Genomic DNA, 56422 nt, shown 5'->3' with positions numbered 1-56422 from the left:
AGACAAGATCCCGCTCAAACCGGAAGTGGCTGCAGCCTGCGAGTTCCTCGGCCTCGATCCGCTCAATGTCGCCAATGAAGGGAAACTGGTAGCAGTCGTGGCGCCGGAGGGCGCTGACGCCGTGCTCGCGACGATGCGCGCCCATCCGCTTGGCAGTGAGGCGGCGCTGGTCGGCCACGTCGTGGCCGACGACAACTGCTTTGTCCAGATGACGACCTCGTTTGGCGGCGGCCGGATTGTCGACTGGCTGTCGGGCGAACAACTGCCCCGGATCTGCTAAGAGAGGGTGATGCATGCCCCGCGAATGCGCGGACCCTTGGGTCGTTCGACTTCCTGAACCTTCGGCAGCGCACTATGTCCGCATTTCCGAACGTCGCGGACATCCGGCGATGGGTTCCTTTTTTCCAATGAAATCGGCGGTTTTTTCGGTTGGCACAGGCGTTGCAAGCCTTTTGCGACGAGATTCGCCAAATGGGAGGAACGCATGGATCGCTGCAACAAGCTGGCCGACGTCGGTCGCCGCCAATTTCTGAGGGGAGGAGCGTTTGCCGCCGCAGGGATGGCCACAGCCGTGGCATTGCCAGTGCAGGCACAGACCAAGGCTGCCCCCGGCTTGGCACTCGTGGAATATCCGTCGAACAGGCTGGCCAATGTCGCTGACCTGAAGGCCAACGAGCCCCTCGACGTCATCGTATGGAAAAACGGAGAGTTCCCGCATGAAATACCTGTTCGTCGGCGCCACAATGGTTTTGGCGTTACTGCCTCCGGTCGCCCAGGCCCAGGATATCGAGGCCGGAAAGACGGTCTTCAAAAAGTGTGCCGCCTGCCACAACGCTGATACCGACGCGAACAAATTCGGGCCAACCTTGAAAGGCGTTGTAGGCCGGACAGCGGGAACCGTCCCTCGCTATTGGTATTCGAAAGCCATGAAGGATGCCGGTGCTGCGGCACTCGTCTGGGATGAGCCGAACCTGACGGAATATCTGGCCAATCCCAAAGCGAAAGTGCCGAAGAATAGAATGGGGTTCCCTGGCCTCAAGAATCCCGACGATATCAAAAACGTCATCGTCTATCTCAAGAGTGTGTCAGGTTAGAAAAACCTTAGGCCGTTGCGTTTCGAGAACAACGCAAGGGAGGAGCGCTCGTGTTTCACGCCGCGAAGCCCGTTTTGAAAGCCGACTGCTCTGCCGGGCAGGGTGGCGAAGCTATCCCGTTCGAGACGGCGGTAGCCAAAGCCGTCGCGCTCGCCAAACCTGTTCGATACAGGGAAACAGTCTCGCTTGCCGGAGCATTGGGGCGGGTTTGCGCGGCCGATATACACTCGCCTATTTCGCTGCCTCCGTTCGACAATTCGGCGATGGACGGGTTTGCCGTTCGAACGGCGGATTTCGATGGGGAGGAGCCTTGGACCTTTCGCGTGGCTGGGCGGGTGGTCGCCGGCGATGTGCGCGCTCTCGAGAACCTCGACCCACGAACCGCACTTCGGATATTCACGGGAGCACCCGTGCCGTCGAGCTTCGACGCTGTGGTCATGCAAGAGCATTGCGAGCGAACTGGCGACACCGTCACCATGTACGAACGGCCCTCTCATGGCCGTCACATCCGTCTTGCCGGCGAGGACGTCAGCCCCGACATGGAACTGGTGAAGCGGGGCAAGGGCCTATCCGCCAGGGACCTAACCTTGCTGGCAGCGGTGGGGATCGTCGACATCCAGGTGCTTCGAAAGATCCGTATAGGGCTGCTCTCGACCGGAACCGAATTGAAGGAACCGGGTGAACCCCTCAAACACGGCCAGATTTACAATTCCAATCGGATCATGCTGCGCTCGTTACTTGCGGCTTGTCCATGGGCGGAAATCGTCGACTTCGGCATGGTTCCAGACAGCCTGGCAGACGTTGTTGGTCGTGCGGTCGCGTCCTGTGACGCCCTGGTTACCACAGGCGGGGTCTCGGCAGGCGAGGAAGACCATATGGTGGCAGCCGTTCAATCTCATGGCGCCGACCTTGATGTCCTCAAGGTCGCGATGCGGCCGGGCAAGCCGCTGAAAGTCGGAAGGATCAGGAACACGGTCTTTGCCGGGTTGCCGGGCAATCCCAACGCGGCCCTGATAGCGTTTCGGCAGATTGTCCTGCCTGCCTTGCGAAGGCTGGCTGGCCTCGCGGAGATTCAGCCGCAATGGTTCTCGGCGGTGGCTGGCTTCAACTGCAAAAAGCGGGAAGGCCGAACCGAGTTTATGCCCGTCCGCATATCCGGCCGCACCGAAACGGGTGAACCTGTGCTCGAGATGCTTGAACGTGGGTTCTCGGCCAATTTGATGGCCATTGCGTTGGCCAACGGCATTGCACTCTTGGCGCCTGAGGCTGCCGAGATCACAGACGGTATGCAGCTGCGCTACGAACCGTTTGGGTCCTGAATTAGAAAGGTCAGCCTGCCCGGCGCAAATCCTGCAGTCGCGCCCTAGCTGCTACGAGCAGGCTGGTCTCGTCGCTAAGTCCGTTCTGGAAAAGGCGCACTAGATCAGAGGCAACATTCTCGGCTTCTGGTGATCCCGGCTGGATATGGCCCTCTTGGCAAAGCTGGTCGAAAACCGATTTCAAGCTTTCCAGGTCGGTCGGGTAGAGAGATGGATCAAGGTTGAGACGGTCAATCATCTGGACCTCCTGCGGGCTAAGAACTTGAACGACACAAGGGCAGCGGCGGGTCTCCCCCGCTGACAGGCGAACATGACTCCGCAGGAAGTGCCTGTCATCAAAGAAGTTGTCGGTACGCGCTTGACATGCCGAACGGTATCGGCGGCCAAAGCCCGTATTGGGGCCGCGAGATAACCTGTGCGGCATTAGGCCAAAAACCACCAGTTTCGCTTTATCTGGCTATCGGCAGTTCTACGGGTTTCCTAGCGGTAGTTTTGCTGGAGACCTACTATGTTTACGATCCGGCTGTTTTCCAGGGCATCGGATAGTACTACTGCGTCATAAAGTGCGAACGTGACGCGGACTGTCCATTGGCCTTATGCAGCACGGACATCGTTGCAGACGGTTGGCCAGGGCCACAGTCAGGCGTCGCCTGAGGGTTGGGATCGAGGTCGGGACGTGCCGCTCTGGTCGGATCGGAGGATCCGCGGGGTCGATGACCGTCGGGAAGACCAGGTGTTTGGCGGCCTTGGGCGCGAGTTGGAGTTGAGGGGGGAATCGTCTCCCTCAGAGAGACCAGGAAGCCATAGGCGGCGATACAGAGGCTGGCGTGGTGGTGGAAGCCCCGCCACCCTCGGCCTTCGTAGTGGCCCAGTCCCAACTCCTGCTTGAGTTCCTGATAGTCTCGCTCGATCCGCCAACGCAGCTTGGCGGCATCGACCAACTGGGTGATCGTAGCGTCGGCCGGCAAGGTGGAGAGCCAATACTTGCTCGGCTCGACCTCGCCTTCAGGCCACTCGATCAGGAGCCACTCTTCGGCGTGAGCCTCGGGCCGATTGTAGTCCCTGGATGCCGGCCGCAAGCGCACGGCGGCGAAGCGGGAATTGAGCTCGGTGTTGGTTCCTTCACGCCAGGCGATCGTGCGCCAAGTCTCGGCGTCGAACTCCTCGGCCAGGGCCTTGGCCGAGATCGGCTTGTGATTGTCGGTTCGGCCGACTCGAGACGGCGGCCGGCCTCTTCCGCTCCAGGGCTTGGGCGGCAGCGGGCTCTCGCCTGGGCGCCAGACGCTGAGTGTGGGCTGAACGCCGACAACATAGGTCAGACCGAGCTCGGACAGGCCCGCGCGGAAACCGCCGTCGGCGCCATATCCGGCGTCGGCCAGAACCACGCCGGGCGCGACGCCTTCGGCCATGGCCGTCCTGATCTGCTCGAGCGCGATCTGCGGCTTGGTCCGGAACGTGATCTCCGCCGGAATCTTGGCCTTCTTGCGTTGTTCGGGATCCTCCGCCCAGCTGTGCGGGAGATACAATTCGTAGGCGATCGGAAGCGAGGCTGCGTCATTTGCGATCGATAGGCTAACCGCAATCTGACAGTTGTCCTGCTTGCCCAACTGGCCGCAATACTGGCGCGCTACGCCCACCGAGTGCTTGCCCTTCTTGGGAAAGCCCGTGTCGTCGACGATCCACGCCCGGATCGGTCCACGCTGCTCGATCCGTGGAAGAACCCAGTCGCGAACCCGTGCTAGCAAGGCCGCGTCCGACCACGGCGCCTGTCCCACGAAATGCAACAGAGACTGATGCTTGGCCGCTACCCGCGACGGCGCCGTGACAGCCGCCAACGGTTCCACGCTCTTGCGCTCGATCGGCATCAGGAGTCCCAGGCAATAATCCTTCAGCGGCTCAGCGCGGTCGGCGTGGCCGATCACCCCGATCAAAGCATCGACATAGGCGTCGAATGCGGCTTCACTCTCGGCTGTCCAGTCGGGCATGGCGGGGCGCTTCCCTGATCACGAAGCAGCACCCTAACAAATCCCCGACCAGCGCGAATCCCCCCGCAGCCGCGACTTTCTGACTCAGTAAGAATAGACGGATGTTGGAATACCGAAGCCCCTCCTGCTCAAAGAGGGCTTCGAGTGCGGCCGCCGTGGATGTCAGAGGCAAACCCTGCCCGTCCCCTCTGAAGATACAATGCCGATCCCTTCCAAGGTTCCGAGGGCAGACCAGACGCTTGCCCTTGCAAGGCCGCTACGATCTGCAAGCAATGGAGAAGAAAGCAAGCCGCCATGCCGCGACAGCTCCCGGAGCAGCCTGACGTTTTCGTCGGTGCCGAGAATGATGATCAGTGGATAGCGCAAGGCGCTTTGAGAAGTGGAGCGTGCCATGACACGGGTTCCTTCTGTTCTGCAACAGACAGCACAGTCAGCATCGAATATCAAAGCGTATGTTTTTTTATCTAAACGAACGTTTCGTTATCTTGGCATAACTATGGCGACGTCGATTCAAGAAAATGATCGTGGCCATCTGGCTCTCAGTGAACAGCGTCTCGCATGCCCCGCGCAATCGCAGTCGCCGACGATCCGCGGCGGAACGCTCTGGGTCAAAACCAATCACTCGGTGGACATTTTGGCGTGTCCTTTGCAACCGCGGCAATTCGGATCGGCACGGGGCGCCATGTGCTCCGACACTCAGGGCTGTCCCGGCCGGCGAAGACCCATCGCTCAGCGGCGATCAAGCCATCGGCTTTCGGAAAGACCGGCGACGCTTCGTCTCAACGACGATTCCGGTCGGGCTGTCGGCCCTACTCTTCGCCTTGAAGAGGGCCGTTTGCTTCGGTTTCGGTTTGGGTGGCGCTTCAGGCTCTGCCCTTGGCTCCGGCGTTTGCTTGCGCTCTTGCTTGTCCTTGCGGCACAGCAAAGCCTTGGCGGTGGCCGCGTCCGCATCCGATACCTCGCCGGCCGGCTCGCCATCGAGATCGACCCGCGCGGCGCCGGCATCCAGTCTCGCCAAGTATCTGGCCATCCTGGTATAGGCGCGCAGGGCTCTCCCCAATTCATCATCAGACAGTTCGTCATCAAGCGCGCGAATGTCATGATGGATGCCGATCTTGAGCGGCCTGGGGGCTTTCGGATTGAACGCCGCAGGCCACTTTGCCGATAGATGGCGGAAAAGCTGTGCGGGCGATTTCCCTCGGCTAGCGGTCGACATGATCAAGCATCGCCCGATTTGTTTTCGTTCCCAATTCTGACCTTTCGTAGCACGCATATATGCAATGATTATGGGCGTCTGAGAAAAATGGGCATTCGTCCCGCAAGGCAAAGCACCGGGCCCTGGCTCCTCCAGATCGAGTACCATTGCCCGGATTCCGAGATACATGAGATGTCGCTCCCCAACCTCTCGCGACTTCTGAGGAACGGAATCGATCAACCGGACGGCGACCTCGCGAACGCGAGAGAACTGTAGGCCGGGCACTTTCCAGCCCGGTATTCCCGGCTCCTCAACGCACAACCATTGGCTGGCGACTTCTCGAACATGGACAGCGGCCTGAAGTCCGCCGTCGGAGGCGAATGACTGTCTCCCGGATAGCGAACTTTATTGCGATCGCCAATCCGCTGTACCGCCATGCCTCCAGCTTGCGGCTGATATCCATCATGTAGATGGGTTTTCATCAAAACAATCGATTTTACGCAGAATGACCGGAATGAAAGAGGTCGCTCCGGAGGCTCTCTCTATGCGCAAGCATAGGGCCTGAAGGGTCCCGAGACGTCGTGTCGGCTGTCAATCGCGACCGCCGATGCGGCGCAGTTGCCATGACGAAATAAAATGAGGGATATGTTTGTGCCGACTGTACGCAACAGCATTTTTGCCATTATTTTTTGCTCTGCTACCATCCTACCGCCGTTAACGGCGTCGGCAGAGACTATCTTCGGAACCCTATCTAAGGCCTATCAGAACAATTCTTCGCTGAATTCGACCCGCGCCGGCACACGCGTCACGGACGAGGGCGTGGCCATCGCCAAGTCGGGCTGGCGTCCGACCATCACCGGCTCCGCGGACATCGAGTATTCCAGCAGCCACCTTAACGGCTCGAACCGGAGCGTGCGCCTAACCCAAGGCAACTTCGGCGTCGAAATCGATCAGACCCTGTTCGACGGTTTTCAGACCAGGAACAATGTCGCGGCTGCCGAAGCGCAGGTCGGCGCTTCGGTCGAGAGCTTACGCAACGCCGAACAAGACACCCTGTTCAACGCGGCTCAGGCCTATATGAACGTAATTCGCGACCGGCAAGTTGCCGTGCTGACGGAGCAGAACCTGCAGTTCCTGACCGAACAGGCGCGTGCTGCGCGTTCGAGCTTCGAGGTTGGGGAAGGCACGCGCACCGACGTCGCGCAGGCCGATGCCCAGCGCGCCAACGCAGTGGCGAAGTTGAGTGCCGTCCGCGCGCGGGCGCTGGCAAGTGCGGCAACCTATCGTCAGATCGTCGGGGACGAGCCGGGGAAGCTCAGGCCGGCGGCGCCGGTGGCAAAATTGCTGCCGTCGAGCCTCGATGCGGCAATCGCGATCACATCAGCCGAGCATCCGGCCATCCTCGCCACCCAGCTTCTGGTTGACGCGGCGGCGTTTTCAGTGAAATCGGCCGAAGGCGCGCTGCTGCCCCAGCTTTCCGCAAGCGCCGGCGTCTCGAGCGCTTATCGCAACACCGTGCCCGGTGTGATCACCTCGGGAACGGAAGGCACAACCAATTCGGCCAGCATCGGGGCGACGCTGACCGTCCCCATTTATTCTGGTGGCCGCACTTCAGCACTGGTGCGCCAGTCCAAGGAATCGCTCAGCCAGGCTAGGATCAAGGTCGACGTCAGCCGCGACCAGGTGCGCCAAGCCGTGACCGCGGCATGGACCGCTTATACCGCCGCCCAGCAGAGCGTCGCGGCCAACCGGCAGGCGATCGCGGCCGCGAAGCTTGCCTTGAACGGCGTCATCGAGGAGCGCAATGTCGGCCAGCGCACTACGCTCGACGTGTTGAACGCCCAGAACGACCTCATCACCGGCAAGATCGATCTTGCCAGCGCCGAGCACGACGTGGTGGTAGCGAGCTATGCCATCCTACAGGCGACCGGCCGTCTGTCGGTCGAGCGCCTTGGCCTGAACGTGACAAAGTACAAGCCTGAAGACCATTACAACGCGGTCAAGGACAAGTGGATCGGCCTGCGCACGCCGGACGGTCGCTAAGCCGATCAACGCGCCCTGCGAAAGATCCCTCTTGGCCGGAGTCGAGAACGGCAAAGGCAGCTATCCAAGCCCACTTCGAGCATCATACGTTGTCCAACTTTCCCAGCACTGACAAACTGCGGTAAAAGTTGTCAATGCCGGGGCGCGGGGAGATCAGATACGTCCAGATTCGCAGCCCTATAGTCTAGTAAGCACCACTTGCGCCAAACGCGGAAGTTCATTGGCCTCCAACAAAATCTGCTCCTGAGGCGAAGAAAGCACGAGATTCCTCAATCTCTTAAAGGCCTGCGATCAGCTCTCACACGGCGGTGAAACTCGTTCGCTTGAACATCATCCTCAAGGAAGCCACGGCGCACAGGCCGTTTCCTAGCATTGAGATCGCTTCCTCCTTTTTCGCGGACGCGTCACAATCGGACGCCACGTCGGCAAGGTTCTTTTGGGATCCGCGCGACTGCGCCCGTATTCTACGAGCGGCCGCGGAGCCGGTTGGGCTCGACCACGATTTTGAACCGCTTGATCTTTCTCCGCTCTCATGCGGAAAGGACATCCTGCTGACACCTGCCGGCGTGCAGCACGTGCTGCTGAGGGAGGACTGTCGGAGTCTGCAGATCGCCGTTTCCGGTGCCTCCGTTCTCCGCCCGTTGCGGCTATATGTCGACGCAATCGTGCCGCCGCGGCACCTGAAGTTCCATGTTGCTGCCCGTAGTTTTTGAATAGCATCAATGGTTGCGGCCGCCTGGCAGCTGCTTGCCTTCCGCCGGAACCCCGCAGAGGGCGACTGCGTATCGTGCTCCAGGCTTTGGATGGTTCGCTTGCCGGAGCATCCCAGGAGATCGCCATTGCCCTGTTCGGGAGACGGCGTGTCGAAGAAGATTGGTCTCATCCGGGCAGCCATCTTCGCGATCAGGTGCGTCGCGCCGTCCAACGTGGCCGCTACCTGATGGGCGGCGGCTACAGACAGTTCCTGGTGTAATTGTGGTGACAGCCTAGCATTTGGCTTATTCCAAAACACGCAGGGATCTGTCCGCATCCGCCCATGACGGGCTTATTGTGCATTGCACAAAACCTGACGCGCGGTTAGTCTTTCCGCTGCGGGAATTGGGTTTGGGTAATACGGACGAAGCACTGAGAACCAAGGCTTCGTTGATAGTGCATTCATACCCCGAGGACCCTGATGACCGATACGCACCCCGACAAAGCCGGCGCTGCAAGCCTTGAGGCGATCGCGCGAAACGGCAGCATGCTCCATCGCATCGCTGTGCGTATCCCGACCTATCTCTCGGATTTTCGAGAGAATCCGGCGCGGCTGCCGATGTTCATGCTCGCCCGCACCATGCCGGCACGGAGAATGCACTGGCGTGGTGCAAAGCCTGTTCGAGTGTCGCAGAAAGCCCAGGACACGATGTTTGCTGGCGTCAATCGCCAGGATGTTGTCGACGCTCTGCGGTCGGATGGGCTTTTTTCCGGTCTCGTCTTGCCAACAATGGTCTCTGAAGATGTAGCCGCATTCGCCAGGTGCACACCTTGCTTCGGCAATTTCGACCGCCGCCTCGAATTCATGCCGACGGAGCATGCGGAGGCTGAGGTCCGGTTTGGCCGTCCGTTGCTCAGCGGCCACTATTTCGAGCGCATTTTGGGCTGCAAGGCGGCACTCGCCATCCAGAACGATCCGCTGCTCATGGATATCGCCGCGCACTATCTCGGCGGCCAGGCTAAGTTGATCACCACGCGTGTCTGGTGGAGTTTCCCGACCGGCCAAGCCTCCGACGCCGACAAGAACCTGGCTTCGCTTGGCAAATACCACTTCGACCTCGACGACTGGCGGATGCTGAAGTTCTTCTTCTACCTGATGCCCGTCGACGAGGGCACCGGCCCCCATGTCTATGTCCGAGGCAGTCATAACCGCCGCGCCCTCAAGCACCAGCTTACGCTTCTCGTCGGCCATCCCGCGCAAGAGGTTCTGGACGTCTACGGGGAGCAGAGCCCGGTCACGCTGACCGGGGAGGCCGGTCTCGGTTTCGTCGAGGATCCGTTCGGCTTCCATATGGGCACCGTGCCGGCCCGCAGGCCACGGCTGATGATGGAAGTCGGCTTCGGCGTTTCTCCTCCATCGCGCCGCCGCTTCCATGGCGAGCCTGTGATCCGCTGATTTCGAAAAGTCACGAAAAGAATAATGCTATGGCGCCATTCCAGTCTGTTCGGCGCCAAAGCGGTTGTCTGCACATCCGTTGGATGTGGCTGGCGCTATGGGTCTCGCCATGGCGCCAGCCAGCGCATGTTCGAATCGAGGTGCGATGGCTCCGATTTCCGCGGACCGGCTGAGCTGCCAAACTTGAATGAATCGATCTCAAACCGGGCGTCGATGCGCGACGACGACCTAAAACCGAGCTCGGAAGGATGCATGCAACCGGCTCCTCTCGCGCGAAAATATCCGCATCAGGTCTTGCCAACGGCCGATCTCGCGCGCGGCGGCGCGGGGCTAACGCAGGCGTACGGGCGCCTGTAACGATAACCGGATCGGGCGCGGTGCGGGCGTCGGCCGCGTGCTTGCTGGCGCGACCGCTTCGCCGACTTCCGGCAGCGCGCGTCGTCTTCAAGTCCCGCGTCGTCAAGCTGGATGGAAAGCGTCTTCAGAGCGCGCGTAGCGCCTCAACGATCTGCCGACGCGAGTGGATTGGAAACCTCAGGGAAAGGACTGCGTCGGCGGTTGAGAGGGGGTTGAGTAGCCCGGATGGCCGCGCATGGCCGGCCGACCGAGGTTGTTGCTTAGTGCCGCGGGTGTGAGCTTGCGTTCGGTCATGAGAGTGTCAGGCGCAACGAGGAGTTTAGATCAGGGCCCGCGCCTTGGTCTATCCATAGGGTGGATGGTAGCTATCCTTACAATCAATTGTACCGATATTACCAAATACTACTACAAGATCCTGAATGAAATCGGGCCGGGTGGGTGTCGTCTCAAGTGGGCTGAAGCTGCCGGGAAGAATGCGGAGACGAGCATGTGCGGGATTGTTGGCATTGCTGGGCAACAGCCGGTGTCGGAGCGGTTGGTCGACGCGTTGAAGCGTCTGGAATATCGCGGCTATGACTCGGCCGGCGTTGCGACGATCACCGAGGGCGCCTTGCACCGCCGGCGCGCCGAGGGCAAGCTCGTCAATCTCGAGACGAGACTGAAGGAAGAGCCGCTGAGCGGCGACATCGGCATCGGCCACACGCGCTGGGCAACCCATGGGGCACCGACTGAACGCAACGCGCATCCGCACTTTAGCGATGGTGTGGCCGTCGTCCATAACGGCATTATCGAGAATTTTGCCGAGTTGAAGGACGAATTGGCGGCGGCGGGAGCCGAGTTCCAGACCGACACCGACACCGAGGTCGTCGCGCATCTCTTGGCAAGACACCGCCGGGAGGGCATGGGGCGAGGTGAGGCGATGCATGCCATGTTGAAACGCGTCAGGGGCGCCTACGCGCTTGCCATTCTCTTCGAGGATGATCCGTCGACCATCATGGCGGCGCGCAATGGACCGCCGCTGGCGATCGGTCACGGGGACGGCGAGATGTTCCTGGGCTCCGATGCGATCGCGCTTGCTCCCTTCACCAATGAAATTACCTATCTCATCGACGGCGACTGGGCCGTAATCGGCAAGACGGGCGCCGATATCTTCGATTTCGACGGCCATCCTGTCGAGCGTCCGCGACAGACCTCCACGGCCGCGGCCGATCTCGCCAACAAGGGCAACCATCGCCACTTCATGGAGAAGGAAATTTACGAGCAGCCCGAGGTCATCGCGCATGCGCTCGGTCACTATATCAACATCATAGAGAATCGCGCCGACATGGTTTCTGGCATCGATTTCTCCAGAATCCCGAGCTTGGCGATCTCTGCCTGCGGCACCGCCTATCTCGCCGGACTGATCGGAAAATACTGGTTCGAGCGCTATGCGCGCCTGCCGGTTGAAATCGACGTTGCGTCCGAATTCCGTTACCGCGAAATCCCGTTGTCGCCGCAGTCGGCGGCTATTTTCATTTCGCAGTCCGGCGAAACCGCCGATACGCTGGCATCGCTGAGATACTGCAGGGAGCTTGGGCTGAAAATTGGCGCCATCGTCAATGCCCGCGAATCGACCATCGCTCGGGAGGCCGATGCGGTCTTCCCGATCCTTGCCGGACCGGAGATCGGCGTCGCCTCCACCAAGGCTTTCACCTGCCAGCTTGCCGTTCTTGCCGCACTCGCCATCGCCGCCGCCAGGGCCCGCGGAACCGTAACCGAAGACGAGGTGCAGGCGCTCGTCAGGAGCCTCGCCGAAGTGCCGCGCGTCATGGGGCAGGTACTCAACAGCATCCAGCCACAGATCGAGTTCCTCTCGCGTCAACTGTCAAAGTGTCGTGACGTCCTGTATCTTGGCCGCGGCACCAGTTTCCCGCTGGCGATGGAAGGTGCGCTGAAGCTCAAGGAGATTTCGTACATCCACGCCGAAGGCTACGCGGCGGGTGAGTTGAAGCACGGTCCGATCGCATTGATAGACGAGAACATGCCAGTTATCGTTATCGCGCCACATGATCGCTTTTTCGAAAAGACCGTCTCCAACATGCAGGAAGTGGCTGCCCGTGGCGGGCGGATTATCCTCATCACCGATGAAAAAGGGGCGGCCGCATCGACACTCGACACTATGCACACGATCGTGCTGCCCGCCGTCGACGAGATTATCGCTCCGATAATTTTCTCGCTGCCGATACAGCTTCTTGCCTACCACACGGCGCTCTTCATGGGCACAGATGTCGACCAGCCGCGCAATCTCGCAAAATCGGTCACCGTCGAATGACTGTGACGTTTTTATAGGTGGCGATGCTCGTCCATCCGAAAGCGCCAACACGTGTCTAGAACTGAAGCTCGGATGAAATCCAACAATCGCCATCCTTTTTTCGGCAGGTCGGGCAATTGCGCAGGGCAGCCGGATTGAGCTTGCTCAAGCCGACGTCAGCACAGAAGCCCGCGGCCCTTTCGGCTGTATCCTCGGCCGCCCCATCCTTTCAGTCTGCGAATAAGCATCGGCGGCTTAAAAAATTTGGTTAAAGCAGCGCTAATCGATGTGTGATTCAAACATAGCGCGTTTTTCGCTGCATCGGCGGCGGACATTGGTCGAAGGTATCAGCGTCCGCTAGGCTGGGTGGACGGTGCTGGAGGCGGAGGCAGGGGGAGTTCGAGTTGCTGTTCAAGAATGCCATCGGCGAGGATGGGTCGCGTGGGATCGCAGGACGAATGCGGTACAGTTGATCGGGCCATCTCAGGGCAGGCAGGTTCTTGCAACTTGATCAGAAGCAGGTGAGTCGCCATATTCCGACCTGGCTGTCCATTTCAGGTGGCCCATTTTATGGATGAGGCCGGTCCGGCCGAATCGACGTCCATTTTTTTGATTTGCTGGGTGCGCGCCAGGTCCGGGAGGAAATCTCCCGATTTATCAGGCGCCCCTTATCTTCTTGGAGGTGTCTATGAAGGATTCGCGCAGTCCCGAGCCAGTCTTGACGGCTATGTCGCAGGGGACCCACATCATCCGCGCTTATCGTGAGCACCTTGGATATTCGATCGAGGACCTCGCAGTGGCGTGCGGGCTTGCCGCTGAGGAAATCCAAAACATCGAGTCGGGTCTGAGGTACAACAAGGGCTATCGGGATCGGATAGCGAGATCGCTGTCCATACCTGGGGGAATTCTTGAGGCAGAGGCGGACATATCGGACGCCGCGTGATGTCGGATAATCTGCAAATGAGTGGAAGATCCGCTCCTTGTGATGTGTAATTTGCGACTGACAGTCGAACGTCAAAAAAGAGCGCCCGGGTTCCTGGAAACGAAGAACGGGGAGACGCGAATGCCTTCTGGCGCAGTACCGCCAAGAGAATTCTCGTCCAACTGTCCGAGTCAGGAATTGCACAAGGGTTCGCCGTATATGAAGTTGGAACGCTTCATCTTCATATTGTCTTAGGCGATATCGCCGCCCGGAGTGCTGCGACACGTGCACGATAGCATCGGCTCGTGACGAAGGATTGCTAACGGCGAACTCATGCTGGTCGGCAACGCGATACCGGCTGGAGCATCAGGTTGGCCGACGAGAGCGGCCCACCAAGTTGGGCAGGATCGGCCGACACGGCCGACATCGCGCCGCTCTGACAAGAGCACAGCGGGCACCCAGACACTGCCGGGTTGACTATGGGTGTCGGAACCGCGAAAAGGGGCCGCTCTTCATGAGTGGCGTGCGCCGGCAGTCTAACCCCAAGCCCCCCGCCCAGGCTGCCGGCGCGCTTCTAACGTAGACATAGGGCACAACGTTTCCTTGTCCGACTACGCCTCGATCAGATCCCGAGCAGCCAGCCAGTGTTCGACCGTCGCTTCCGCCTCTGCCTGGCGCCCGAGGCGCTTCCTCCAGCGAGGAAAGCCGATCACCATGGGTGCCGCCAGTTCTGATGCTCACCCACGTGCCATTTGCGATCTCGTGTCGGTGAGAGCACCGGAAGCACCTCCCTGCTTGAAAAGGGCAGGGCAGCTTGCGTCGCCCCTGTTGTTACTATTCTTCGCTGTGGTCGGTGTCTTCCTTGGCTTCGGAATCGGGACATTCGACTTTGCAAAAAAATAGGCCGCCGGAGCCGTTTTCGAGCACGACAATCATGCCGGCAGTGCCGGCAACGATGCCGCATGCAAAAATCCACAGATGGTTCTAGCCAAATGCTAGCTGCCCAGCATATGTCCGGCATTTCGCAAGGCCCCTAGGAAGAGACTGGCATGGCCGTTGGCATCGATCTTGGCCTGCATCGACAAAGGCATGCTGTTCCAGTTTTCCAATGGCGCAATGAAATGTGAGAAAGTACCATTGACGATGCAATGGTGGGTAACAAGGCCCTGTCTATCCAACGCCAGCACGCCGGTTTGGTCGCCCTGATATCGGATGGCTGCGACCCGCTGGACCTCCGCGTCACCGTCGACCCGCACGTCGAAAAGCAGGATACCGCGGCTCCTGGTGGCTATCTCCGCGGCTTTTTCAGCGAAGCTTAAGGAGAGAGAGCGGACGCTTTCGACCGCCATCTGGAAAACCATCAAATCCAGTTCATGCACTGCCATAAGGTAACTGCACGTAACACAGCGGTCATTGCAATCGACGCACACGGCTTGTTCACAGATGTCGGCTCACGACCGATCATTTAGTTTGGGTTTGCCGGTCGGCCACTGACCGAGGGCGTGCTCCGGTTCGAACCGATCCTGAAGCGGAATGCGCGGGATCTACGGAACCCGAAGAGCCGGCCGGCCAAGTTGCCGCGACAATTGATGTCGATCATTCCAGACATCTGCATTTCGGCGCGGCTGCGAAAAAATGCCACCTGGTAAATCCGTTCTTTGCGGCAAGCCCATCCTCGGGCCGTCTTGGACATGAAACCCTCGCGTGGCGTCCCTCGAAGCTCGGCACCGCCGGGCGCTTGATCGAAGCGTCGAGAACCCTGTTTTCCGAAGATCCGGGACGTCCTTCAGAGCATATTCTGGTACGCTCGCCTTTGAACATCCACTGAAACGTCCGTCCGTGTCCCTGCAGGCTCACCGCCTGAGCGCGCCTTGCACACAGCGGCGCGGCACGTCCGCGCATGAAACTTGTCCCCCGTTCGCTTCACAAAATGGATTTCCTGAAGTACTGGGAGCGCAGAGAAATCTCCGGTCGCAGCCTACCCGGTTAAAACAAGGACCCAACGATGAAAACTCTCGTCATCTGCTCCGGCGGATTGGACTCCGTTACTCTTGCTCACAAGGTGGCAGCGGAGTACGAGCTCGCCGGCCTCCTATCTTTCGATTACGGCCAACGGCACCGGAAGGAATTGGGATTCGCCGCCCTTTGCGCTGAACGACTGAACGTCCCGCATCGCAGCATCGACATCCGCCAAATCGGCCGCGGCCTTTCCGGCTCCGCGCTGACCGATAGTGTGGATGTGCCGGATGGGCACTACGCCGAAGACACGATGAAGGTCACGGTGGTGCCGAACCGGAACGCCATCATGTTGGCCACCGCCTTCGGTCTCGCCGCCGCGCACAAGGTCGAAGCGGTGGCGACTGCCGTCCACGGTGGGGATCATTTCATTTATCCCGACTGCCGTCCGGCCTTCATCGACGCTTTCCAGATAATGCAAGACCGCGCGCTCGACGGCTACGCGAAGGTTCGCCTTTATGCGCCCTATGTGAATCTCACGAAGGCGGACATCGTTAGGGATGGAGCAACATACGGCACGCCATTTGCACAGACCTGGTCCTGCTACAAGGGCGCCGAGCGTCACTGCGGGAGGTGCGGGACCTGCGTCGAGCGGCGCGAGGCGTTTCATCTCTCTGGGCACCTGGACCCCACCGACTACGAGGACCCCGACTTCTGGCTCGATGCGCTGCGAAGGAGGACCGCATAATGTTCCGCATCACCAAGGAATTCCACTTCTCGGCCTCGCATCAGCTCACCTCGTTGCCGCCCGATCACCAATGCGCGCGCCTGCACGGGCATAACTACATCGTCGAAGTGGAGCTTTCAGCGAATGGACTGAACGACAACGGTTTCGTGCGCGACTATCACGATTTGGCGCCATTCAAACGCTATATCGACGAGAGCTTCGACCACCGACATCTCAACGACGTGCTCGGACATGAGCAAGTCACCGCGGAATGCCTGGCCAGACATTTTTATCTATGGTGCAAGGCACGCCTGCCCGAAACCTCGGCCGTGCGAGTGAGCGAAACGCCGAAAACCTGGGCGGAATACCGGCCATGACCGATACGCATCCCGCAATCCGCGTGAGCGAGATTTTCGGGCCGACGATCCAGGGCGAGGGCGTGCTCATCGGTTTGCCGACGGTCTTCATCAGAACCGGCGGGTGTGACTATCGCTGTTCCTGGTGCGACAGTCTCCATGCGGTGGACAATCAATTCCGCCATGAATGGGAGATGATGCCAATCGACGCGGTATGGCAAACCGTCGTTACGCTTTCCGGTGGCCGGCCAGTGATGGTGTCGCTGTCAGGCGGCAATCCGGCCATTCAGCCGTTTCGTGCGCTCATTGAGCGAGGCCATGGTGAAGGTTACCGTTTTGCGCTCGAGACCCAAGGTTCGGTGGTCAGGGACTGGTTTGCCGACCTTGACGTGCTGGTCCTCAGCCCTAAGCCGCCTTCAAGCGAAATGAGGACCGATTGGGCCACTCTGGAGGCGTGCGTCGATGCGGCGCAGGAGAAGCCGCAGATCGTGCTCAAGCTCGTTGTTTTCGACGAGAGCGACTACGCCTACGCGAAAGGCGCCGCGGAGCGATTTCCGCGCCTTCCGGTTTACCTGCAACCCGGCAATCACACGCCGCCCCGTCCTGGCAACGAAGACGCGTCTGTCGATCTGGACGGAATAATGAAACGCATGGAGTGGCTGGTTGAAAAGGTAACCGGCGACAGGTGGTTCGACGCCCGCGTGCTGCCGCAGCTGCACGTTCTGCTGTGGGGCAACAAGCGGGCCGTCTAGCCTGCGTCTTTCGCACTGGAACTGCGTCTGCGGATCTTCGGTTAGCCGGGTCGGCCCCCATTGACGGCGTTGTCGGGGTACTTGCGGACTTATGGTACCGGCACAAAGAGCGTGGCCAGCCGAGTTTGATCCGACTTTGATGGGGCATCCTTGTGGTCCGAATTCAGGGATGCGCGATGGGCCAGATTGTGCATGGGAGCATCACGACGACAGAGGCGATCCATAGAGCAATACATCATGGTCAAGACGGCCTGAGGACGCGGGCCAACGCTACGGCACAAATCACAAGACCGTTGGCAACCTGGCGCGAGAACTCCATGTCCATCACCGCATGCAGGTCCACGACCGACAACCACTGCGCCCACCCAAAGGTTGGCGCGGCGCTACCGCGGTGCGGCGGCAGCACAGCGATCGCGCGCCAGGAGCGCAGCTTGGGGCCTATGTCGCGACGCGGCCGGTCGACTTCCGTCATTTTGTGGAGCGCCAGACTATACGGGGTCGCAGCGGCAATCGCTTGGCCGCTGCCAGGCTGCCTGTAACGCCCAGAGCGACCTCCAATCCCCGACACTCGGCCCTTCTCTCGATAAGGGCACGCGCCAGCGGCGTGTGCAGAAATCCGCACAAGCACGGCGTGAGGACCGGCGCGTGTCTCGCGCCGCCGCAATTTGGCACGGCGCTTGCGAACGACATGGCAGCTGCGTTCGACCGGAGTGCCGCGATGCGAGAAGCCTGGGATGGGACGAAGCGCCCGGCCCCTATCCGGTTGGGGAGAGAAATGGTGTTAGCTCCACATGTCCGCGGCGCGGACGCGGCGCCTCGCAAGGCCTTCTACGCCAAGCCCTATGTGCAGGTGCTTGCCGCCATCGCCCTTTGCGTCGCACTCGGCTATTTCTATCCGGGGATCGGCGAAAGCGCGAAGCCGCTCGGTGATGCCTTCATCAAGCTCGTCAAGATGGTCATCGCGCCGGTCGTCTTCCTGACAATTGCGACCGGCATCGCCGGCATGAACGATCTCCAGAAGGTCGGCCGAGTTGCCGGCAAGGCGATGGTCCATTTCCTCACCTTCTCGACGCTCGCACTTATCGTCGGCCTTGTCGTCGCCAATGTCGTTCAGCCGGGCGCCGGCCTCAACATCGATCCGGCCTTGCTCGACGTCCAGGCCGTGAATACCTATGCCGCGAAGGCCCACGAGCAGTCCGTCACCGACTTCCTGATGAACATCATCCCGTCGACGATCGTCGGCGCCTTCGCGCAAGGCGACATCCTGCAGGTCCTGGTCTTCTCGGTTCTGTTCGGCATCGCCCTGGCCACGGTAGGAGAGACGGGCAAGCCTGTCGTTTGCTTCCTTCAGGCACTGATCGCCCCCATTTTCAAGCTCGTCAGCCTGCTGATGAAGGCCGCCCCGATCGGGGCTTTCGGCGCGATGGCCTTCACCACCGGCAAATATGGCATCGGGTCGATCGTTAACCTCGCGATGCTGGTCTGGACGTTCTATTTCACCGCCTACCTTTTCGTGTTCGGCGTTCTCGGCGCGGTCTGCCGTTACAACGGGTTCTCGATCTTTTCTCTCATTCGCTACATCAAGGAAGAGCTGCTGCTTGTCCTGGCAACGTCCTCCTCGGAGGCCGCGCTGCCCTCGATCATCGAGAAGATGGAGAAGGCCGGCGCCAAGCGTTCTGTCGTGGGACTCGTCGTCCCGACCGGATATCCCTTCAACCTGGACGGCACCAATATCCACATGACGCTGGCGGCCCTCTTCATCGCCCAGGCGACGAACTTCGATCTCTCGATTGGCGATCGGATCCTGCTGCTTCTCGTCGCCATGCTCCCTTCGAAAGGAGCAACTCGCATTACCGCTGCAGGCTTCGTCACGTTGGCTGCAACGCTCTTTGTCATCCCGACCGCCCCGCTCGCCGGCATGGCGCTGATCCTTGGCGTCGACCGCTTCATGTCCGAATGCCAGGCGCTGACGAATGTAGTCGGCAACGCGGTGGCTTCGCTCGTCCTCGCCCGCTTGGGGGCGAGCCGGATGAAGTTCGATCGGCAAAGGCCGTCGCGAGCGGCCCCTCGACGCTTTGACGGTGGAGGATCAAGACGTCCGGCCCGGCGAAGGGCGGTTGCGGCCGGCCAGCTCGCGCGAGCGCCGCTCAGCCATTGGGGGCAGGGCGTGAAGTCGTCCTAGAGGCATTGCCAGCTGGCATCGGCACCGAGAGAGCCCCGCAACTTCCCGTACTCCGGGAAGTGCCGGGCAAGCGATCAAAAGCGATGCCCGGGTTTACGCCAAAGGCACCGTTGCTGCCCTGCTGTTCACTGTTAATCGGAGACCGCCCCATGTCCAAGCCAACCCCCGGCCTTGTCGTCACGATCGCTCTTTTAGCCCTCGCCTGCTTTTTTCCGCGCTGGGGGCGCTACATCATCCTGCTGTCATAGACTACCTGCAGCAGCTCGAAGACCGACGCCAGCTCGCGGCGGAATTGAAGATGCTCATTGCCGCGCGGCGCGACGCACTGTTCAATGACCCCGCTGCGCCAACCGCTGGCAATCCGGAAGGCGACGTCGCTCTGGTCCACCTTCTTTGACTACAACTGCCCGCCTTGCCGGAACGCAGCCCTCAATATCCAGCAAGCCATCAAGGACGATTGGAGTCTGAAGCTTGTGTTCAAAGAGTTTCCGATCCTGGGACCGGCTTCCAAATTCGCCGCGGTGGCGGCGCTCGCCTCCCACAAACAGGGAAAATACGAGGCGTTCCACCGTGCCCTCATGGGTTTCCACGGCCTCGTCAACGAAAGGTCCACCTTGACGATCGCAGCACATGTGGGCCTCGACGTTGAGCAGCTCAAGCGGGACATGAAAGACCCGGCATCGCAGACGCCATTGCGCGCAATGGCGCGCTCGCCGGCGATCTGTACATCACCGGCACGCCGGCGTTGGTGGTCGGCGATGAAGTGATCTCTGGGGTGGTCGGTGTTGCCACGCTGCAACGCTCCATCGCCGATGCGCGAGCAAAGCCGGAGGGTTGAGACGGTGTTTGAAATTCCAATATCGGCATTTTGACAGCACTGGCGGCCGGTGCAATCTCGTTCCTCTCGCCATGCGTGCTGCCTGTCGTGCCGGGCTACGTCTCTTATATGGTCGGCAACCCGATGGTGCGCCAACGGCATGCCGCAGACCACCCTTCGCCGTCATCTCGCGGTTCTGGTCGAATGCGGCCTGATCATTCGCCAGGACACCCCCAACGGCAAAAGACATGCGAGGAGCGTCGGGGAGGCGAGATCGAGCAGGCTTTCGGCTTCGATGGGGATCCTGCTGGCCGCCTGCCCGAGCATGCGGGAACTCGCCTGCGGCGACGAAATTCGCCACCGGCGGGATTTTCTGGCCGCGGCCGAGCTTGTCCGGCCCATGTTGGGGATCACCCCGAGCGCGTGGCGGGGTGCCTGCGAGGTGCAGGGCGAGCAACAGGCCGCGATCACGTTGGCCGCGATCTATCAACGCGCTGATCAGATCAACAGCGCCGGCGGTTATTTGCGCTGCCTGACGGACCGCGCTGGGGACGGGAAATTCTCGGCCTGGCCGATGATCTTGGCGTCGCTGCTTCGGCCAAACTCGATGCCGAAAAGACGCCCGCGGAGACCGATGGGCCGCCGGATGATGGCAATCGGAGGGAAGGGCGGTTCGAGGGTCTCGGAAACGCTTGTCCCGAGCCTGCGCAGGAATCATGATGCTGGATCGATGTGAGCCCGCGTACCGGCCGTTTCCGTTGGCGCAGCCAGTCATGCAGGCCAAGCCGGTGGCTTATTCGTCGCCTACGAGACCGTCGAACGCCTCAAGCAGCGCCTCGACGATCGCTTGGCCGAGCGCCTGTGCCGTCTCACCCATTTGGGCTTCGTTTCCGTTGCGCGCGGCGGTGGCGAGTTCCGAACCCTCATCCGTCAGGATCGCATTGGCCCGATCGATCGCCCATTGCGCAAAATCGTCCCGGCTGTCGATGATCCTGGTTTCCATCAATGCGCGCTCCCGCGTTTACGATTTGTTTGCCCAATTCGGGCTAGGGTTGAGATGCGCGATGGGTACTGCGTTCGCGCCATAACATTTCTCGATCCTTGCAGCGAGGCCTGACCGAGCAAGCCGTTCCGCCTCGCCCGGTCGAGGACCGCCCGGTCGAGGAGGTTCTTGACGGATGAGGGCCCCCATTTCCTTGCGCCGCGCGGTGCCCGTCATGAAACCTTCGTGCTGGTTGGCGATTTCGCGCAGCGTGAGCTGTGGGGGACGAATGATTTCCGGCAACTAGCTGCATGAGGCGATGCTCGGGAAGGCCGGCGGGCGCATGAGACGCCCGCGCCGAGTTCCTCGACGATCCTTTGGCAGCCGGCCACTCCCTCTGGTCGACGGGAAATGCGAGTTTGCGTCTTAGCGGCCATTTGCAGCCCTTGGGAGATCGTTTTGGGCCGGATTTCCAAGCATGGATGGTACGGCGTCTCTTGAGGTTCTGCAGACGTTGCAGTCTACCAGCGCGATCAGGCCATTCGGCGATAACCCACAACTCCAGCTCCCCTAGAGACAAGAAGTTCCTCTCACCCCGTTGGAGGCGGAACATATAGTTGCTATCGTCCTCGACCTCGCGCCAGCCCGGACGCTTATGGCCAAAGACCTTCGTATCTGGTCCGCAATGCGACGGTAGCCGGTGAATGGTCAAAACGTAGCGCAATCGGTTCACGATCGATTGAAAACCGTGACCGTTCCTCTGCGGTGCTCAGACTGCCACCGAGTGCCTGGCCGTTCCACTTTCGAGATATTTGTCGAACTTCGCCGCAACGCTTCTCACGAAGGGACGGCTTTCCGGCAGCACGACGAAACTGTCGCCTTGGAGTTCAAGCAGTCGAGCAGGATCCCGAAGAGCGATTGAGCTTGCCTGAAAAAGGAGCTTTTGGCCGGCTTGCCCGAAGCTCTCCACCAGGTCGATCGCCGAGAAGGCGAAATCGCACATCAGCCGCTCGATGATCCAGCCACGGACGCGATCGTCGTCGGAAAAGGCGATGCCGCGGACGGCGGCCAGCCCGCCATTGGCGACCATACGTCCGTACTCAGCGGTCGAAGGATTGTTCTGCAGGTAGCCCTGGCGAAACCGGCTGATGGACGAAGGACCGACGCCGATCAGCGTCTCGCAGCGATCCTCTGTGTAGCCTTGGAAGTTGCGATGCAGGGCCCCTGTGGAGGCCGCCACCGCCAGCGCATCGCCCGGCTTGGCGAAATGGTCGAGGCCTATTGCTTCATATCCCTTGTCCAAAATCGCCCGCGCGGCGAGTTGCGATTGCGCGAACCGCTCCGTGGGACCGGGGAGCCAGGCCTCGTCGATCATCGTCTGATGTTTCTTGAACCAGGGCACGTGAGCGTAGCCGAACAGCGCCATCCTGTCCGGTTCCAGGGTGAGCGCCTGCGCGACGGTAGAACACAGGCTCTCGCTGGTTTGATGCGGCAGGCCGTAGAGCAGATCCAGATTGACGGACTCGACGCCGCGGGAACGAACTCCGTCGACGACTGCCTTGGTCTGCAAAAAGCTTTGTTCGCGGTTGATCGCCTTTTGCACTTTCGGATCGAAATCCTGCACGCCGAGGCTCGCCCGCGTCATGCCGATTTCGGCAAGTGCATCAAGGCGTGCCTCGTCCATATCGTTCGGATCGATCTCGATGCTGATTTTCGTATTTGGAACAAAATCGAAGCTGTCCCGCATGAACGCGCCTAGAGCCACCATATCCTCGGGCTTCAGCATTGTCGGCGAGCCGCCGCCGAAGTGGATTGCGCGGACGAAGACCTTGCCGCTGATAAGGGCGGCAACCGTCGCGATCTCCGCGCGTAGCGAGCGCAGATAAGCGGTCACCGGCTCATAGTGGCGCGTCTGCTTGGTATGGCACGCACAGAACCAGCAGAGTCTGTCACAATAGGGAATATGCAGGTAAAGCGATATCTCGTCACCGCCTTCGAGGGCCTCCAACCAGCCTTTCTGGACCGCCGCATCGACGCCCGGATGGAAATGCGGCGCGGTCGGGTAACTGGTGTAGCGGGGGACGTTCTCGCCAAGTCTGGCAGTTAATTCCGGTCGCATGTCGTGGTCCACCATGTTTTGAGTCGCCGGAACTCTGGACGCGTCGAACAGCCAAAGCCCTGATTTCGGTCAACCTCCAGCACGGACAAACTGCCGCAACGATTTTTCTACCGTCGATTGCTATCCTGCCGGCACTGGGGATCGGTAGAGCGATGGAATGACAGTACGGCAAGATATTCATAGTTCCGGCATTCCCGTTCTTTGCCTACCTTGCGAGGTACGGCACCGCGGCGTCTGCGGTGCGCTCGATCCAGACGATTTGGCGCGACTCGCCAAGACTTCGTCGCGGCACAAGATCGAGCCGGGGGTCGAACTGATCGGCGACGCCGAGGCCGTCGACAGCTATTCAAACGTGCTTTCAGGCGTGGTGAAGCTGACGAAGAGCCTTTCGGACGGCCGCCAGCAAATCGTCGGCCTCCAGTTCGCACCGGATTTTCTGGGACGGCCCTTCAAGGTGAAAAGCGCGATCAATGCGGAAGCGGCAACCGCTGTCTCGCTGTGCTCGTTTCCGAGGGCGGCCATCGAACGGATGATGAAGGAATCACCGGAACTTGAGCATCGCCTGCTCAAGCAGACGCTGAACGAACTCGACGAGGCACGCGAATGGATGGTGACTCTGGGGCGCAAGACCGCACCGGAGAAGGTGGCCAGCTTTCTCCTCATGATCGCCCGGAATATCGATTCCAGTGTTGGCCCGGCGGCCAGGTCGGCGTGCTTCGATCTGCCGCTGACGCGTGCCGAGATCTCTGATTTCCTTGGACTTACAAACGAGACTGTGAGCCGCCAGCTGACCAGACTGAGAATGGACGGCGTGATCCGGATCGAGAACAATCGCCGTGTCACGGTGGACAGCGTCAGCCGGCTGGAGCAGCGCTGCGGCGGCCGAGGCGCAACCGCCCTTTAGATGAGACCTAAGCGCGCGGGGCCGTCGCCTACTCCGACCCGCAGCAGGATTTGTTCGCGTTCGAAAGCGATGTGTGTCGCCGCAAGCCTTCGAAGAAGCCGCGCAGAATGAAACCGACGGCGTCCGCATTCTCCACCGTCTCGCCATGGCCGATCGCTAGCAGAATTCAGTCACCTCACCAGCAAAGCACTCGTCTTCGACGTGTTCGGCGCGCAACCGCCGGGTAGAAGCGAGGCTGGCGTCGCCGCCAACGACAGCGGCCTCGTAGGCGGGAAAGGCGATCGTTTCTTCATATTGATGAACGCTTGCGCAACAATGGGAGGATTGCGTTGGCCGTGCCGAGGCACTTCAGGCGATCGACGCTGGGCAGCGCATCAGCGATATTTTCCTAAGCATTGCAGAGCTGCAGTTTTCCCTGTGCGCGCGCTTTATCACATCACACGGAATCGCCTCCACGCCGGCCGGCCCGCGGACGCCGGACTTGTCCATGAGCGGGGCGGCCCGTGCTGCGTTTCCTCGTTCAATCGCCTCCTTCTGATCGCACCGAACTCGATGCTGCCCGAAGCAAAATCGTGCGATCTGACATGGATCAGGGCGAGCAGGCGGCGGCTGCGCAATTAATGCACTGCGGATTTGGGTCCGCCGGAATTGGAGATCGGTACTTGCGATGAAATTCGGCACAGAGATCGTCCTTCTAAGCCTGTTTGCTTTTGCGGCCCTGGTGGCTGCCGGCTTCGGCGTAGATGAACCTTTTCGCCAGCATATGTGGGTTTTGTTCTTCGCCGTGGCTGGCTTCACTGCGATCCTGTTGCGCAACACGGAGTTTACGCCAGCAGTTCCGATCCACCCCGCCGCTTACATGGATGGGCCGATACGCTACGGGGCCGTCGCAACGGTGATCTGGGGGGTCGTAGGCATGCTGGTCGGTGTGGTCATCGCGCTGCAGCTCGCCTATCCGGATCTCAACATCGAGCCCTGGTTCAATTTCGGTCGCTTGCGGCCGCTGCATACGTCGGGCGTCGTTTTTGCTTTCGGGGGCAATGCACTGCTTTGCACATCCCTGTATGTCGTGCAGCGCACCTGCCGCGCCCGGCTGTTTGGCGGCGATCTCGCCTGGTTCGTGTTCTGGGGCTATCAGCTTTTCATCGTCATGGCTGCGACAGGCTACCTGCTCGGAATCACCGAGAGCCGCGAGTATGCCGAACCCGAATGGTATGTGGACCTGTGGCTGACCATCGTCTGGGTCGCCTATCTCATCCTGTTCCTCGGCACGATCCTGAAGCGCAAGGAACCGCATATCTACGTCGCCAACTGGTTCTATCTGTCATTCATCGTGACCATCGCGATGCTGCATGTGATCAACAATCTGTCGATGCCCGTCTCGTTCGTTGGCTCAAAAAGCTATTCCGCCTTCTCCGGCGTACAGGACGCCCTGACGCAGTGGTGGTACGGCCACAATGCCGTCGGCTTCTTTCTGACTGCCGGCTTTCTCGGCATGATGTATTATTTCGTGCCCAAGCAGGCGAACCGACCGGTCTATTCCTACCGCCTGTCGATCATCCACTTCTGGGCGCTGATCTTCCTCTATATCTGGGCTGGTCCGCATCACCTGCACTACACCGCTCTGCCCGACTGGGCGCAGACGCTTGGCATGGTGTTTTCGATCATGCTCTGGATGCCCTCCTGGGGCGGCATGATCAACGGCCTGATGACGCTGTCCGGCGCCTGGGACAAGCTGCGCACGGATCCGATCATCCGCATGATGGTGATGGCCATCGCCTTCTATGGCATGTCGACCTTCGAAGGCCCGATGATGGCGATCAAGACGGTCAACTCGCTGTCGCACTATACCGACTGGACGATCGGGCACGTCCACTCCGGCGCGCTTGGCTGGGTTGGCATGATCTCGTTCGGCGCGATCTATTTCATGGTGCCGAAGCTGTGGAACCGCGAGAGGCTCTATTCACTGCGGCTGGTCAACTGGCACTTCTGGCTGGCGACACTCGGAATCGTCCTTTACGCGGCGGTGATGTGGGTCTCCGGCGTCATGCAAGGCCTGATGTGGCGCGAATACGACGAGCAGGGCTTCCTGATCTACTCCTTCGCCGAAACCGTCGCCGCCATGCATCCCTACTACATCATGCGTGCCATCGGCGGCGCGATGTATCTGTCCGGCGCCCTTATCATGGCCTGGAACATCGCCATGACCATCTTTGGCTACCAACGCGAGGAGGATCCGATGCCGGGCGCCATCCCCGCCCTCGAGCGTGCGCGATCAGGAGCCGGAAAATGGGCTTGATGGACAAACACGCCATCATCGAGAAGAACGCCACGCTTCTTCTCGTTGGCTCCCTTCTGGTGGTGACGGTCGGCGGCATCGTCGAGATCGCGCCGCTCTTCTATCTCGACAATACGATCGAGAAGGTTGAAGGCATGCGGCCCTATTCGCCGCTCGAACTCGCCGGACGCAACATCTATGTGCGCGAGGGCTGCTACCTCTGCCACAGCCAGATGATCAGGCCGTTCCGCGACGAGGTCGAGCGCTATGGGCACTACAGCCTGGCGGCCGAGTCGATGTACGATCACCCTTTCCAGTGGGGATCGAAGCGCACCGGACCGGACCTCGCCCGGGTTGGCGACCGCTACTCGAACGAATGGCACGTACAGCATCTTGCCGATCCGCGCTCGGTGGTGCCGGAATCGATCATGCCGAGCTACGAGTTCCTGAAGAATACGCCGATCGAGGTGAAAGACTTCTCGACGCATCTTATCGCAAACAGGCGTGTCGGCGTCCCTTACTCCGATGACATGATCGCAAACGCCAATGTCGATCTGATGGCGCAGGCGGATCCCAACATCGATACGTCCGGCGTTGAAGCGCGCTACCCCAAGGCCAAGCTCGGCGACTTCGACGGCAATCCGCAGCAGGTCACCGAAATGGATGCCTTGGTCGCTTACCTCCAGATGCTTGGCACATTGGTCGATTTCAAGACCTACGACGAAGCCGCCGGCTACCGCTGAGGAGTGTGATCGTGGACTACAATTTGATGCGGGAATTCGCCGACAGCTGGGGCCTGCTTGCCATGGCGCTCTTCTTCGTCGGATGCGTTGCCTTCGCGCTTCGCCCTGGCGGCCGCAGGCAAGCTGACGAAGCCGCTCGAATTCCTCTCAAGGACGATTGATCATGAGCAGCGAGCACATCGACGAAGTCTCGGGCATCTCAACGACCGGCCATGAGTGGGATGGCATCCGGGAGCTCAACAACCCACTTCCGCGCTGGTGGGTCACGACGTTTTACATCACCATTGTCTGGGCGATCGGCTACACCATCGCCTATCCGGCATGGCCAATGCTTACTTCCGCGACCAGAGGTGTGCTCGGCTATTCGAGCCGCAACCACGTCAAGATTGAACTGGCGGCCGCCGAAGCCGCCAAGGCCAAATATGTCGCAGCGGTGGAATCGAAAACCGCCTCGGAGATTGTTGCCGACGACGCATTGCGCGAGTTCGCCGTCGCTGCCGGCGGTGCGGCATTCAGGGTCAATTGCGTGCAGTGCCATGGCTCCGGCGCGCAAGGCTCCAAGGGTTTTCCAAACCTCAACGACGACGATTGGCTGTGGGGCGGCAGCGCTGAGCAGATCCAGCAGACGATCACCCACGGCATCCGCTTCGCGTCAGACCCGGATACGCGCCTGTCGGAAATGCCGGCTTTTGGCGACATCATCACGGCGGACGAGATCGCACAGGTCAGCGCCTACGTTGCCAGCCTGTCCGGCCTGGTCCGGGACGCAAGTCTGATCGAGCCCGGCGCCAAGGTTTTCGCGGAAAATTGCGTCGCCTGTCATGGCGACACAGCAAAGGGCAACAGGGAACTCGGCGCGCCCGACCTGACCGACGCGATCTGGCTCTATGGACCGGGCGAGACGGCTATTGCTGCGCAGGTCCGCGCGCCGAAGCACGGCGTCATGCCGGCCTGGATCGGGCGTCTCGGCGAGACCAAGGTCAAAGAACTCGCAGTCTATGTGCATTCGCTTGGCGGCGGAGAATAGGAACGGAAGCCTATTCTCGGCCCTCCCCGCCAAGCGACGGGGCCCGGCTTGCGCCGGGCCTCGACACCATTCCGGCGTCCGGCGAATGACTTGCATCAACGCGGTGCAATTCGCCATGCGGCAAAGCGTGCTCAACGTGGCCATCAGCCAGAACCGATCGGTCGGGCTTCCGCCGCGAAATCGTCGCTGGTGACTGGAGCTTCTCGTGCTTGAAAACACGCAAATTGAACGGCTCGAAGCCGAATCGGTCAACTCCGCCAAGGCCCGTCCGCCGCTTTATGCCCCGCGCAAGAAGGTATACCCGAAGCGCGCTTCAGGCAGCTTTCGCCGCTTCAAGTGGCTGGTGATGGCAATCACGCTGGGCATTTACTACTTGACGCCCTGGCTGCGATGGGATCGAGGGCCGTTCGCGCCTGATCAGGCCGTGCTGGTCGATCTTGCCAACCGCCGCTTCTACTTCTTCTTCATCGAAATATGGCCGCAGGAATTCTACTACGTGGCTGGCCTGCTGGTCATGGCCGGCATCGGCCTTTTCCTGGTCACCTCCACAGTTGGTCGGGCCTGGTGCGGCTATACCTGCCCGCAGACCGTATGGGTCGACCTGTTTCTGGTCGTCGAGCGCGCGATCGAAGGAGATCGCAACGCGCGCATGAAACTCGACGCCGGACCCTGGACAGCGCGCAAGCTTATGCTGCGCGTATCGAACCACGCCATATGGCTGGTCATAGGGACGGCGACCGGGGGGGCCTGGATCTTCTATTTCGCCGACGCGCCAAAGCTGATCGGCGAAGTCTTCACCGGAACCGCCGCACCCGTCGGCTACATCACCATCGCCGTGCTGACGGCGACTACCTACACATTCGGTGGACTGATGCGCGAGCAGGTCTGCACCTATATGTGCCCGTGGCCGCGCATTCAGGCGGCCATGCTCGACGAGAATTCTCTCACGGTGACCTACAATGATTGGCGCGGCGAACCTCGTTCGCGTCACGCCAAGAAGGTTCAGGCCGCTGGGCAGCTGGTCGGAGACTGCGTCGATTGCAACACCTGTGTCGCGGTCTGCCCGATGGGGATCGACATTCGCGACGGCCAGCAGCTCGAATGCATCACTTGCGCGCTCTGTATCGACGCCTGCGGCAGCGTCATGGCCAAGCTCGGCAAGGAGCGCGGGCTGATCTCCTATGCGACGCTGTCCGACTACAACGCCAACATGGCGGTGGCGACCGGGGGCGGCTCCAGCGCGGCGAAGCCTTCGCTGGTGCGCACTGCCGACGGCGCTTTCGCCGACAGGTTGGCCCATTTCCACATTCGCAAGATCTTCAGGCCGCGCACGTTCGTCTACATGGGTGCGTGGTCGGCGGTCGGTCTCGCCCTGCTCTATTCGCTGCTGACGCGCGAGCGGCTCGAGGTCAACGTTCTGCACGACCGCAATCCGCAGTTCGTCGCGTTGTCCGACGGTTCGATCCGCAATGGCTACACCGTCAAGCTGCTCAACATGATCCCCGAGCCGAGGACGATCGTCGTCACCATGCAGGGCCTGCCGGAGGCCGAGATGAGCGTCGTCGGGATCGACCTGCCTGCGGATCGCTCCTTTGCCATTGCGGTCGAACCCGACCGGCTGAAGATGCTGAAGGTTTTCGTTCGCCAGCCGGCGGAACAGATCAAGGGCCAAGCGCAAACATTCAAATTCCGGGTCGAAGACAAGGCGAGCTTCGAGTCGGACGAATACACGGCCACTTTCAACGCACCGGAGATCGTCAGATGAGCGCCGATCCGCAGAAATCCCGCGAATTCACCGGCAGGCATATGTTGGTCACCATTCTCGCCTTTTTCGCTGTGGTCATCGGCGTCAATCTGACCATGGCGACACTCGCCAACACGAGTTGGACCGGCCTCGTCGTCGAAAACACCTATGTGGCCAGCCAGCAATTCAACAGGAGGGCCGAGGAATGGCGCGCGCAGGCCGCGCTCGGCTGGACTGGCAAACTGACGATCGCGTCGGGCGAAGTCCGTTACAGCCTCAGCGACGCCGTCGGCAAGCCGGTCCCGTTGCACAGCGTCAGCGTCCTGTTCCGTCATCCTGCCTATGAGGCCGAGGACAAGTCCATCATTTTAACTTTCGCAACGGATCAGGAATTTGCTGCGTACCACACGCCCAAGGACGGCGTCTGGATCGTCGAAGTCGATGCCGACGCCGGTCTCGCGGAGCCCTATCGGGAAGTTCACCGTATCATCATTTCCCAAGGTGTGCTGCAATGAGCTGCTGTGCACCGGGCGCCGAAATGGCGCTGGATGTCGCTGGCGCCGCATCCGTTTTGCCGTCGAGCCAAGAAATCAAACTGGCGAGCCGTTCGCTGGGCGGCGACCTGTATCAGACCGATCTTTCAGTACCGGCGGTTCATTGTGCAGCCTGCATCCGGGCGATCGAAACGGCGCTTGGAAAGCTGGACCGGGTCGAGGGCGCCCGCGTCAACCTGTCGACGAAACGGGTTTCGGTCCGGTGGCGCGGCGACGAGGTTCCGCCATTCGTCGCCACACTTGGACGGCTGGGTTATGACGCACACCTGTTCGAACCCGAGGCTTACGGCAAGGACAAGACGCTGTCGGAGCTGATCCGCGCCGTCGCGGTTGCCGGCTTTGCGGCCGGCAACATCATGCTGCTTTCGGTGTCGGTCTGGTCGGGCGCCGCAGGCGCGACCCGCGATCTGTTCCACTGGGTCTCGGCGCTAATCGCTATTCCCGCACTTGCCTTCGCCGGCGGCATCTTCTTCCGTTCGGCGTGGAATGCGCTGCGCCACGGCCGCATGAACATGGATGTGCCCATCGCGGTCGGGGTGTCGCTCGCCTACGCCATGAGCCTTTACGAGACCATCAACCATGGCGACCACGCCTATTTCGACGCGTCGGTATCCTTGCTGTTCTTCCTGTTGATCGGCCGCACGCTGGATCATGTGATGCGCGAACGAGCCCGAACCGCCGTGAAGGGCCTGTCGCAGCTGGCGGCGCGTGGCGCCATGGTGCTGCGCGGCGATGGCGCGCGCGACTATCTGCCGGTTGGCGAGATCGAACCTGGCATGCAGCTGCTGATCGCGGCCGGCGAAAGGATCCCCGTCGACGGCAAGATCATTCGGGGATCTTCGGATCTCGACTGTTCGCTGGTTTCCGGTGAGAGCACTCCCAGAACCGTGGCGTCAGGGGAGGCGGTACAGGCCGGCATTCTCAATCTCACCGGCCCGCTGACCGTCCAGGCGACAGCCGCCGCAAAAGATTCCTTCCTGGAAGAAATGGTTCGGCTGATGGAAGCCGCCGAGGGCGGTCGCGCGCATTATCGCCGGATTGCCGACCGCGTTTCAGCGCTTTATGCGCCAGTGGTTCACCTTGCCGCCTTCGTAACGTTCGCGGGCTGGATGGCGGCGACTGGCGACTGGCACAGGGCGATGACGATCGCCATCGCCGTCCTCATCATCACATGCCCATGTGCGCTCGGCCTCGCCGTGCCGATCGTGCAGGTGGTCGCCGCGCGGCGCCTGTTCGAAAGTGGGATCATGGTCAAGGATGGCTCCGCTATGGAGCGGTTGGCGGCAATCGATACGGCGGTGTTCGACAAGACCGGAACGCTCACGCTCGGACAGCCCCATCTCGTCAATGCGCCGTCGATCAAGCCGGCCATGCTGGCAATCGCGGCCGACATGGCCGCGCATTCCCGCCATCCATTTTCAAGGGCCATAGCCGGCTTCGCGGGCTTTGCCGGTCAGCCGAAACTCGAATCCGTCAGCGAGCATCCGGGCTTCGGGATCGAAGCCACCGCGGCGGGCAGCACTTGGCGACTGGGCCGGCGCGGATGGGCTGGATGGAGGGCCCGAACCGGTGGCGAAGGCAAACATGGCTATGGCGGAACGGTTCTGACGAAAGACGGGATCATTGTCGCGTCCTTCGTTTTCGAGGACGCACTGCGTGCCGACGCCAGGGCAGCCATTGTGCAGTTGAACGATGCCCGGGTGTCCATGGAGATGCTGTCGGGCGATACAGCAGCCGCTTGTGCCGATGTCGCAAAAGCATTGGGCATCGACCGCTTTGTTCCAGTCCTGGTTCCGTCCGGCAAAGTCGAGTGCATCGAAGCGCTGGCGAGAGCTGGCCACAAGGTTCTAATGGTTGGCGACGGCCTGAACGACACGCCTGCGCTGAGCGCAGCACATGTCTCGATCGCGCCGGCCACCGCTGCCGATATTGGCCGCAACGCCGCGGACTTCGTGTTCCTGCGCGAAAGCCTTTTGGCCGTACCCCTTGCCCTGGACGTCTCCCGGAAGGCCGGGCGGCTGATCCGCCAGAACATCGCCATCGCGATCGTCTACAACACCATTGCTGTGCCGATCGCCATTCTGGGGCACGTCACGCCGCTGATCGCGGCAATCGCGATGTCTGCTTCGTCGCTGCTTGTCATCGGAAATGCGTTGCGCCTGCAGGGTTTTGTGCTCGCCGAGGTGACGGGGGCTCCCTCGGCAACGCGTGCGGGCATTCGCGCATCGGTGCAGCCGTCATGACGACGCTCGTCTACCTCATACCAGCAGCTCTGTTTCTTGGCGCGCTGGGGCTGTCCGGCTTTCTGTGGGCCTTGAGGAGTGGTCAATATGAGGATCTTCACGGGGCCGCTGAGCGCATCCTCATCGACCGGGACGACAAGCCGGAACGCTGACCCAGATCGCTGTGCCGACGACTGTGCGGATGCCGGTCGTCAGCCGAGACGGCTTGTTCGGGAACAAAGTGCTGAGGCTCCACAGCTAGCTTAGCTAAACCGCGCTTGACGCCAGATTGTGAAAAGCCCCTGTCGCTCGAAGGACGGCGTCGCCCGGATTTGTCATGTCTGGCTGATCCAGATCAAGGTTATCTCCTCATCGGCGTGGTTTCGTCGACCAGCCTTTCAAGGGAGAACGCATGTCTAACGGACAGTTTAGTCGTCACCATCAGCGTCTTGGCGGTTTTTGGGTTTTTTCATGGTAGTGGTCGGCTCCTTCAATGGATCGCGCCGCCGAACACCTCGGCGACCGGTCTGGATCAAGACCGACACGAAGAACGGCCAAAGCCAAAAGTCAGCCGAGGCGTTGGGGCGCGACACGGCGGCCAGATTGTTCTCGGGACCGCAAACGCCGAACGCGATCTTCTGCGGCAACGATCAGATCGCCGGCGGCGCGTGCGACACGCTGCGCGAGATTGGCCTGGCAGTACCTGCCGACGTAGCCATCGTCGGATTTAACAACTGGGACGGGATGGTGCTTGCGACGCGGCCGCGGCAGGCCAGCCTCGATGAGAACCTGAACGCGCTCGGACGCGACGCTGGTGACAGCGTGCTGGAGATGATCGCCGAGCGGCGTCAGGCGTCGACCGTGTTCAGTGGTCGTGCGGGCATCGTCGAAGCCGTGAGCACGCCAATGCACTTCATTGCAGGAACGGATGCGTTCCAATGAACGAGTTCAAGCCGGTTCAGTTCGTCGATGTCGCGCTGGAGGGGCAATTCTGGCGCGAGCGGCTTGAGACTGTGCTGACACGGACCATCCCCACCCAGCACGTCCAGCTTGGCAAGCACGGTATCCTGCAGTCCCTGACATTGCCGAACCCGCCGCCGCTGAGCTCCGCGCCCAACCAGCACAATTTCGTGCAGGTGTTCTGGGATTCCGACGCCGGCAAGTGGATCGAGGCGGCATCCTATGCGCTGTCACACAGGCCCGACGCCGACATCGAGGCCAGGATCGAAAAGATCGTCGACGATCTCGAAAATGCACAGGCTGCCGACGGTTATCTGAACTGCTGGCACCTGCAGCGCGAGCCGGACAAGCGCTGGACCAACCTGCGCGACTATCACGAACTCTACAATCTGGGACATCTGCTCGAGGGCGGCATCGCCTACTTCCTCGCGACGGGCCGGCGCCGGCTCCTTGACATCCTTGAGCGCTATGTCGACCATGTGCGCAAGACGTTCGGTCCGAACCCCGGCCAGAAGCACGGCTATTGCGGCCATCAGGAGATCGAGCTTGCCCTCGTTAAGCTCTATCGCTTGACGGGAGCGAGAAAGCATCTCGAACTCGCGGCCTATTTCATCAACGAGCGCGGCCGCCAGCCGCACTACTTCGATCAGGAAGCGGTCGCGCGCGGGGAGAACCCTAGTGAGTTCTGGGCGAAGAGGTATGAGTACAACCAATCGCACAGGCCAGTGCGCGAGCAGACCAAGGTGGTCGGCCATGCCGTTCGGGCGATGTACATGTTTTCCGCAATGGCCGACCTCGCGGCGGAACTGAACGACGACGGCCTCAAGAAAGCATGCGAGGAGCTCTGGGCCGACGTCATGACCTCGAAGATCTACATCACCTCCGGCTTGGGTTCGGCTGCCGCGAATGAAGGCTTTACTGAAGACCACGACCTGCCGAACGATACGGCCTATGCGGAGACCTGCGCCTCGGTGGCGCTGATCTTCTGGGCGCATCGGATGCTGCATCTCGATCTCGACGGCCGCTATGCCGACGTAATGGAACAGGCGTTGTTCAACGGCGCGCTGACCGGCCTGTCGCGCGATGGCGAGCACTATTTTTACTCCAATCCGCTGGACAGCGATGGGCGACACAGCCGATGGGCCTGGCACACATGCCCATGCTGCACGATGAATTCGTCGCGTCTCATCGCTTCGGTCGGAGGCTATTTCGTGTCGGCCAGCGAAGACGCAATCGCCTTCCATCTCTATGGCGGCATTTCGACGAACATCCGGCTTGCTACGGGAAATGTGTTCCTGCGGGAAACCAGCGCCTATCCATGGTTCGGCTCGATCAGGATCGAGGTCAGCCCTGACGCCCCGGCCGAGTTCGCCGTGAAGCTTCGCATTCCCGGATGGGCGCACGAAGCCGAAGCCTCGGTCGAGGGACATCCGATCGACGTGGAGGCATGCACCAGGAATGGCTATCTTTCGATCTCGCGGCTATGGAATGCCGGAGACACGATCACCCTCGAGCTGCCGATGCCTCCCGAGCGCATCTATGCTCATCCCAAGGCCAGTCAGGACGTCGGCCGGGTGGCGCTCAAGCGCGGACCGTTGGTCTATTGCGTCGAACACGTAGACAACCCCGGGGGGCGAGTGCAGCAGATCAAATTGCCGCGAGACGCCTGGATCGAAACGGAGGAGCGGGGCGATCTCTTCGATGGCGTGGTCACGCTCACCGCCCCCGCGAAGCGCGTCGTAGACCAAGGCTGGGGAGACAGCCTGTACAGGAATGCGCCGCCCGTCGTTTCCGACTGCAGGCTAATCGCCCTGCCATACTTTCTTTGGAACAATCGGGCGAAAGGCTCGATGCAAGTGTGGCTGCTGGAAAGCTGAATTCGGCGCTGTCGCCGCATGGATAGCCCTCTTATCAACTCAAGAATGCCGACAAGATGCAGCCAAGAAACGTCTCGGATAGCATTTTCCCTCATCTCGGGCGCGGTCCAGCGATCCGTGCCCTGGTTTTCGAGTGCCACGACCGGATTGAGACCGGCCCTGCCAACAGGGGGGCATGGCGCTGGCTGGGCGGACCCAAAGACTGGTGCGATCAGCTGCGTCCGTGTTTGATAAGACTGCATCCTTCGTTGCCGATTTATGCGGACGTTCATGCACAGTGGCTTGAGGCGACGCGGCGGGCACTGGAACCCCGCGCCATCCGTCCACAGTTTGCGGCTCAACTCCATCGGCATCTCACGCAGATAGCCGACGCGATGGCGGCACCCTGATGGCCGGCTCCAACGAGAGTTTCGACATCGTTATCGTCGGAGGCGGGCCGGTCGGTCTTTCCTTCGCCGCGTCGCTGGGGCAGAGCGATCTGAAGGTGGCAGTTGTTGAACAGCAGTCCTTGGAACGGCTGGCGAATCCAGCTTTCGACGGTCGCGAGATCGCGCTGACCTACGCCTCGATTAGAATCCTTCGCGAGCTCGGCGCCTGGGATGCCATCCCCGCTTCGCACAAATCACCACTGCAAGGCGCGCGCGTGCTCAACGGATCGAGCCCTTTCGCGCTGTGTTTCGATCCTCCCAGGGGATCTGGGGAACCACTCGGGTTTCTGGTCCCAAATTGTGGCATCCGCGATGCCCTGTTCAAGATCATCCGGTTGCAGGATCATGCCCGGCTGATATGCGGCCACTCGGTCGTCGGTGCAACAAACAGCCACAAAGGAGCAGTCATAACGCTCTCCGATGGCAGGCAATTGACCGCTCGGCTTCTCGTTGCAGCGGACTCGCGTTTTTCCGCCACGCGCGACCTGCTCGGCATCGGCGCCGACATCAATCGGCTCGGCAAGGCGATGCTGATTTGCCGGGTAAGGCACGAGCGCGTCCATCAGCAGATCGCAGTCGAATGGTTCGATCACCATCAGACGATAGCGATGTTGCCGCTCATGGAAGGCGTGTCGTCGCTGCTACTCACTTTGCCGTTAAACGAGGCCGATAGACTGCTTGCTTTCGACGACGATTTGTTCCTGATGGAATTGACGAACCGGTGTCGAGGGCGCCTCGGAGAAATGACCTTGGCAAGCACCCGCCATAGCTATCCGCTGGTCACGACGTGGGCGCACAAGTTCTGGGCACCGAGCGCCGCACTCATCGGCGACGCCGCCATTGGCATGCACCCGGTGACCGCGCATGGCTTTAACATCGCCCTCAGTGGCCAGAAGCAACTCGCCCATAGAATCCTGACAGTATGTCGCGACCGGCGCGACATTGCCGATCCCGACATGCTCCACAGATACGAAAGCTGCCTGCGCCGGTCGGCGGCACCGCTCTATCATGCTACGAACATCCTCGTCGGACTCTACTCAGGCGAGCACCCGGCGGCACGGCTTGCAAGACATGCGGGGCTTCGCTTTGCCCAATATCTTCCCTTTGTCCGCCATGGCATTTCGGCCATGCTTAGGCGATGAAATCACAGACGGTCTCGACTCCTGCCGTTAGCAATGCTGCGTCCATGTGTCGTTGCGAATGCTCGGAATGATGCGGATCACGCGCGGCGCGGGCAAGACCTCAATGATCAGCCGGCAATGTTAAGAGGAGGCATACGAGCCGCCGCACCAGCTACCACGCTTATTAGTTAACCCGTCCTTCAGTGGGCTTGCATAGGCTTGCGCTGCGAAGAAGCCTGGGAAGCAAGCTAGCAGTCCATGGACCTGAAGAAAGAAGACACGCTGGAGGCCAAAATCCGTCAGGATCAGCTTGCTGACCTGAGGGCTGGTCTCTTCGTGTCAATGCCGATCAGCACCGTCCTCTCAAGCCTTATTTTGACGGTGCAGGCCCTTTCTGGCGGCGGCTTTGGCGCCGCGATCTGGTTCCTGGTCATCAATGCGATAAATGTCGGCCGCCTTGCACTCGCCCGTTATCAGCTAAAGCAAACGGGACACCAGGACGATCTGACAGGGATTTCGCCGCGGCTTCGCTGGTTTGGCATCCTTGCTCTTCTGGCAGGGTTTGCCTGGTCCTTTCTTGCCGTCCTTACGGTTGGATACACGACACCTCACGCACCGCTGCATCTGATTATTCTGGCAGGCATCTCAGCTGGTGCTGTTACATACGGCAGTTCATACGCTGCGGCAGCGACCAACTTCATCACACCCCCGCTCCTCATCACAGCGGGGTGCTTGCTGGCGAAAGGCAACTTTGAAGGGTACGTTCTTTCTTTCGCCGTTCTGCTCTTCCTGGGCGGCCTGGTTCGAGCCGCGTTTGTTGGACAAGCGCGCTTCCGCGAAGCGAGCCGCCTGAGGCATGAGGCCGAGCGGCTTGCGGCCGAAATGGAGGCCAATTCCAGGCAGGACCACCTGACGGCCCTTCTCAACAGGCGTGGCCTCGAACACGCTATCGGTCGGTTCGAGACTGCAGACGGCCCCTTCGTTGCAATGCTGATTGATCTAGACGGGTTCAAATCCGTCAACGATACGTACGGTCACAGGACCGGTGATGATCTGCTTGTCAGGATCGCCCGCCGGATAGAGCAGGAAGCACCGGAAGGCTCAACGCTCGCCCGAATCGGCGGCGATGAATTCGTGCTGTTTTTTCCCTCACTGGTGGATTCGCTTTCTGCCAGTGATCTCGCCTCCAATATCATAGCCAAAATTGCCCGCCCCTATCCTGAGGTCGCGTCCGTCCGGGTCGGGGCATCGATAGGAATATACTTGGCGGAGAGCCCGGGACTGACAGAAATGTTGTTGCGGGCGGACATCGCCCTTTATACAGCCAAGCGTCGTGGCAGGAACGAGTTTTGCCTGTTCGATGCCGACCTCGACAGGGAACTGCAACGCCGCCAGTCTATCGAACGCGACCTTCATTCAGCGGTAAAGACGAGAAGCTTGGCACCCTGGTTCCAGCCCATCGTGAAACTCGACACCGAGGCCGTGGTCGGTTTTGAAGCCTTGCTAAGGTGGTCCCATCCGATTCATGGTTCTATCTCTCCACCCGAAATCGTCACAGCCGCACGCCAAACCGGAATGCTTCAGCTGCTGACCCAAACGGTCTTCGCCGACTGTTGTGCACTTATCGACGGCATGGTGAAAGCTGACTGTCGTGATCTTCGTGTGGCGATGAATGTATCACCGCGCGAACTGGAAGCCGGCGATATCGACGACATGGTTCTGGATGGTCTGGCGGCAAAAGATCTCCCTGCAACGATGTTCGAAATCGAGATTACTGAAGAATCCCCGGTGGACCCGGACAGGGTGGATGAAAAGCTCGGACGGCTTTCACATGCCGGCATTTCCATCGCGCTCGATGACTTCGGCACCGGCTTTTCCACCTTGGCATCGCTCAAGGACAGCCGGATACGCAAGGTGAAAATAGACCAAGGCTTCATTCGCGGCTTGGCCAAGTCCCGAGAGGATCGGCTGCTTGTCAAAACGGTCATCGATCTTGGCAGGACGCTCGGGATCGACGTCATGGCCGAGGGCGTCGAAACAGAGGCGGATCGGCAAACTCTGCTCGAGCTTGGCTGCAGAACCGCTCAGGGCTTCCTGTTCTCCAAGGCGGTGCCTCTGAACCAGGCGATCGATTTGGCAGTAAAAGAGCACGCAAAGGAATTGTGACCGGCACGCGTCGCGCAACACCAGTATCTGCCGGGTGAGGCTTTGAACTCAGCAAGGCTCATTCGCGAGAGCTCGATCAGCGTGTCGCCAAGCCGAGTTGCACTGGGCAAGCAGCGCCCGGCCGGCGACGGAAAGGTGAACTGCACCTGGCGTTCGTCGCGGAGCCGAGCTGGCGGATGACCAGGCCAGCCTGTTCCATCCGACCAGAGGTATCACCGCGCTCGATTCCAGCGCCAGCATGCACGCGATGGTGCCGACCGACATGCCGTCCGCCGCCCCGAGCGCATTGAGCACGAGATATCGGGGAGAAGTGATCCCGTCTCGTCGAGCATGGGCTTGTAGTTGTGGCTGATCGCCATGCGCGCAGATCAGGCGTGATAGGGTGCTGGCGGAACGCCGAACGAAAGCAGCACCGTCGACGAGACCGCGCCGTAAGCCATGCCGAGCGCGGCGTCCACCGCTTGGGCAGGAAAGCCGCCTATGGCGAACAGAATGAATTCAGTCATTGGTGTCCGCTATGAAAGTGCCCCCGTATGATGCCCGTGATCGGGCCTGCCCCTCCGCATTCTAGAGGGACGCCGCCCCCCTGTGGTCAAAAAGGTTCGCCCAAAGAAAAAGGGCGGCATTGCTGCCGCCCTTTCCGTGAATGCGAGGCAATGGCTGGATTAGAAATCCATACCGCCCATGCCGCCCATGCCACCGCCGGGCATACCACCCGGCATGCCGCCGCCAGCCGAGTCCTTCTTCGGAGCTTCGGCAATCATGGCTTCGGTGGTGACCAGCAGGCCGGCGACCGAGGCCGCGTCCTGGAGAGCGGTGCGCACAACCTTCATTGGATCGACGATGCCCATGGCGATCATGTCGCCATATTCGCCGGTCTGGGCGTTGTAGCCGAAGGTTGCATCCTTGTTGTCGAGGATCTTGCCAGCCACGATCGAAGCTTCTGCGCCTGCATTCGCGGCGATCTGGCGGGCCGGAGCCTGCAGGGCGCGACGGACGATGGCGATGCCGGCCGTCTGATCGGCATTGGCGCCGGTGACGGTGATGGCCAGCGAAGCGCGCAGCAGGGCGACGCCGCCGCCAGCAACGATGCCTTCTTCCACGGCCGCGCGGGTCGCGTTGAGGGCGTCATCGACGCGGTCCTTCTTTTCCTTGACTTCGATCTCGGTCGCACCGCCGACGCGGATGACGGCAACGCCGCCCGCCAGCTTGGCGAGACGTTCCTGCAGCTTCTCCTTGTCGTAGTCCGAGGTGGTCTCCTCGATCTGCTGCTTGATCTGGGCAACGCGGCCCTGGATCTCGGCCTTCTTGCCGGCGCCGTCGACGATGGTGGTGTTCTCCTTGGAGATCGACACCTTCTTGGCGCGGCCGAGCATGTTGAGGCCGACATTCTCGAGCTTGATGCCGAGGTCTTCGGAAATGACCTGGCCACCGGTGAGGATGGCGATGTCTTCCAGCATGGCCTTGCGGCGATCACCGAAGCCCGGCGCCTTGACGGCGGCGATCTTCAGGCCGCCACGCAGCTTGTTGACGACCAGCGTGGCCAGCGCTTCGCCTTCGACGTCTTCCGAGATGATAAGCAGCGGCTTCGAGGTCTGCACGACGGCTTCGAGAACCGGCAGCATGGCCTGCAGGTTGGAGAGCTTCTTCTCGTGCAGGAGGATGTAGACGTCTTCGAGCTCGGCAACCATCTTGTCGGCGTTGGTGACGAAGTAGGGCGACTGGTAGCCGCGGTCGAACTGCATGCCTTCGACGACTTCGAGTTCGGTCTCGGCGGTCTTGGCTTCCTCGACGGTGATGACGCCTTCGTTGCCGACCTTCTGCATCGCTTCCGCGATCATCTTGCCGACCGAAGCATCGCCATTGCCGGCGATCGTGCCGACCTGGGCGACTTCTTCCGAGGTCTTGATCTTCTTGGCGTTCTTGACGAGGTGAGCGACGACTTCGGTCACGGCCAGATCGATGCCGCGCTTCAGGTCCATCGGGTTCATGCCGGCGGCAACCGCCTTGTGGCCTTCCTGGACGATCGACTGCGCCAGAACGGTCGCGGTCGTGGTGCCGTCGCCGGCGATGTCGTTGGTCTTGGACGCGACTTCGCGGATCATCTGCGCGCCCATGTTCTCGAACTTGTCGGAAAGTTCGATTTCCTTGGCGACGGTGACGCCGTCCTTGGTGATGCGCGGCGCGCCGAACGACTTGTCGATGACGACGTTGCGGCCCTTGGGACCGAGCGTGACCTTCACCGCGTCGGCGAGGATGTTGATGCCGCGCAGCATGCGCTCGCGAGCATCACGGGAGAATTTTACGTCTTTGACAGCCATTTTTTACTCCTGGGCATTTCGCCCGAATTCAGATTGGATGGTGCGGATGAAAGGCGGCGGCGTGTCAGCCGATGATGCCCATGATGTCGGCTTCCTTCATGATCAGAAGGTCTTCGCCATTGAGCTTGACTTCGGTGCCCGACCACTTGCCGAACAGGATGCGGTCGCCCGCCTTGACGTCCAGCGGGACGAGCTTGCCGGCTTCGTCGCGGGCGCCGGAGCCAATGGCGATGATCTCGCCTTCCTGCGGCTTTTCCTTCGCCGTATCGGGGATGATGATCCCGCCGGCGTTCTTCGCTTCGGACTCGACGCGACGAACGACCACGCGGTCATGAAGCGGCCGGAAATTCGACTTTGCCATTTTTTGGATGTCCCTGGTTCGGATGTTGAACGGTGCTCCGTTGCCGGAGAGTTGTTAGCACTCACCAGAGGTGAGTGCTAACATGGCGGTGAGATAGGCCGTCGGCTGGCACTAGTCAAGACGAAGAGGGGACGGGCGAAGAGCAAAAGATTTTGGAATCGGCGCGGAAATGCCGCCCCCTTTACGTAAGGAGAAAGCTCTTCCGCATCTTTGGTGCCAGTCGCTCGTCCCACCGGCTCAAACATCGGGGACGGGCCAGAACGGCAGTTCGCCCAGTGTGCTTTTTCGGTGAAGAGCGCGCGGATAGGGCACCGGCAAGTTCCTCGGATGGCTCGTCGGTCAGAACATCGCGCCGCACATTCCGGTGTGGGACAAGAGCCGGCGTGATGACGTAACCTTCAGCCGCGCGGACTTCATCTTCGATGCGGTCCAGAACAAGTTCATCTTTCCCGCCGGCAAGGCAGAATCGTCGCAACTTCGCGGTCCCGCGCACACGCAGTGTCAGCGGTGGAAACCGGATCCCGGGCCAGCAACGAGACTGCCAGAGGTGTGAACTCAAGCGCCGCTGCTATCCAAAGACGCCGGTGCGCGACGTGTTGCGCGTCCACGAAGAGGCACGCGAGACGCCCGTCAAAGCGGATCCGCCCGAGTTCGGACGGTCGCGCAACGAACGAAGCAGGTCGAGATGCTCTTCGCACGCCTGAAGACCGCGCTCCGCTTCGAACGTAGGGAGATTACGCGGCCTGAGCGGAGCCTGTGACGAGTTCCTCATGGCCGCCACCACGCCTGCGACGACTGGTGCGGCTGACCACGCCAACGGTGCCGGCACCAACATGATGGAGGCCAATCTGTAGAATTCTCGTCAATGAGCCAATACAAGCGCCATTCATCCGACCGCCGTTACGCCTCCAGACAGGAAGACAGGGATCGCAATCGAGTTTTTCACGGCATCGATCAATTTTTTCGGTTCGGGAACGTGACGTTGCGCCAGGATGGACATTCTGCTGAATTTCACCTGCCGGCGCTGTTTCGTGGACGCGCTTGGGACTCCCATTTCTATTGCCCGTCTCGGCTCATGCCGGGGCGGGCTTCTTTGCGTTCTGGGAGGATTATCTAGCTGACCATGGTTCATCGTGGCGGCCATGGAGATCGCCTCAGAAGCGGCGCCCAATCGGAAACGTTAGCACCTGCGCGTTTTGGCGTGGTTGCTTGAACTCTTCGGCGGCAACCGCCTCAATTAACAGGTCCAAGGCTTCGCGTCCCCTCCGGCTCATCGGGTCATCGCCACGAAGGTAGTGATACGCTCGATCTAAATGCACTCGGGCGGCGGAAAAATCGCTTGTCATATGACCCTCTCAGTAGCCGCCCGCATTAGCCGTCTACGAGGTGAGGGTCGCGCAATCGTCAATATCCACAGCGGGATTTGATTTAAATCGGGGATAATCGGGGGGAGTAGCCAGGATGCCGGCTGCCTTTTGCGAGAAACAGCGTGCATTTGACAGGATCGCCCGGATGTCAGGGTGCTCCGGCCCCAGGCGCGCGAGGAATGCCGAGACCTCGGCCTCGATGTCGGCCGGTCCAGTACCGTGGGGGACACTACATTTCGTTCTGCGACATGATCCGCCCTCGAGCCGCAGACGACCACTCGCTGGCGCTCGGTCGGATCATGAATGCCGAGCACCGAGACCACCTCTGACCTCCGTCATTCGATGCAGACCTGGCGGACCCGGCCCCGATTTTGCGGCGTAGAGCCAGAGACGGCCGCCAGGTCCCAGGCCGGTTGGCTGCAAATCACGCTAGGAGGATGATGGGCCACACCGGTCCCGCGGGCGACCTCATCGGCGACACGCAGGCACCTTCGCCATAGTACGCCTGGGCTCGTCCTCCCGCGGCTTCCTCCTTCCAGGGTTGTGTGCGTCTGCAAAGAGGGGTGGTCATGCGGCTTGACGCAGCACTTTTGCGCAAGTGGTTTTCTGGGAAATGGCGCAGTTGTTTTCCGTAGGCAGCTGCGGCGCGATAAGGTGCTGGAATTCTTTGCCAAGCAGCCGGCATGCCTGGTCATCATGGAGGCGTGTGGTGGCGCGCACCATTGGGCGCGCGAGATCGGCAAATTGGGCATACCGTCCGCCTGATCCCGCCGGCCTATGTGAAACCGTTCGTCAAGCGCCGACGATGCCGCCGACGCAGAGGCGATCTGCGATGCGGCGCAACGGCCGACAATGCGCTTTGTGGCGGTCAAGACCGAAGAAGCCCAGCCCAGCGGCGGTCGTGTTCAGTGTCCGCGATCTGCTGGTTCGGCAGCGCACGCAGGTGATCAACGCCCTGCGCGGTCATCTCGCTGAATACGGGCTGGTGGCTGCCCAGGGCCCGCCCCATGTCGCGAAGCTCGTCGACCATGTGGAGGATCCGGCAAGCGCTTTGCCGGCGGCGGCTCGGCTGGTTCTCGGCATGCTGGTTGAGACCATGAGAGCGCTTGAGGAACGGATCGAACACCTTCAAGGCCGCAGGATATGAACCGGATTAAACAGACGCGTTCTAGCGTGGCCAGGACATCACTATTAGGGGGCGACCTGCCGCCCTCGCACCGTGGTATAGCTTGTCCACTGTCGCGATCCCGACAGAATTGTACTGTCGCTAACAACGGTAACCAGCCGCGCAAAGCCAACCTATTCCAATAACAACGGCTTTTTAGCTGGCATGGCTCTTGCTGCTTGAGCTGTAACGTGCGCTGCGGCAAGAGCCGCTTCCAGCGGATCTCAGACCATTGCGCATATGTAGGCCAAAGGACTTTCTGCGGCGAGGTCAGGGCGACAATGAGTAATCGTCCCGTTTCACCGAGTTCATTGGACCTGAGTTTATGGAGGAGGTCATACAATGAGCAAGGCGATTTCATTCGGGGCGGAAGTCTTGCCGGTGACGGCGTCATCAACGACCCTTCGCGAGCTCATTCTTTCCAACGACCTGACATTTTTGATGGAAGCGCATGATGGGCTTTCGGCAGCAATTGCCGAGCGCGCTGGCTTTCGAGGGCTCTGGGCCTCTGGTCTTTCCATCGCCTCGGCGCTCGGCTATCGGGACGCCAACGAAGCGAGTTGGACGCAAGTCGTCGACGTCGTCGAGCGCATGGTCGATGCGACGAACATCCCTGTTCTTGTCGACGGTGACAGCGGCTTCGGAAATTTCAACAATGCTCGACTGGTCGCGCGGAAGCTTGAGCAACGCGGCGCTAGCGGCGTCTGCCTTGAAGACAAGGGGTTCCCGAAAAGTAACTCCTTCGTCGGCGATCGGCATCCGCTCGCTGACATTGATGAATTCTCAGGGCGGCTCAAGGCCGTAAAAGACACGACGGATCCAAATTTCGTGGTCGTCGCGCGCATCGAGGCGCTGATCGCCGGTCACAGTCTCGATGAGGCGCTATGCCGGGCCGACGCTTATTCAGAGGCCGGCGCCGACGCAATCCTCATCCACTCCCGTCAGGCCGTCGCAGACGAGATCCTGACCTTCGCCAAGGAATGGAACAACAAGCTCCCAGTCGTCATCGTCCCCACCAAATACTACAACACCCCGGCTTCGGTGTATCGTGATGCCGGCATTTCGACCGTCATCTGGGCCAACCATTCGATGCGGGCGGCGATTGCTGGCATGCGTGACACCTGCGGCCGCATTCGGTCGGAAGAAAGCATCGCCGGGATCGAGGACCAGGTTGCGGGCCTCGACGAACTGTTCAGTTTGATGGGCTACGACGAATTGGCTCAGGCGGAAGAACAGTATCTGCCGAAGCGGACAGCGGAGCGACGTCCGAGCGACTCGGACCAATTAAGCAATCGACAATTAGCTCAGGAGGGGGGACGTCACGTGTGCGACCGCATCATTCAGGAAGAGAGCATTGCCGTATTGAAGGTGAAGTCGCGACGCTCGACGAGCTGTTCGAACTGATGAACTACGGCTAGCTCTCGGCGGCAGAAGAGAAATGGCCAGGGACAGCCGCGGTAAGCGGTTTTGCCGAAAAGATGGAGACGCGCATGTTAGCGTCACGGACAAACTTGTTCAAATCGTCGGGCACAGCGGCCGCCCGCGCCGCGGCGAAGGCTGCCGCCGATGCCGGGATGGAGATTGTGGATCTCACGGCCGGCGAAATCTGGAGCGATCTGGCACCAACGATCCGGGACGGAGCGATCGAGGCCATTCAACAAGGTCTGAACCGCTACACCGACACGATCGGCTTGATGGAGTTGCGCGAGGCGCTGGCACGGAAGATCTCTCTCGAAACCAGCCAGGTCTGGCAGGCCGACGAGATCGCGGTGACGGCCGGCGCCAAGCAGGCGCTGTTCAACACGGCCATGGTACTGGTCAACCCAGGCGACGAAGTCATCGTCCCGGTCCCCTACTGGACCACCTTCCCCGCCCAGCTGCTGATCGCCGGCGGCATACCCGTTTTTGTCGACACCCGCGATAGCGCCTATGTGCCGCGGCCCAGCGACATCGAGCGCGTGATCACGCCGCGGACGCGCGCGATCGTCGTGAACACGCCGAACAATCCCACCGGATCCGTCTATGACCGTGAGACACTCCAGGCTCTCGCGGAGCTGTCCATCGCGAAGGATCTGTGGCTGATCTTCGATGAGTGCTATGGCGCATTCGCGCATGATCCGCACATCCATCATCCGATCGTCTCGCTGGTGCCGGAGGTGCGGCCGCGCACTATCATCATCAACGCCTTCTCGAAGACTCTTGCCCTGACTGGATGGCGGATCGGCTATCTGGCGGCGCCCAAGGAACTGGTCAGTGCGGTGAAGGCGCTGCAGTCGCACACGACGTCGAATCCCAACGTCATCGCGCAGCACGCGGTGCTGAGCCACCTCGAGCGCAATGACGGAACATACGAAGCGCAGCTGCGGGCCCAACTGACCGCGGCGCGGCGACGCGGCCTCGACATCCTGTCGAGCCTGGCGTCGGTGCCGGCCCCGGCGGCGCAGGGCGGGTTCTACTTCTACCTCGATCTCTCCAATCAGGTCGCGGGCGACAATCCCGTCCACAATGCCATGATCGCCGATCGCTTCGCCCACCGGCTTCTCGCCGAGCATGGCGTCGCCGCGGTCTCCGGCAGCGCCTTTGGCGACCCCTTCGGCGTCCGCCTCTCGTACGGCGTGCCGCCCGACCAGCTCGCGATCGGCCTGGACCGCCTCGTCCAGATGCTGGTAATCGCATGATGCCGGAGACCATGATGCCGAAGCCCAACATTCCGCAGCAGGCCGTCATCCTCGCCGCCGGCTATGGATCGCGACTCCGGCCCTTTACTGACTACCGGCCCAAGCCGCTGGTCGAGGTGAACGGCGTCGCGATCCTGCACAACGCGCTCGCCCATCTCGATGCGCTCGGCGTCCGCGAGGTGACGATCGTGGTCGGCTATCGCAAGGACGCGATCGAATATGCCTGTGGCAGCCAGTTCGGCGGGCTGCAAATCCGCTATGTCGAGTCGACCGTCTTCGCGACGACCGGGAGCGCTTGGTCGCTCTGGCTGGCGCGCGAGGCCTTGCTCGCGGGCGACCTCTTCCTTTTGGAGGGCGACGTCTTTTTCGAGCGTGCCGCGATCGAACGGCTCGCGTGGCATCCAGCACCGGACGTCGCCGCGGTCGCGCCCTTCACCGAATTGATGGAGGGGTCCGCTGTGGTGATCGACGAGGGCGGCGCGATCCACGAGGTGCGGATGAAGCAGACCGCTGCCGATCTGCGCCGGCCCGGCCCGCCCGTGTTCAAGACCATGAACCTTTTGCGGTTCTCAGCTCAAACGCTGCGAGACAAGATCGTCCCCGCTCTCGATGCCTATGCCGACGCCGGGCACGCCAACGTCTATACCGAGCAGATGCTCGCGCAGCTGATCGCCGACGCCGGCCTCGCCTTGGCCGCCGCGCGCTGCGACGATCTGCGCTGGTACGAGATCGATACCGCCGACGACCTTCGCATCGCGGAGGGTATGTTCTCCAAGCCGGCACTGCGGTCTGCGTCGGCCGGACACATTGAGGTCATCAGGTGAAGGCTTTCCTATGATCCGGCACCTTCTCGATCCGGCTAATGCCATAACAGCGGGCGGCATCGTGCTCTCGATGATCGCGATGGGGCAAAACATCCTCGGCGTGCCTGAACTCGGCGCCGCCATCGCGCTCTGGGCGCTGCTGGCCGACCATTTGGACGGCATCGTCGCGAAGCGAACGAAAGGACGGCAGGCAGAAACGGCCGAGATCGGAAAAAATCTCGACTCGCTGGCGGACCTTGTCAGCGCGGGCATCTTTCCAGCGATCACTATCCTCGGCATCGCCCAAGCGACCCCGACTACCATCGCCACCGCGTCGCTCCTCGTACTCTCCAGCGCCCTACGGCTGGCTTATTTCAATGTGAACGGGTCGCCCGGCGGCAGGTCGACGGGCTTGCCCACCACCTATGCCGTGCCGGTGACGGCAATTGTCCTCCTGTGCCGGCCATTCATCCCGGACACCTATTTCTCGACCGTGCTCGCCGCGTCGCTGCTGGCGGTCGCATGTCTGCAGGTCGCGCCGCTTCAAGTACCGAAGACGGCGGGGATAGGATATCTCCTCGTATCGCTCTTCTGCGTAGCTACTTCCCTGGCGCTGCTTGCTCGGGTGGGTATGGCGTGATGGCCAACGCGCGCTCCTCTGCGAGTGTCATCGACTTGACGACTGCGCTACCGGCATCCGCCTCGGCGCTTGACGACGCCTTGGCGGATGCGCTCCGCAGACTTGCGGCGACCGATGGGTGCGGCGAACTCATTCGCCGGAATCGCATTCGCGGCTTCGATCGGGACGCGCAGCTTGGCGCGAGATGGCTCTCGACCCGGCTCGGACGCGACCTTGATCCGGCCCAGATCGTCCTAACGAATGGCACGCAGAGCGCGCTCAGCCTACTCTTCTCAGCCCTTGTGCCGAGCGGCGGCGCGCTCGTCACCGAATCGCTAACCTATGCCGTGCTGCGCCAAATCGGCAACCGAGCAGGGCTCAGGTTACGGGGCGTGGCCCTGGATGAAGAGGGGATGATTCCTGAAGCGTTGGAAGAAGCCTTCGCGGATTTACCCGGCCCGCGGATCCTGTTCTGCAATCCCACCGTCCACAATCCGACCACGGCCGTCATGGGCATCGGCCGGCGGCAATCCATCGTGGACGTCTGCCGCAGACATGGCGTGGCGATCATCGAAGACGATGTCCTTGGATTTCTCCACCGCGATGCGCCGCCGCCGATCGCAGCGATCGCACCCGACATCACCTGGTACTGCATGAGCGTGTCCAAATGCCTCGCGATGGGGTTGCGAATGGCCTATCTCGTGGCACCTTCGGCGCTAAGCGCCGCCCGCGTGACGGAACCGGTCCGAAGACTATCCTCCTGGTTCCCCAACTCGCTGTCGGCGCTCATCGTCGCGCAGTGGATCGAGAGCGAAGCCGCAACCGGAATTGCCATGGCGATGGCAGCAGAGATCGCGAAGCGACATCAACTCGCGGCCGAGGTGCTCGCGGACATAGCTTATGTCACCAAAGACGGCGCCCTCCACATCTGGATGCCATTGCCTGCGGAGCTGCCGAGGCAAGCGTTTGCCACGGCGCTTGAACAGCGCGCAGTCCTCATCCGGCCGGCCGACCTGTTCTCGGTTGACGATGCCGATATCCCGAATGCCGTCCGCATTTCCCTGACAGGACCCGACACGGGTGCCGAGCTGAAGACAGGCTTGTCGATCGTTTCCAAGACCTTCCTTGGCTGGTCACGAGGATCGGCGCGATGAAGCCGACGATCATGCGCGTTCGCGCTTGCGCCAAGCAAAGACCGCTGGACTTCGAGGAGGAGACGCCGTGACAGCGACCGCCGTTGATTGGGGCAACTTCAGCGCCACGCCCCAGGACTATGCGCAACGCCCCGCGCATGCACCAACGTTGCTCCACACGCTTAAGCTGGAGATTGCCGACAAAGGATTCGCCGATTTCGTCGTCGACCTATGCGCCGGAACCGGCAATCTGACCGCGACCCTCGCTTCGCTTGGTCTTGGCGGCTACGCGATCGAGCCGGAGGCCGAGATGCGGCGGGAAGCGCGTCGCCTGAACCGCGATGGCGCATTTCAATGGCGCGACGGATATGCCGAGGCCACGGGCTTGCCGGACAACACCGCAAGCTGGATCCTGATCGGCAACGCTCTCCAGTTCGTCGATGCAATAAAAGCGCTCGAGGAATGCAGTCGGATTCTCAAGCCGGGCGGGTTTCTCACCGTCCTCTGGAATCCTCGCGACATCCGGTTGGATGCCTTTCAGCGCGAGATAGACCAGTTGATACGAGAAGCATGCCCAGCGGTCCGCCATACCTTCACCGACACCGAAGCGGCGATCCGGCCCGTCGAGCAGTCCGGGCACTTTCGGCCCTATCTCTACTGTGAACGGACGGATTGGCACGAGATGTCCGTCGAAACCTTTATGGCGACATGGCGAGGCGCACATTACGTGCCCAGCCAGATCGGGCCGCAGGCATGGCGCGATCTTCTTCAGACCATCGCCGCGCGCGCTTCGACACGAGACGTCCTGCGGACAGGCTGGCGGACCCGGGCCTGGACGTTCCGCGCGACCCCGCCGGACGATGGAAATTGAATTCGCTCCCCGGCTGTTGACAAGGAGACCCCTCGATGACGCAGCATCAGTCAGTGGCACCCGCACCCGACGACCTGTTCGAAGGCGCAGCCTATTATTTTGCCCGATATCAGGCCTATTATCCAGCGACGATGTTCGAATTCCTGGCCGGCAATTATCTTGTCGACCCGTCCGCCGACGACCTGTTGGACCTCGGATGCGGGACCGGCCAGTTCGCTGTCCCGCTCTCGAAATTCGCACGACACGTCGTCGCGGTGGATCCAGACAGCGGCATGATCGCGGAAGCCCGCCGGCTCGCGGAGGCAAACGACGCCGCCAACATAACATTTCTGTCGGGTCGTTCCGAGGAGCTTCTGCCCGAGCTCGGTAGCTTTTCGTTAGTTACCATCGCCGGGGCGTTCCATTGGATGGATCGGGAAACGGTGCTCGCGAAGCTGAGCGCGAAAGTCTCCGACCAAGGCGCTATCGCGATCATCTCGCGCGTCCGGACGAATTGCGAGCCGCGTGACTGGTTCTCGGAGCAGCTCCGCTACATCGAAGATTTCTGGGGCGGCCATTTCCCCGCAGGCAAGGACGGCATCAGGCCGACATTGGCGGAGTCGAACGAAGCTATTCTTCGGCGCTCCGCTTTCCGCAATGTCCAGCGGCAGAATTTCAGCTACGAGCATCGCTGGGATATCGACTCGCTCATGGGATATATCCTTTCCACGTCCAAAGCTTGCCCGGGCGTTCTCGGCGATCGACGCAGCGAATTCGAATTGGGAATGCGTTCGCATTTGCTCGCGATGTCGCCGGCAGGCAGCTTCATCGAGCGCGGAAATGCGGAGGTGCTGTTAGCACGGCGGCGGGGATGAGGATGCTCCGCCCAAGGCTTGGAGACGCGATCGAATTGCGTCCAATGCCGCCGAGAGGCGCGATATATGGGCAGCGGTTTGCATGGCGCCTTCGCGACCGATGAAGAAGAAATGGCCGCCTTCGACCGAACAGGACAGCGTGGTCTCCATAGCGAACTTCACATCCAGGATGCTGTTCCATACGTCGTCGCTGCCGATGCTGGCACCGGCTCGCGCCAGAGCTTCGTAAACGGAATAGAGCTTCTGGCTGTTCAAGAAGGCCCAAGTCGCCTGATCGGTCACCACGTGCCGCGCGTCCAAGGGAGACGTCGGCATGATGGCCCCGGTGATCGGATAGCCCGAGAAATCGAACGACCCCAGATCAGTGATGGTTTCCACGAGACTATTTCCGGAAAGACCACTGCCCTGCTCCGGTTCGCCCCGCAGCAGGATCGGCGTGTTTGTCGTGTAGGCCCCAAAATAGTCCGCCGCGGCAATGAGGTCATATTCCCTGCCGCCGTTCCTCCAATGAATGTCGTTCAGGTATAGTTCGTGCTGCGGCTGCGCGTCGCCGAGCCGCCCGTCGGTCTTCCAAAGGCCGTCCTCGGTGAAAGGCTGGCCCTGAGGCGGCGTGTCCGCGAACCGCGGCAGCGGCGGGGTCGCGGCCAGCGAGATGAAACCCCTGACAGCAAGACCATGGCTTTCAGCGGCGCGCGTGAACGCGCGGCTCGCGCGACCCGCCATGCTCCAGCCCATGAGAAGTACGTCGGGCGGCAGGCTGCGCTTGGCGATTATATCGGCAGTGATGGTCGCGGCGGCCGCAGCCCACATCGTCGTCGTCAGCGCCACGTCGGGCCGCGGGAAGACAGGGTGGTCCGATGGATAGGAGAGCGCGAGCAAGCCGAACCCGCGTTCCTCAAGCCAATGATCGAGAAAGTCCGTCGAGCGGGCGCCATCATGGCCGTAATAGACCCGCGCGAGATGGCCCCCGCCAGGCAGGCCGACAATTAGCGGCAACGACGCCGCGCCCTCGCGAAAATAGGCGAGCGCGGAAACACCTTCGCCCTCGACAATGAATTCAGACGCTCGCAGGCCGGACTTCGCGGCCGCCGATATCGAAGGCATCGGACATAAAATCTCCAGTGGGACGCCCATTGCTGGGATGGGTCGAGCCGGCGCGATCTCCCAGGCCGGCTCGACCAGATGCTGCGCTAGTTCGGCGCACGAACAGGGTTACTCGCCCACCATGCCCGGGATCTTGTTCTGCAGATCGGCGACCGCATCGGCCGGCGACTGACGAAGCGTCACCACTTGGCGTGCCGAGTCCAGGAACAACTGGTCGATACGCGCCGCACCCGTGCCGTTGAATGCGTACCAGGGGGCAGCATAGGCGCTCGAGTCAAGCGCCGCCGACATGGCCGGGCGGTCCTTATAATATTGGCCGAGCAGGTCGGCCGTTTCCACCGCCACATTGTTCGCCGGCACATAGCCCGTGCTCTTGCCGACAATGACTTGCGCCTTCGGGCTCGAGACAAAGCGCATGAAGCGCCACGCGGCCTTCGCGCGATCGTCATCGCGGGCGTGGAGAAGGACTGCGATGCCCGCCGTCGGAATCTTGCCGCTGTCGTTCGCGAACGGGAAGCGGATCGTCCCGATCTCGAAATGCCCCTGCGCCGCGCGCTGGAAGCTCTCCAGGCTGCTGCTGGAGTCGACGAGGATCGCGATCTTTCCGCCGGAGAATGCCTGACGCGCCTGCTCGTCCGTCATGTCGACCTTTGCTTGACCGGCTTCGCCAAACTGGCGGAACAGATCAAAGGCGTGGCGACCGGCGTCGTTGGCGAACGCGACCTCCGTCCCGGCGGCATTGCCGACTTCCGCGCCCTGGCTCAGGATAAAGCCCTGCCCGACGAACGAATTGTAGCGCGTGTAAGCACCGAGCACGTCCGGATGCTGTTGCTGGATCGCCTTGGCGACGCCCAAGATGCCATCCCAGGTGCCGGGAAGCGTGCCGTCGCCGTTCTGCGCCTCGGCAACCAGCTCCTTGTTGTAGAAGACGACCGGGAAGGAAAAGGCGACGCTCAGGCCCAGGACCTTGCCGTTGATCGTGGTTGCCTGAGTGACGGACGGCGAGAAATCGGTGCTCCAGCTCGTATCGCTTTTGATGAAGTCGCCGACCGGCGCGACATAGCCCTGATCGTCAAGCAGCTTCAGATAGTTGAAGCTCTGAAACGAGATATCGGGAAGCTGGCCGACAAGCCCCTTCCGAAGCACGCTTTGGGTCGCGTCGGTCTGATCGCGCTGCGTGAGATCGAGATTGATCTTCACATCCGGGTTCTCGACTTCGAAAGCCTTGACCAGGTTCTGGAACATCTCGGCGAAGATGGACGGGGTCGCGTCCACCTGGAGCGTGATAGGCGCGGCTGAAGCAGCGCCGGACATAAGGGCAAAGCCCAATATTGCTGTGGTTGCGAGGCGAGAAAACATCGCTCTACCTTTCGAGAGGCTTGGAGTTGATCTGATATCGACTGGGTGGGCCAGCTATCAGCCGGATCTAGCGACGGCCCCGGTCGCGCGATCCGGCCGAACCGCGTCATTTGCTCGCGCGCCGAGCGCTCTCGATGCGACGATGGAAGTCGCTGGCGCCATGGGCGAGCATATGATTTGCATGATCGTAGAACAGGCGAACGCCCTTGCCCATGAACTCGGCCACGTCGTCATGGTTGACCAAGGTCCCGCACGCCCGACCGCTGCCTACGATGGTGTTGATCGCGCCATCTACGGCGTCGGCGACGGCCTTCGGCTTATCACCCTTTTGCCAGCGGTAGGTGATGGGGGTTTCGCCGATTGTCAGCGCCAGATCGCCGGGCGCGACGAAATAGGCGTCGACACCATCGACTGCCATGATCTCTTCCAGATTCCGCACGGCTTCGATCGTTTCGATCATCAGGATCAGCACGCGGTCCTGATGATCGAACGGGGCGGAGAAACGGAACCGATCGACAATGGCTTTCGCAACGGTCGCGTCGGGCACAAGTGGGATCATCAGACCATCAACGCCGCATTCCAGATATTTGGTCACCATCCACGGTGACGGGTCTTCCGGGCGCAGGATCGATACGATGCCGGACAGGTTGGCGGCACGCGCCATTTCCTCAGCCCGCTCCGGGCCGATCGCGCCATGTTCGCAGTCGATCAGCACAGCATTGAAGCCGCATTCGGCCAACTTCTCGACCAGGCCGGGCGACGAATGGCTAGAATGGACCATCGTCGCTACGTCGCCGGTCCGCAGTTTATCCTTAAGGGCACGGGAATAGGAGAGATTTCGCTTGAAGAATGATGCCATGATTGAACTCCTTATGGTTTTTGAACATCGGCAGGCATGAAGGATCGAGCGGACCCCGAGGACGGACGCCCGATAAGAAACGGATGGTGCTGCTGGTGGCGTTATCGCCCGCTAATGATGCGAGTTCTTCGCCCGGTCACTGTCGGCAAGACGGCCCTTTATTTGATGGCACCTCTTGTAATGCTTTCGATGAACAGGCGCTGCGAGGATAGAAACGCGACGATCAGCGGCAGGACGACGATGGTTGCAGCAGCCATCAGCGGTCCATAGTCGACCCCCACGTCCTGATTCTTGAAAGCGATGATCCCGACAGGCGGTGGCAGCAGGCTGTCGTCATTCACTGCGATGAGCGGCCAGAAGAGACTGTTCCAATGTCCGACCACCGAGAAGATGCTGAACGCAACGACCGCCGGCATCGTCATCGGCACCATGATCTTCCAGATGATCGCGAACTCCGACAGGCCGTCCAATCGCGCGGCGTGGACGACGTCGTCCGGGATCGCTTTGAAGAACTGGCGGAACAGGAAGATGCCGAACGGCGAGACGATATAGGGAAGAACGAGGGCGGCGTAGCTGTTCAGGATGCCCACCTTCGATGCGAAGATGAAAAGCGGCAGCGCCAGCACCTCATGGGGCAGGAGGAGCGCAATCAGCACGAGGGCAAAGATCAGCTCGCGGCCGGGGAAGCGCATCTTCGCGAGGACGTAGGCCATCGGCGCGCACACCAGGATCTGAAGGGTCAGGATTGCTGTGCAGACGATGACGCCGTTCAACATGTAACGCAGCAGTGGCACGCGGGTCAGCGCCTGCGTATAGTTTTCGACCCCATAGAATTGGGTCGGCAGGAACGAGAAATGGTCCCCGAACATCTCGCCGGGCGGCTTGATCGACAGGCTGACCATCCAGATAAACGGCAAGAGAATGATCGCGCTAGTCATCAACAATGCGGCATGGCGCAGGAAAAGGGCTGGGCGCATTGGCACGTGAATGCTCATTGGTAATGAACCCTCTTGTCCATGACGCGCGCCTGGAGCAGCGTCAGCGCAACGACGATGATGAGGAACACGACCGCGACGGAAGCCCCATAGCCGGTCCGTAGATAGACAAAGCTCTCGCGATAGAGGGTGAACAGCAGCATCTCCGAGGCGTGGCCGGGACCGCCCTGGGTGAGGACCTCGACCGTGTCGAACGTCTCGAACGCCCGCAGCGCCACCACGATGAAGACGAACATCGAGACAGGGCCAAGCATCGGCAGCGTCACCGTCCGCAGGCGATCGAGCCAGAGATCAGCGCCGTCGATGTCGGCCGCGTCGTAGAGGTCCTGAGGGATCGCCTTCAGCCCCGCGAGAAATAGCACCATCGCGAAACCAAGGTTTTGCCAGATGCCAATGACAGCCAGCACCGGCAGGACAGTGTTCTCGTCGCGCAGCCAGTTCGACGTCGGCAGCCCGAGCGACGCGAGCGACTGATTGACGAGGCCGATCGTCGGATGAAGCAGCGCCTCCCACGCAATCGCCATTGCCGCAAGCGTCGCCATATAAGGCACGAAGTGGATCGCCCGATAGAATGCGCGGAGACTCTTTCCGCTCTCGATAAGCAGCGCGATCCCCAGACCGAACATGATCGTCCCGGGCACCACGGTCGCCACATAAACGAGCG

At 61.0% G+C, this 56422-nt stretch carries 53 protein-coding genes and 3 pseudogenes (2 of these 56 only partly in view); 38 read left to right on the top strand and 18 right to left on the bottom strand.

The features are described from left to right. A protein-coding gene (gene hypE / locus BPNPMPFG_RS38680; protein WP_258599102.1) for a hydrogenase expression/formation protein HypE crosses the window boundary here: on the top strand, positions 1-280 show its final stretch. Its footprint begins 773 nt before the window's first position; only the last 280 of its 1053 coding nucleotides appear in the window; its start codon lies beyond the left edge, outside the window; the stop codon is at positions 278-280. A 72-nt stretch (positions 281-352) separates the two neighbouring features. On the opposite strand, the gene BPNPMPFG_RS43005 is transcribed toward hypE, so the two are convergent. After that, complete coding sequence (locus BPNPMPFG_RS43005) at positions 353-718, bottom strand: hypothetical protein (protein ID WP_319946032.1); 366 nt, start codon at positions 716-718, stop codon at positions 353-355. Between BPNPMPFG_RS43005 and BPNPMPFG_RS38670 the strand changes: the two genes are divergently transcribed. Then, positions 717-1094, top strand: coding sequence for a c-type cytochrome (locus BPNPMPFG_RS38670; protein WP_258598233.1), 378 nt, complete (start codon positions 717-719; stop codon positions 1092-1094). The two genes, BPNPMPFG_RS43005 and BPNPMPFG_RS38670, sit on opposite strands and share 2 nt — an antisense overlap. Positions 1095-1144: 50 nt before the next feature. Further along, positions 1145-2413, top strand: a complete 1269-nt coding sequence (locus BPNPMPFG_RS38665; protein WP_258599050.1) for a molybdopterin molybdotransferase MoeA — start codon at positions 1145-1147, stop codon at positions 2411-2413. Positions 2414-2423: 10 nt separating this feature from the next. Here BPNPMPFG_RS38665 and BPNPMPFG_RS38660 read toward each other — a convergent pair whose 3' ends face one another. From BPNPMPFG_RS38660 to BPNPMPFG_RS38645, 4 genes are all read right to left on the bottom strand, one after another. Continuing rightward, on the bottom strand, positions 2424-2651 hold the full coding sequence (locus BPNPMPFG_RS38660) for a hypothetical protein (protein WP_258599048.1): 228 nt from the start codon (positions 2649-2651) through the stop codon (positions 2424-2426). Positions 2652-2961: 310 nt separating this feature from the next. After that, positions 2962-4398: an IS701 family transposase gene (locus BPNPMPFG_RS38655; RefSeq protein ID WP_258598528.1), complete on the bottom strand. Its 1437-nt coding sequence runs from the start codon at positions 4396-4398 to the stop codon at positions 2962-2964. 162 nt (positions 4399-4560) lie between these two features. Beyond that, a complete protein-coding gene (locus BPNPMPFG_RS38650; protein ID WP_258599046.1) occupies positions 4561-4791 on the bottom strand; it encodes a helix-turn-helix domain-containing protein in 231 nt (76 codons plus the stop codon). A gap of 346 nt (positions 4792-5137) precedes the next feature. Further along, positions 5138-5761 (bottom strand): ProQ/FinO family protein, encoded by a 624-nt coding sequence (locus BPNPMPFG_RS38645; RefSeq protein ID WP_258599044.1) that lies wholly within the window; start codon positions 5759-5761, stop codon positions 5138-5140. A 483-nt stretch (positions 5762-6244) separates the two neighbouring features. Here BPNPMPFG_RS38645 and BPNPMPFG_RS38640 point away from each other — a divergent pair, with 483 nt between their 5' ends. The 6 genes from BPNPMPFG_RS38640 to BPNPMPFG_RS38615 all read left to right on the top strand — a co-directional run bounded on the left by BPNPMPFG_RS38640 (position 6245) and on the right by BPNPMPFG_RS38615 (position 13375). Then, a complete protein-coding gene (locus BPNPMPFG_RS38640; RefSeq protein ID WP_258599042.1) occupies positions 6245-7636 on the top strand; it encodes a TolC family outer membrane protein in 1392 nt (463 codons plus the stop codon). 323 nt (positions 7637-7959) lie between these two features. After that, entirely contained in the window at positions 7960-8349 is a 390-nt protein-coding gene (locus tag BPNPMPFG_RS38635) for a hypothetical protein (RefSeq protein ID WP_258599040.1), read from the top strand. Between the two features lie 74 nt (positions 8350-8423). Then, entirely contained in the window at positions 8424-8609 is a 186-nt protein-coding gene (locus BPNPMPFG_RS38630) for a DUF2285 domain-containing protein (RefSeq protein WP_258599038.1), read from the top strand. 201 nt (positions 8610-8810) lie between these two features. After that, entirely contained in the window at positions 8811-9785 is a 975-nt protein-coding gene (locus BPNPMPFG_RS38625) for a hypothetical protein (protein WP_258599036.1), read from the top strand. A gap of 844 nt (positions 9786-10629) precedes the next feature. Continuing rightward, on the top strand, positions 10630-12453 hold the full coding sequence (gene glmS, locus BPNPMPFG_RS38620; protein ID WP_258599035.1) for a glutamine--fructose-6-phosphate transaminase (isomerizing): 1824 nt from the start codon (positions 10630-10632) through the stop codon (positions 12451-12453). A 667-nt stretch (positions 12454-13120) separates the two neighbouring features. Further along, positions 13121-13375: a helix-turn-helix domain-containing protein gene (locus BPNPMPFG_RS38615; RefSeq protein WP_319946055.1), complete on the top strand. Its 255-nt coding sequence runs from the start codon at positions 13121-13123 to the stop codon at positions 13373-13375. 974 nt (positions 13376-14349) lie between these two features. On the opposite strand, the gene BPNPMPFG_RS38610 is transcribed toward BPNPMPFG_RS38615, so the two are convergent. After that, positions 14350-14739: a hypothetical protein gene (locus BPNPMPFG_RS38610; protein WP_258599034.1), complete on the bottom strand. Its 390-nt coding sequence runs from the start codon at positions 14737-14739 to the stop codon at positions 14350-14352. A gap of 620 nt (positions 14740-15359) precedes the next feature. On the opposite strand from BPNPMPFG_RS38610, the gene queC reads away from it, so the two are divergent. From queC to queE, 3 genes are read left to right on the top strand one after another with little or no spacing between them, the layout of a single operon-like run. After that, positions 15360-16058, top strand: a complete 699-nt coding sequence (gene queC / locus BPNPMPFG_RS38605) for a 7-cyano-7-deazaguanine synthase QueC (protein ID WP_258599033.1) — start codon at positions 15360-15362, stop codon at positions 16056-16058. Then, positions 16058-16414, top strand: a complete 357-nt coding sequence (queD, locus tag BPNPMPFG_RS38600; RefSeq protein WP_123169385.1) for a 6-carboxytetrahydropterin synthase QueD — start codon at positions 16058-16060, stop codon at positions 16412-16414. Before queC ends, queD begins: the two co-directional genes overlap by 1 nt. Beyond that, positions 16411-17145: a 7-carboxy-7-deazaguanine synthase QueE gene (gene queE, locus BPNPMPFG_RS38595; protein WP_183455159.1), complete on the top strand. Its 735-nt coding sequence runs from the start codon at positions 16411-16413 to the stop codon at positions 17143-17145. The genes queD and queE overlap by 4 nt, the downstream gene beginning before the upstream one ends. Before the next feature lie 241 nt (positions 17146-17386). Here queE and BPNPMPFG_RS38590 read toward each other — a convergent pair whose 3' ends face one another. Continuing rightward, complete coding sequence (locus tag BPNPMPFG_RS38590; protein WP_258599031.1) at positions 17387-17617, bottom strand: hypothetical protein; 231 nt, start codon at positions 17615-17617, stop codon at positions 17387-17389. Between the two features lie 303 nt (positions 17618-17920). On the opposite strand from BPNPMPFG_RS38590, the gene BPNPMPFG_RS38585 reads away from it, so the two are divergent. The 4 genes and pseudogenes from BPNPMPFG_RS38585 (at position 17921) to repC (ending at position 20880) form a co-directional block, all read left to right on the top strand. After that, on the top strand, positions 17921-19327 hold the full coding sequence (locus BPNPMPFG_RS38585) for a dicarboxylate/amino acid:cation symporter (protein WP_319946054.1): 1407 nt from the start codon (positions 17921-17923) through the stop codon (positions 19325-19327). Between the two features lie 332 nt (positions 19328-19659). Beyond that, positions 19660-20094: a DsbA family protein gene (locus BPNPMPFG_RS38580; protein WP_258599030.1), complete on the top strand. Its 435-nt coding sequence runs from the start codon at positions 19660-19662 to the stop codon at positions 20092-20094. A gap of 92 nt (positions 20095-20186) precedes the next feature. Next, positions 20187-20303 (top strand): annotated as a pseudogene (locus BPNPMPFG_RS38575) (cytochrome c biogenesis protein CcdA); the annotation flags it as partial. A 1-nt stretch (position 20304) separates the two neighbouring features. Beyond that, positions 20305-20880 (top strand): replication initiation protein RepC, encoded by a 576-nt coding sequence (gene repC, locus BPNPMPFG_RS38570; protein WP_258599029.1) that lies wholly within the window; start codon positions 20305-20307, stop codon positions 20878-20880. A 57-nt stretch (positions 20881-20937) separates the two neighbouring features. Here the strand turns inward: repC and BPNPMPFG_RS38565 are convergent, their stop codons facing one another. After that, positions 20938-21147: a hypothetical protein gene (locus BPNPMPFG_RS38565; RefSeq protein ID WP_183465670.1), complete on the bottom strand. Its 210-nt coding sequence runs from the start codon at positions 21145-21147 to the stop codon at positions 20938-20940. 748 nt (positions 21148-21895) lie between these two features. Further along, positions 21896-23245, bottom strand: a complete 1350-nt coding sequence (gene hemN / locus BPNPMPFG_RS38555; RefSeq protein ID WP_258599026.1) for an oxygen-independent coproporphyrinogen III oxidase — start codon at positions 23243-23245, stop codon at positions 21896-21898. Positions 23246-23402: 157 nt separating this feature from the next. Here hemN and BPNPMPFG_RS38550 point away from each other — a divergent pair, with 157 nt between their 5' ends. The 14 genes from BPNPMPFG_RS38550 to BPNPMPFG_RS38490 all read left to right on the top strand — a co-directional run bounded on the left by BPNPMPFG_RS38550 (position 23403) and on the right by BPNPMPFG_RS38490 (position 39269). Continuing rightward, positions 23403-24149: a Crp/Fnr family transcriptional regulator gene (locus tag BPNPMPFG_RS38550; RefSeq protein ID WP_258599024.1), complete on the top strand. Its 747-nt coding sequence runs from the start codon at positions 23403-23405 to the stop codon at positions 24147-24149. A 667-nt stretch (positions 24150-24816) separates the two neighbouring features. Beyond that, positions 24817-26448, top strand: a complete 1632-nt coding sequence (gene ccoN / locus BPNPMPFG_RS38545) for a cytochrome-c oxidase, cbb3-type subunit I (RefSeq protein ID WP_258599022.1) — start codon at positions 24817-24819, stop codon at positions 26446-26448. Continuing rightward, complete coding sequence (ccoO, locus tag BPNPMPFG_RS38540; protein ID WP_183455149.1) at positions 26439-27170, top strand: cytochrome-c oxidase, cbb3-type subunit II; 732 nt, start codon at positions 26439-26441, stop codon at positions 27168-27170. Before ccoN ends, ccoO begins: the two co-directional genes overlap by 10 nt. A gap of 11 nt (positions 27171-27181) precedes the next feature. Beyond that, the gene (locus BPNPMPFG_RS38535; RefSeq protein ID WP_095496049.1) at positions 27182-27331 is read left to right on the top strand and encodes a cbb3-type cytochrome c oxidase subunit 3; all 150 of its coding nucleotides are present in this window, start codon (positions 27182-27184) and stop codon (positions 27329-27331) included. 2 nt (positions 27332-27333) lie between these two features. After that, a complete protein-coding gene (gene ccoP / locus BPNPMPFG_RS38530; protein ID WP_258599019.1) occupies positions 27334-28197 on the top strand; it encodes a cytochrome-c oxidase, cbb3-type subunit III in 864 nt (287 codons plus the stop codon). 205 nt (positions 28198-28402) lie between these two features. Then, the gene (gene ccoG, locus BPNPMPFG_RS38525; protein WP_258599017.1) at positions 28403-29962 is read left to right on the top strand and encodes a cytochrome c oxidase accessory protein CcoG; all 1560 of its coding nucleotides are present in this window, start codon (positions 28403-28405) and stop codon (positions 29960-29962) included. Next, the gene (locus BPNPMPFG_RS38520; RefSeq protein WP_258599015.1) at positions 29959-30456 is read left to right on the top strand and encodes a FixH family protein; all 498 of its coding nucleotides are present in this window, start codon (positions 29959-29961) and stop codon (positions 30454-30456) included. Before ccoG ends, BPNPMPFG_RS38520 begins: the two co-directional genes overlap by 4 nt. Continuing rightward, the gene (locus BPNPMPFG_RS38515) at positions 30453-32738 is read left to right on the top strand and encodes a heavy metal translocating P-type ATPase (protein WP_258599014.1); all 2286 of its coding nucleotides are present in this window, start codon (positions 30453-30455) and stop codon (positions 32736-32738) included. The genes BPNPMPFG_RS38520 and BPNPMPFG_RS38515 overlap by 4 nt, the downstream gene beginning before the upstream one ends. Next, positions 32735-32890, top strand: a complete 156-nt coding sequence (gene ccoS, locus BPNPMPFG_RS38510) for a cbb3-type cytochrome oxidase assembly protein CcoS (protein ID WP_095496053.1) — start codon at positions 32735-32737, stop codon at positions 32888-32890. Before BPNPMPFG_RS38515 ends, ccoS begins: the two co-directional genes overlap by 4 nt. A gap of 298 nt (positions 32891-33188) precedes the next feature. Beyond that, positions 33189-33659: a substrate-binding domain-containing protein gene (locus BPNPMPFG_RS38505; RefSeq protein WP_183465677.1), complete on the top strand. Its 471-nt coding sequence runs from the start codon at positions 33189-33191 to the stop codon at positions 33657-33659. Next, a complete protein-coding gene (locus BPNPMPFG_RS38500; RefSeq protein WP_258599012.1) occupies positions 33656-35554 on the top strand; it encodes a glycoside hydrolase family 127 protein in 1899 nt (632 codons plus the stop codon). Before BPNPMPFG_RS38505 ends, BPNPMPFG_RS38500 begins: the two co-directional genes overlap by 4 nt. Before the next feature lie 56 nt (positions 35555-35610). Beyond that, positions 35611-35943, top strand: coding sequence for a globin domain-containing protein (locus tag BPNPMPFG_RS43445; protein ID WP_413776952.1), 333 nt, complete (start codon positions 35611-35613; stop codon positions 35941-35943). Next, on the top strand, positions 35943-37124 hold the full coding sequence (gene ubiM, locus BPNPMPFG_RS38495) for a 5-demethoxyubiquinol-8 5-hydroxylase UbiM (RefSeq protein ID WP_258599010.1): 1182 nt from the start codon (positions 35943-35945) through the stop codon (positions 37122-37124). Before BPNPMPFG_RS43445 ends, ubiM begins: the two co-directional genes overlap by 1 nt. 237 nt (positions 37125-37361) lie before the next feature. Beyond that, positions 37362-39269, top strand: coding sequence for a putative bifunctional diguanylate cyclase/phosphodiesterase (locus BPNPMPFG_RS38490; RefSeq protein ID WP_183465680.1), 1908 nt, complete (start codon positions 37362-37364; stop codon positions 39267-39269). Positions 39270-39652: 383 nt separating this feature from the next. Here BPNPMPFG_RS38490 and BPNPMPFG_RS38485 read toward each other — a convergent pair. From BPNPMPFG_RS38485 to BPNPMPFG_RS38470, 4 genes and pseudogenes are all read right to left on the bottom strand, one after another. After that, positions 39653-39775: pseudogene (locus BPNPMPFG_RS38485) on the bottom strand (sulfite exporter TauE/SafE family protein); the annotation flags it as partial. A 159-nt stretch (positions 39776-39934) separates the two neighbouring features. Continuing rightward, positions 39935-41590, bottom strand: a complete 1656-nt coding sequence (groL, locus tag BPNPMPFG_RS38480; protein WP_183465681.1) for a chaperonin GroEL — start codon at positions 41588-41590, stop codon at positions 39935-39937. Between the two features lie 64 nt (positions 41591-41654). Beyond that, positions 41655-41951, bottom strand: a complete 297-nt coding sequence (groES, locus tag BPNPMPFG_RS38475; protein WP_258599008.1) for a co-chaperone GroES — start codon at positions 41949-41951, stop codon at positions 41655-41657. Positions 41952-43105: 1154 nt separating this feature from the next. Further along, entirely contained in the window at positions 43106-43297 is a 192-nt protein-coding gene (locus tag BPNPMPFG_RS38470; protein ID WP_244662151.1) for a hypothetical protein, read from the bottom strand. 597 nt (positions 43298-43894) lie between these two features. On the opposite strand from BPNPMPFG_RS38470, the pseudogene BPNPMPFG_RS38465 reads away from it, so the two are divergent. The 8 genes and pseudogenes from BPNPMPFG_RS38465 to BPNPMPFG_RS38430 all read left to right on the top strand — a co-directional run. Next, positions 43895-44447 (top strand): annotated as a pseudogene (locus BPNPMPFG_RS38465) (IS110 family RNA-guided transposase); the annotation flags it as partial. Positions 44448-44825: 378 nt separating this feature from the next. Beyond that, a complete protein-coding gene (aepX, locus tag BPNPMPFG_RS38460) occupies positions 44826-45887 on the top strand; it encodes a phosphoenolpyruvate mutase (protein WP_258599006.1) in 1062 nt (353 codons plus the stop codon). 86 nt (positions 45888-45973) lie between these two features. Next, positions 45974-47161, top strand: a complete 1188-nt coding sequence (locus BPNPMPFG_RS38455; RefSeq protein ID WP_183465683.1) for a pyridoxal phosphate-dependent aminotransferase — start codon at positions 45974-45976, stop codon at positions 47159-47161. Further along, positions 47158-47985, top strand: a complete 828-nt coding sequence (locus tag BPNPMPFG_RS38450) for a phosphocholine cytidylyltransferase family protein (RefSeq protein WP_244662153.1) — start codon at positions 47158-47160, stop codon at positions 47983-47985. The genes BPNPMPFG_RS38455 and BPNPMPFG_RS38450 overlap by 4 nt, the downstream gene beginning before the upstream one ends. 10 nt (positions 47986-47995) lie before the next feature. Continuing rightward, positions 47996-48604 (top strand): CDP-alcohol phosphatidyltransferase family protein, encoded by a 609-nt coding sequence (locus tag BPNPMPFG_RS38445; protein ID WP_183465684.1) that lies wholly within the window; start codon positions 47996-47998, stop codon positions 48602-48604. Further along, the gene (locus BPNPMPFG_RS38440) at positions 48604-49737 is read left to right on the top strand and encodes an aminotransferase-like domain-containing protein (protein WP_183465685.1); all 1134 of its coding nucleotides are present in this window, start codon (positions 48604-48606) and stop codon (positions 49735-49737) included. The genes BPNPMPFG_RS38445 and BPNPMPFG_RS38440 overlap by 1 nt, the downstream gene beginning before the upstream one ends. Before the next feature lie 67 nt (positions 49738-49804). Next, positions 49805-50587, top strand: a complete 783-nt coding sequence (locus BPNPMPFG_RS38435; protein WP_183465686.1) for a class I SAM-dependent methyltransferase — start codon at positions 49805-49807, stop codon at positions 50585-50587. A 35-nt stretch (positions 50588-50622) separates the two neighbouring features. Continuing rightward, entirely contained in the window at positions 50623-51441 is an 819-nt protein-coding gene (locus BPNPMPFG_RS38430; RefSeq protein WP_183465687.1) for a class I SAM-dependent methyltransferase, read from the top strand. Here BPNPMPFG_RS38430 and BPNPMPFG_RS38425 read toward each other — a convergent pair. From BPNPMPFG_RS38425 to BPNPMPFG_RS38405, 5 genes are all read right to left on the bottom strand, one after another. After that, entirely contained in the window at positions 51421-52320 is a 900-nt protein-coding gene (locus BPNPMPFG_RS38425; protein WP_183465688.1) for a hypothetical protein, read from the bottom strand. The genes BPNPMPFG_RS38430 and BPNPMPFG_RS38425 overlap by 21 nt on opposite strands. A 333-nt stretch (positions 52321-52653) precedes the next feature. After that, positions 52654-53859 carry an extracellular solute-binding protein gene (locus tag BPNPMPFG_RS38420; protein ID WP_183465689.1) on the bottom strand — a complete coding sequence of 402 codons (1206 nt, stop codon included), beginning with the start codon at positions 53857-53859 and terminating at the stop codon, positions 52654-52656. 151 nt (positions 53860-54010) lie between these two features. Further along, positions 54011-54685: an HpcH/HpaI aldolase family protein gene (locus tag BPNPMPFG_RS38415; protein ID WP_413776964.1), complete on the bottom strand. Its 675-nt coding sequence runs from the start codon at positions 54683-54685 to the stop codon at positions 54011-54013. Positions 54686-54921: 236 nt separating this feature from the next. Beyond that, positions 54922-55758, bottom strand: a complete 837-nt coding sequence (locus BPNPMPFG_RS38410) for a carbohydrate ABC transporter permease (protein WP_183465691.1) — start codon at positions 55756-55758, stop codon at positions 54922-54924. Next, on the bottom strand, positions 55755-56422 hold the 3' portion of the coding sequence (locus BPNPMPFG_RS38405; protein WP_183465692.1) for a carbohydrate ABC transporter permease. 286 nt of this gene lie beyond the right edge of the window; the window shows 668 of its 954 coding nt (coding positions 287-954); its start codon lies off the right edge, out of view; the stop codon is at positions 55755-55757. Before BPNPMPFG_RS38405 ends, BPNPMPFG_RS38410 begins: the two co-directional genes overlap by 4 nt.

Source organism: Mesorhizobium sp. AR07, from assembly GCF_024746815.1.
Taxonomy (GTDB): domain Bacteria; phylum Pseudomonadota; class Alphaproteobacteria; order Rhizobiales; family Rhizobiaceae; genus Mesorhizobium.
The sequence above is the reverse complement of the archived record's forward strand: the minus strand, read 5'-3'. Positions and strand labels throughout refer to the sequence as shown.

Bases quoted from the DNA above. Each gene is read 5' to 3' on its own strand.
- BPNPMPFG_RS38670 (WP_258598233.1), top strand. From the start codon at position 717: ATGAAATACCTGTTCGTCGGCGCCACAATGGTTTTGGCGTTACTGCCT.
- BPNPMPFG_RS43005 (WP_319946032.1), bottom strand. From the start codon at position 718: ATGCGGGAACTCTCCGTTTTTCCATACGATGACGTCGAGGGGCTCGTT.
- BPNPMPFG_RS38660 (WP_258599048.1), bottom strand. From the start codon at position 2,651: ATGATTGACCGTCTCAACCTTGATCCATCTCTCTACCCGACCGACCTG.
- BPNPMPFG_RS38655 (WP_258598528.1), bottom strand. From the start codon at position 4,398: ATGCCCGACTGGACAGCCGAGAGTGAAGCCGCATTCGACGCCTATGTC.
- BPNPMPFG_RS38650 (WP_258599046.1), bottom strand. From the start codon at position 4,791: ATGGCACGCTCCACTTCTCAAAGCGCCTTGCGCTATCCACTGATCATC.
- BPNPMPFG_RS38645 (WP_258599044.1), bottom strand. From the start codon at position 5,761: ATGGTACTCGATCTGGAGGAGCCAGGGCCCGGTGCTTTGCCTTGCGGG.
- BPNPMPFG_RS38625 (WP_258599036.1), top strand. From the start codon at position 8,811: ATGACCGATACGCACCCCGACAAAGCCGGCGCTGCAAGCCTTGAGGCG.
- glmS (WP_258599035.1), top strand. From the start codon at position 10,630: ATGTGCGGGATTGTTGGCATTGCTGGGCAACAGCCGGTGTCGGAGCGG.
- BPNPMPFG_RS38615 (WP_319946055.1), top strand. From the start codon at position 13,121: ATGAAGGATTCGCGCAGTCCCGAGCCAGTCTTGACGGCTATGTCGCAG.
- BPNPMPFG_RS38610 (WP_258599034.1), bottom strand. From the start codon at position 14,739: ATGGCAGTGCATGAACTGGATTTGATGGTTTTCCAGATGGCGGTCGAA.
- queC (WP_258599033.1), top strand. From the start codon at position 15,360: ATGAAAACTCTCGTCATCTGCTCCGGCGGATTGGACTCCGTTACTCTT.
- queD (WP_123169385.1), top strand. From the start codon at position 16,058: ATGTTCCGCATCACCAAGGAATTCCACTTCTCGGCCTCGCATCAGCTC.
- queE (WP_183455159.1), top strand. From the start codon at position 16,411: ATGACCGATACGCATCCCGCAATCCGCGTGAGCGAGATTTTCGGGCCG.
- BPNPMPFG_RS38590 (WP_258599031.1), bottom strand. From the start codon at position 17,617: ATGACGGAAGTCGACCGGCCGCGTCGCGACATAGGCCCCAAGCTGCGC.
- BPNPMPFG_RS38585 (WP_319946054.1), top strand. From the start codon at position 17,921: ATGGTGTTAGCTCCACATGTCCGCGGCGCGGACGCGGCGCCTCGCAAG.
- BPNPMPFG_RS38580 (WP_258599030.1), top strand. From the start codon at position 19,660: ATGACCCCGCTGCGCCAACCGCTGGCAATCCGGAAGGCGACGTCGCTC.
- repC (WP_258599029.1), top strand. From the start codon at position 20,305: ATGCCGCAGACCACCCTTCGCCGTCATCTCGCGGTTCTGGTCGAATGC.
- BPNPMPFG_RS38565 (WP_183465670.1), bottom strand. From the start codon at position 21,147: ATGGAAACCAGGATCATCGACAGCCGGGACGATTTTGCGCAATGGGCG.
- hemN (WP_258599026.1), bottom strand. From the start codon at position 23,245: ATGCGACCGGAATTAACTGCCAGACTTGGCGAGAACGTCCCCCGCTAC.
- BPNPMPFG_RS38550 (WP_258599024.1), top strand. From the start codon at position 23,403: ATGACAGTACGGCAAGATATTCATAGTTCCGGCATTCCCGTTCTTTGC.
- ccoN (WP_258599022.1), top strand. From the start codon at position 24,817: ATGAAATTCGGCACAGAGATCGTCCTTCTAAGCCTGTTTGCTTTTGCG.
- ccoO (WP_183455149.1), top strand. From the start codon at position 26,439: ATGGGCTTGATGGACAAACACGCCATCATCGAGAAGAACGCCACGCTT.
- ccoP (WP_258599019.1), top strand. From the start codon at position 27,334: ATGAGCAGCGAGCACATCGACGAAGTCTCGGGCATCTCAACGACCGGC.
- BPNPMPFG_RS38520 (WP_258599015.1), top strand. From the start codon at position 29,959: ATGAGCGCCGATCCGCAGAAATCCCGCGAATTCACCGGCAGGCATATG.
- BPNPMPFG_RS38515 (WP_258599014.1), top strand. From the start codon at position 30,453: ATGAGCTGCTGTGCACCGGGCGCCGAAATGGCGCTGGATGTCGCTGGC.
- ccoS (WP_095496053.1), top strand. From the start codon at position 32,735: ATGACGACGCTCGTCTACCTCATACCAGCAGCTCTGTTTCTTGGCGCG.
- BPNPMPFG_RS38505 (WP_183465677.1), top strand. From the start codon at position 33,189: ATGGTAGTGGTCGGCTCCTTCAATGGATCGCGCCGCCGAACACCTCGG.
- BPNPMPFG_RS38500 (WP_258599012.1), top strand. From the start codon at position 33,656: ATGAACGAGTTCAAGCCGGTTCAGTTCGTCGATGTCGCGCTGGAGGGG.
- BPNPMPFG_RS43445 (WP_413776952.1), top strand. From the start codon at position 35,611: ATGCAGCCAAGAAACGTCTCGGATAGCATTTTCCCTCATCTCGGGCGC.
- ubiM (WP_258599010.1), top strand. From the start codon at position 35,943: ATGGCCGGCTCCAACGAGAGTTTCGACATCGTTATCGTCGGAGGCGGG.
- BPNPMPFG_RS38490 (WP_183465680.1), top strand. From the start codon at position 37,362: ATGGACCTGAAGAAAGAAGACACGCTGGAGGCCAAAATCCGTCAGGAT.
- groL (WP_183465681.1), bottom strand. From the start codon at position 41,590: ATGGCTGTCAAAGACGTAAAATTCTCCCGTGATGCTCGCGAGCGCATG.
- groES (WP_258599008.1), bottom strand. From the start codon at position 41,951: ATGGCAAAGTCGAATTTCCGGCCGCTTCATGACCGCGTGGTCGTTCGT.
- BPNPMPFG_RS38470 (WP_244662151.1), bottom strand. From the start codon at position 43,297: ATGACAAGCGATTTTTCCGCCGCCCGAGTGCATTTAGATCGAGCGTAT.
- aepX (WP_258599006.1), top strand. From the start codon at position 44,826: ATGAGCAAGGCGATTTCATTCGGGGCGGAAGTCTTGCCGGTGACGGCG.
- BPNPMPFG_RS38455 (WP_183465683.1), top strand. From the start codon at position 45,974: ATGTTAGCGTCACGGACAAACTTGTTCAAATCGTCGGGCACAGCGGCC.
- BPNPMPFG_RS38450 (WP_244662153.1), top strand. From the start codon at position 47,158: ATGATGCCGGAGACCATGATGCCGAAGCCCAACATTCCGCAGCAGGCC.
- BPNPMPFG_RS38445 (WP_183465684.1), top strand. From the start codon at position 47,996: ATGATCCGGCACCTTCTCGATCCGGCTAATGCCATAACAGCGGGCGGC.
- BPNPMPFG_RS38440 (WP_183465685.1), top strand. From the start codon at position 48,604: ATGGCCAACGCGCGCTCCTCTGCGAGTGTCATCGACTTGACGACTGCG.
- BPNPMPFG_RS38430 (WP_183465687.1), top strand. From the start codon at position 50,623: ATGACGCAGCATCAGTCAGTGGCACCCGCACCCGACGACCTGTTCGAA.
- BPNPMPFG_RS38420 (WP_183465689.1), bottom strand. From the start codon at position 53,859: ATGTCCGGCGCTGCTTCAGCCGCGCCTATCACGCTCCAGGTGGACGCG.
- BPNPMPFG_RS38415 (WP_413776964.1), bottom strand. From the start codon at position 54,685: ATGGTCCATTCTAGCCATTCGTCGCCCGGCCTGGTCGAGAAGTTGGCC.
- BPNPMPFG_RS38410 (WP_183465691.1), bottom strand. From the start codon at position 55,758: ATGAGCATTCACGTGCCAATGCGCCCAGCCCTTTTCCTGCGCCATGCC.